This window comes from Clostridium sp. Marseille-Q7071, from assembly GCF_965112025.1.
In genome coordinates, this window is the sequence record NZ_CBCOPR010000001.1 from 1,017,501 (window position 1) to 1,075,171 (window position 57,671).

At 32.5% G+C, this 57,671-nt stretch carries 42 protein-coding genes, 5 tRNA genes, 5 rRNA genes, 2 pseudogenes and 1 other annotated feature (2 of these 55 cut by a window edge); of the genes and pseudogenes, 49 read left to right on the plus strand and 5 right to left on the minus strand.

Annotated features, from left to right (window positions below):
- The 21 genes and pseudogenes from ACWPW7_RS04770 to ACWPW7_RS04870 form a co-directional block, all read left to right on the plus strand.
- Window positions 1-2,064: ribosomal RNA gene (locus tag ACWPW7_RS04770) — 23S ribosomal RNA — on the plus strand (it extends 842 nt beyond the left edge of the window).
- A gap of 303 nt (window positions 2,065-2,367) precedes the next feature.
- Window positions 2,368-2,485, plus strand: a 5S ribosomal RNA gene (gene rrf, locus ACWPW7_RS04775).
- 34 nt (window positions 2,486-2,519) lie between these two features.
- Window positions 2,520-2,596, plus strand: a tRNA-Ile gene (locus ACWPW7_RS04780).
- Window positions 2,597-2,601: 5 nt separating this feature from the next.
- A tRNA-Ala gene (locus tag ACWPW7_RS04785) sits at window positions 2,602-2,677 on the plus strand.
- 214 nt (window positions 2,678-2,891) lie between these two features.
- A pseudogene (locus ACWPW7_RS04790) lies at window positions 2,892-4,228 on the plus strand (IS3 family transposase).
- Window positions 4,229-4,776: 548 nt separating this feature from the next.
- Window positions 4,777-5,790: a type I glyceraldehyde-3-phosphate dehydrogenase gene (gap, locus tag ACWPW7_RS04795; RefSeq protein ID WP_291567614.1), complete on the plus strand. Its 1,014-nt coding sequence runs from the start codon at window positions 4,777-4,779 to the stop codon at window positions 5,788-5,790.
- Between the two features lie 299 nt (window positions 5,791-6,089).
- Entirely contained in the window at window positions 6,090-6,836 is a 747-nt protein-coding gene (gene surE, locus ACWPW7_RS04800) for a 5'/3'-nucleotidase SurE (protein WP_454052584.1), read from the plus strand.
- 178 nt (window positions 6,837-7,014) lie between these two features.
- Entirely contained in the window at window positions 7,015-8,085 is a 1,071-nt protein-coding gene (locus tag ACWPW7_RS04805) for a serine hydrolase domain-containing protein (protein ID WP_454052585.1), read from the plus strand.
- A 6-nt stretch (window positions 8,086-8,091) separates the two neighbouring features.
- Window positions 8,092-8,634, plus strand: a complete 543-nt coding sequence (locus tag ACWPW7_RS04810) for a GNAT family N-acetyltransferase (RefSeq protein ID WP_454052586.1) — start codon at window positions 8,092-8,094, stop codon at window positions 8,632-8,634.
- Between the two features lie 161 nt (window positions 8,635-8,795).
- On the plus strand, window positions 8,796-9,935 hold the full coding sequence (locus ACWPW7_RS04815; RefSeq protein ID WP_454052587.1) for a pyridoxal-phosphate-dependent aminotransferase family protein: 1,140 nt from the start codon (window positions 8,796-8,798) through the stop codon (window positions 9,933-9,935).
- 242 nt (window positions 9,936-10,177) lie between these two features.
- Complete coding sequence (locus ACWPW7_RS04820) at window positions 10,178-11,032, plus strand: DUF4438 domain-containing protein (RefSeq protein WP_454052588.1); 855 nt, start codon at window positions 10,178-10,180, stop codon at window positions 11,030-11,032.
- 871 nt (window positions 11,033-11,903) lie between these two features.
- A 16S ribosomal RNA gene (locus ACWPW7_RS04825) occupies window positions 11,904-13,415 on the plus strand.
- A 399-nt stretch (window positions 13,416-13,814) separates the two neighbouring features.
- A 23S ribosomal RNA gene (locus ACWPW7_RS04830) occupies window positions 13,815-16,720 on the plus strand.
- A gap of 292 nt (window positions 16,721-17,012) precedes the next feature.
- A tRNA-Asn gene (locus ACWPW7_RS04835) sits at window positions 17,013-17,087 on the plus strand.
- Window positions 17,088-17,269: 182 nt separating this feature from the next.
- Window positions 17,270-17,387: ribosomal RNA gene (rrf, locus tag ACWPW7_RS04840) — 5S ribosomal RNA — on the plus strand.
- The 16S, 23S and 5S rRNA genes sit together here with 2 tRNA genes alongside, the layout of an rRNA operon.
- 35 nt (window positions 17,388-17,422) lie before the next feature.
- A tRNA-Asn gene (locus ACWPW7_RS04845) sits at window positions 17,423-17,497 on the plus strand.
- Window positions 17,498-17,801: 304 nt separating this feature from the next.
- The gene (fusA, locus tag ACWPW7_RS04850; protein WP_454052589.1) at window positions 17,802-19,880 is read left to right on the plus strand and encodes an elongation factor G; all 2,079 of its coding nucleotides are present in this window, start codon (window positions 17,802-17,804) and stop codon (window positions 19,878-19,880) included.
- A gap of 602 nt (window positions 19,881-20,482) precedes the next feature.
- Window positions 20,483-20,896 (plus strand): group II intron maturase-specific domain-containing protein, encoded by a 414-nt coding sequence (locus ACWPW7_RS04855; protein WP_454055469.1) that lies wholly within the window; start codon window positions 20,483-20,485, stop codon window positions 20,894-20,896.
- Between the two features lie 562 nt (window positions 20,897-21,458).
- A complete protein-coding gene (gene ltrA, locus ACWPW7_RS04860; RefSeq protein WP_454052590.1) occupies window positions 21,459-22,694 on the plus strand; it encodes a group II intron reverse transcriptase/maturase in 1,236 nt (411 codons plus the stop codon).
- A gap of 283 nt (window positions 22,695-22,977) precedes the next feature.
- Complete coding sequence (locus ACWPW7_RS04865; protein ID WP_454052591.1) at window positions 22,978-23,133, plus strand: hypothetical protein; 156 nt, start codon at window positions 22,978-22,980, stop codon at window positions 23,131-23,133.
- Window positions 23,134-23,175: 42 nt separating this feature from the next.
- Complete coding sequence (locus ACWPW7_RS04870) at window positions 23,176-23,376, plus strand: hypothetical protein (protein ID WP_454052592.1); 201 nt, start codon at window positions 23,176-23,178, stop codon at window positions 23,374-23,376.
- A gap of 71 nt (window positions 23,377-23,447) precedes the next feature.
- Here the strand turns inward: ACWPW7_RS04870 and ACWPW7_RS04875 are convergent, their stop codons facing one another.
- The 4 genes and pseudogenes from ACWPW7_RS04875 to ACWPW7_RS04890 form a co-directional block, all read right to left on the minus strand.
- Window positions 23,448-24,134: an ATP-binding cassette domain-containing protein gene (locus tag ACWPW7_RS04875; RefSeq protein WP_454055470.1), complete on the minus strand. Its 687-nt coding sequence runs from the start codon at window positions 24,132-24,134 to the stop codon at window positions 23,448-23,450.
- Window positions 24,135-24,299: 165 nt separating this feature from the next.
- Window positions 24,300-24,821, minus strand: a pseudogene (locus ACWPW7_RS04880) (ABC transporter transmembrane domain-containing protein); the annotation flags it as partial.
- A gap of 316 nt (window positions 24,822-25,137) precedes the next feature.
- Window positions 25,138-25,860 (minus strand): SPASM domain-containing protein, encoded by a 723-nt coding sequence (locus ACWPW7_RS04885; protein ID WP_454052593.1) that lies wholly within the window; start codon window positions 25,858-25,860, stop codon window positions 25,138-25,140.
- A complete protein-coding gene (locus tag ACWPW7_RS04890; RefSeq protein WP_454052594.1) occupies window positions 25,857-26,390 on the minus strand; it encodes a radical SAM protein in 534 nt (177 codons plus the stop codon). The genes ACWPW7_RS04885 and ACWPW7_RS04890 overlap by 4 nt, the downstream gene beginning before the upstream one ends.
- A 619-nt stretch (window positions 26,391-27,009) precedes the next feature.
- Between ACWPW7_RS04890 and ACWPW7_RS04895 the strand changes: the two genes are divergently transcribed.
- The 9 genes from ACWPW7_RS04895 to disA all read left to right on the plus strand — a co-directional run bounded on the left by ACWPW7_RS04895 (window position 27,010) and on the right by disA (window position 38,533).
- Window positions 27,010-27,624 (plus strand): histidine phosphatase family protein, encoded by a 615-nt coding sequence (locus ACWPW7_RS04895; RefSeq protein ID WP_312580085.1) that lies wholly within the window; start codon window positions 27,010-27,012, stop codon window positions 27,622-27,624.
- Between the two features lie 741 nt (window positions 27,625-28,365).
- On the plus strand, window positions 28,366-30,105 hold the full coding sequence (locus ACWPW7_RS04900) for an ABC transporter ATP-binding protein (RefSeq protein ID WP_454052595.1): 1,740 nt from the start codon (window positions 28,366-28,368) through the stop codon (window positions 30,103-30,105).
- Window positions 30,106-30,353: 248 nt separating this feature from the next.
- A complete protein-coding gene (locus tag ACWPW7_RS04905) occupies window positions 30,354-30,578 on the plus strand; it encodes a hypothetical protein (protein ID WP_039630614.1) in 225 nt (74 codons plus the stop codon).
- A 503-nt stretch (window positions 30,579-31,081) separates the two neighbouring features.
- The gene (locus ACWPW7_RS04910) at window positions 31,082-31,540 is read left to right on the plus strand and encodes a CtsR family transcriptional regulator (RefSeq protein WP_454052596.1); all 459 of its coding nucleotides are present in this window, start codon (window positions 31,082-31,084) and stop codon (window positions 31,538-31,540) included.
- 25 nt (window positions 31,541-31,565) lie between these two features.
- Entirely contained in the window at window positions 31,566-32,072 is a 507-nt protein-coding gene (locus ACWPW7_RS04915; protein WP_454052597.1) for a UvrB/UvrC motif-containing protein, read from the plus strand.
- Window positions 32,073-32,092: 20 nt separating this feature from the next.
- Window positions 32,093-33,121 carry a protein arginine kinase gene (locus ACWPW7_RS04920; protein WP_454052598.1) on the plus strand — a complete coding sequence of 343 codons (1,029 nt, stop codon included), beginning with the start codon at window positions 32,093-32,095 and terminating at the stop codon, window positions 33,119-33,121.
- A gap of 16 nt (window positions 33,122-33,137) precedes the next feature.
- Window positions 33,138-35,567, plus strand: coding sequence for an ATP-dependent Clp protease ATP-binding subunit (locus ACWPW7_RS04925; RefSeq protein ID WP_454052599.1), 2,430 nt, complete (start codon window positions 33,138-33,140; stop codon window positions 35,565-35,567).
- A gap of 438 nt (window positions 35,568-36,005) precedes the next feature.
- Entirely contained in the window at window positions 36,006-37,373 is a 1,368-nt protein-coding gene (gene radA, locus ACWPW7_RS04930) for a DNA repair protein RadA (protein WP_291560666.1), read from the plus strand.
- Window positions 37,374-37,468: 95 nt separating this feature from the next.
- Window positions 37,469-38,533, plus strand: a complete 1,065-nt coding sequence (gene disA, locus ACWPW7_RS04935; protein ID WP_454052600.1) for a DNA integrity scanning diadenylate cyclase DisA — start codon at window positions 37,469-37,471, stop codon at window positions 38,531-38,533.
- A gap of 35 nt (window positions 38,534-38,568) precedes the next feature.
- Here the strand turns inward: disA and ACWPW7_RS04940 are convergent, their stop codons facing one another.
- Window positions 38,569-38,973 carry a nucleoside triphosphate pyrophosphohydrolase family protein gene (locus ACWPW7_RS04940; protein ID WP_291560661.1) on the minus strand — a complete coding sequence of 135 codons (405 nt, stop codon included), beginning with the start codon at window positions 38,971-38,973 and terminating at the stop codon, window positions 38,569-38,571.
- Window positions 38,974-39,302: 329 nt separating this feature from the next.
- Between ACWPW7_RS04940 and ACWPW7_RS04945 the strand changes: the two genes are divergently transcribed.
- The 19 genes from ACWPW7_RS04945 to rpoB form a co-directional block, all read left to right on the plus strand.
- On the plus strand, window positions 39,303-40,400 hold the full coding sequence (locus tag ACWPW7_RS04945) for a PIN/TRAM domain-containing protein (RefSeq protein WP_291560659.1): 1,098 nt from the start codon (window positions 39,303-39,305) through the stop codon (window positions 40,398-40,400).
- An 8-nt stretch (window positions 40,401-40,408) separates the two neighbouring features.
- Window positions 40,409-41,104, plus strand: a complete 696-nt coding sequence (ispD, locus tag ACWPW7_RS04950; RefSeq protein ID WP_454052601.1) for a 2-C-methyl-D-erythritol 4-phosphate cytidylyltransferase — start codon at window positions 40,409-40,411, stop codon at window positions 41,102-41,104.
- 328 nt (window positions 41,105-41,432) lie between these two features.
- Window positions 41,433-43,148, plus strand: coding sequence for a proline--tRNA ligase (locus ACWPW7_RS04955; RefSeq protein ID WP_454052602.1), 1,716 nt, complete (start codon window positions 41,433-41,435; stop codon window positions 43,146-43,148).
- Window positions 43,149-43,923: 775 nt separating this feature from the next.
- The gene (ilvA, locus tag ACWPW7_RS04960) at window positions 43,924-45,138 is read left to right on the plus strand and encodes a threonine ammonia-lyase (RefSeq protein ID WP_454055471.1); all 1,215 of its coding nucleotides are present in this window, start codon (window positions 43,924-43,926) and stop codon (window positions 45,136-45,138) included.
- Window positions 45,139-45,676: 538 nt separating this feature from the next.
- On the plus strand, window positions 45,677-46,108 hold the full coding sequence (locus ACWPW7_RS04965; protein ID WP_039630637.1) for a Mini-ribonuclease 3: 432 nt from the start codon (window positions 45,677-45,679) through the stop codon (window positions 46,106-46,108).
- Window positions 46,092-46,898: an FAD-dependent thymidylate synthase gene (gene thyX / locus ACWPW7_RS04970; protein WP_454052603.1), complete on the plus strand. Its 807-nt coding sequence runs from the start codon at window positions 46,092-46,094 to the stop codon at window positions 46,896-46,898. The genes ACWPW7_RS04965 and thyX overlap by 17 nt, the downstream gene beginning before the upstream one ends.
- Before the next feature lie 149 nt (window positions 46,899-47,047).
- Window positions 47,048-47,800: a 23S rRNA (guanosine(2251)-2'-O)-methyltransferase RlmB gene (rlmB, locus tag ACWPW7_RS04975; RefSeq protein ID WP_291560280.1), complete on the plus strand. Its 753-nt coding sequence runs from the start codon at window positions 47,048-47,050 to the stop codon at window positions 47,798-47,800.
- An 18-nt stretch (window positions 47,801-47,818) separates the two neighbouring features.
- Window positions 47,819-48,328 (plus strand): NYN domain-containing protein, encoded by a 510-nt coding sequence (locus tag ACWPW7_RS04980; RefSeq protein ID WP_291560271.1) that lies wholly within the window; start codon window positions 47,819-47,821, stop codon window positions 48,326-48,328.
- A 65-nt stretch (window positions 48,329-48,393) separates the two neighbouring features.
- Window positions 48,394-49,044: an RNA polymerase sporulation sigma factor SigH gene (sigH, locus tag ACWPW7_RS04985; RefSeq protein WP_291560268.1), complete on the plus strand. Its 651-nt coding sequence runs from the start codon at window positions 48,394-48,396 to the stop codon at window positions 49,042-49,044.
- A 116-nt stretch (window positions 49,045-49,160) separates the two neighbouring features.
- Window positions 49,161-49,236: transfer RNA gene (locus ACWPW7_RS04990), tRNA-Thr, on the plus strand.
- Window positions 49,237-49,338: 102 nt separating this feature from the next.
- Window positions 49,339-50,532 carry an elongation factor Tu gene (gene tuf, locus ACWPW7_RS04995; protein ID WP_454052604.1) on the plus strand — a complete coding sequence of 398 codons (1,194 nt, stop codon included), beginning with the start codon at window positions 49,339-49,341 and terminating at the stop codon, window positions 50,530-50,532.
- A gap of 228 nt (window positions 50,533-50,760) precedes the next feature.
- On the plus strand, window positions 50,761-50,910 hold the full coding sequence (rpmG, locus tag ACWPW7_RS05000) for a 50S ribosomal protein L33 (protein WP_021285011.1): 150 nt from the start codon (window positions 50,761-50,763) through the stop codon (window positions 50,908-50,910).
- Between the two features lie 37 nt (window positions 50,911-50,947).
- On the plus strand, window positions 50,948-51,172 hold the full coding sequence (gene secE, locus ACWPW7_RS05005) for a preprotein translocase subunit SecE (RefSeq protein WP_454052605.1): 225 nt from the start codon (window positions 50,948-50,950) through the stop codon (window positions 51,170-51,172).
- Between the two features lie 53 nt (window positions 51,173-51,225).
- On the plus strand, window positions 51,226-51,747 hold the full coding sequence (gene nusG, locus ACWPW7_RS05010) for a transcription termination/antitermination protein NusG (RefSeq protein WP_454052606.1): 522 nt from the start codon (window positions 51,226-51,228) through the stop codon (window positions 51,745-51,747).
- A gap of 92 nt (window positions 51,748-51,839) precedes the next feature.
- Window positions 51,840-52,265: a 50S ribosomal protein L11 gene (gene rplK, locus ACWPW7_RS05015; RefSeq protein WP_039629588.1), complete on the plus strand. Its 426-nt coding sequence runs from the start codon at window positions 51,840-51,842 to the stop codon at window positions 52,263-52,265.
- A gap of 58 nt (window positions 52,266-52,323) precedes the next feature.
- The gene (gene rplA / locus ACWPW7_RS05020; protein WP_454052607.1) at window positions 52,324-53,013 is read left to right on the plus strand and encodes a 50S ribosomal protein L1; all 690 of its coding nucleotides are present in this window, start codon (window positions 52,324-52,326) and stop codon (window positions 53,011-53,013) included.
- Window positions 53,014-53,063: 50 nt separating this feature from the next.
- Window positions 53,064-53,196: a sequence feature (ribosomal protein L10 leader region), on the plus strand.
- 33 nt (window positions 53,197-53,229) lie between these two features.
- Window positions 53,230-53,730, plus strand: coding sequence for a 50S ribosomal protein L10 (gene rplJ, locus ACWPW7_RS05025; protein ID WP_454052608.1), 501 nt, complete (start codon window positions 53,230-53,232; stop codon window positions 53,728-53,730).
- Between the two features lie 61 nt (window positions 53,731-53,791).
- Window positions 53,792-54,160: a 50S ribosomal protein L7/L12 gene (rplL, locus tag ACWPW7_RS05030; RefSeq protein ID WP_039629592.1), complete on the plus strand. Its 369-nt coding sequence runs from the start codon at window positions 53,792-53,794 to the stop codon at window positions 54,158-54,160.
- Window positions 54,161-54,420: 260 nt separating this feature from the next.
- On the plus strand, window positions 54,421-57,671 hold the 5' portion of the coding sequence (gene rpoB, locus ACWPW7_RS05035; protein ID WP_454052609.1) for a DNA-directed RNA polymerase subunit beta. 451 nt of this gene lie beyond the right edge of the window; only the first 3,251 of its 3,702 coding nucleotides appear in the window; the start codon lies at window positions 54,421-54,423; its stop codon lies off the right edge, out of view.

The following is a 57,671-nucleotide window of genomic DNA, read 5'->3' on the forward strand; positions in this document are numbered from 1 at the left end:
GCTGGTTCTCCTCGAAATAGCTTTAGGGCTAGCGTCGATTAATTAAGTAATGGAGGTAGAGCACTGAATAGGCTAGGGGGCATATCGCTTACCGAACCTTATCAAACTCCGAATGCCATATACTTGTATTTCGGCAGTCAGACTGCGAATGATAAGATCCGTAGTCAAAAGGGAAACAGCCCAGACCATCAGCTAAGGTCCCAAAGTGTAAGTTAAGTGGTAAAGGATGTGGGATTTCTAAGACAACTAGGATGTTGGCTTAGAAGCAGCCACTCATTCAAAGAGTGCGTAATAGCTCACTAGTCAAGAGATCCTGCGCCGAAGATGTCCGGGGCTAAAACTTACCACCGAAGCTATGGGTGTACACTATGTGTACGCGGTAGAGGAGCTTTCTGCATTGGCTGAAGTCGTACCGAAAGGAGCGGTGGACGATGCAGAAGTGAGAATGTTGGCATAAGTAGCGAGAGACAGGTGAGAATCCTGTCGGTCGAAAACCTAAGGTTTCCTGAGGAAGGCTCGTCCGCTCAGGGTTAGTCGGGACCTAAGCCGAGGCCGAAAGGCGTAGGTGATGGACAACAGGTTGATATTCCTGTACCACTAGCAGACGTTATTACAAATGGGGTGACGCAGGAGGATAAGATGTGCTAGCTATTGGATGCTAGTCTAAGCGTTTAGGTATGTAGGATAGGCAAATCCACCTACATTAGCTGAGGCGTGATGGGGAAGCCCTTTAAGGGTGAAGTATCTGATTCCACGCTGCCAAGAAAAGCCTCTATGGAGGAAGTTAGTGCCCGTACCGCAAACCGACACAGGTAGGTGAGGAGAGAATCCTAAGACCATCGGAAGAATTGCTGTTAAGGAACTCGGCAAATTGACCCCGTAACTTCGGGAGAAGGGGTGCCTACGCAAGTAGGCCGCAGAGAATAGGCCCAAGCAACTGTTTAGCAAAAACACAGGTCTCTGCTAAAGCGAAAGCTGATGTATAGGGGCTGACGCCTGCCCGGTGCTGGAAGGTTAAGGGGATTGCTTAGTGCAAACGAAGGCATGAACTTAAGCCCCAGTAAACGGCGGCCGTAACTATAACGGTCCTAAGGTAGCGAAATTCCTTGTCGGGTAAGTTCCGACCCGCACGAATGGCGTAATGATTTGGGCACTGTCTCAACAGCAAATCCGGCGAAATTGTAGTGCAAGTGAAGATGCTTGCTACCCGCGATTGGACGGAAAGACCCCGTAGAGCTTTACTGCAATTTAGCATTGAGTTTCGGTACTATCTGTACAGGATAGGTGGGAGACTTGGAAGCAAGGGCGTCAGCCTTTGTGGAGTCATCCTTGGGATACCACCCTGATAGTACTGGAATTCTAACCGGAGGCCTTGAATCAGGTCACGGGACATTGTTAGGTGGGCAGTTTGACTGGGGCGGTCGCCTCCAAAAAAGTAACGGAGGCGCCCAAAGGTTCCCTCAGAACGGTCGGAAATCGTTCGAAGAGTGCAAAGGCAGAAGGGAGCCTGACTGCGACACAGACAAGTGGAGCAGGGACGAAAGTCGGGCTTAGTGATCCGGTGGTTCCTCGTGGGAGGGCCATCGCTCAACGGATAAAAGCTACCTCGGGGATAACAGGCTGATCTCCCCCAAGAGTCCACATCGACGGGGAGGTTTGGCACCTCGATGTCGGCTCGTCGCATCCTGGGGCTGAAGTAGGTCCCAAGGGTTGGGCTGTTCGCCCATTAAAGCGGCACGCGAGCTGGGTTCAGAACGTCGTGAGACAGTTCGGTCCCTATCCGTCGCGGGCGTAGGAAATTTGAAGGGAGCTGTCCTTAGTACGAGAGGACCGGGATGGACAGACCTCTGGTGCACCAGTTGTCACGCCAGTGGCACAGCTGGGTAGCTATGTCTGGAAGGGATAAACGCTGAAAGCATCTAAGCGTGAAGCCCCCCCTAAGATGAGATTTCCCATAACATAAGTTAGTAAGACTCCTGGAAGAACACCAGGTTGATAGGTGAGAGGTGTAAGCATGGCAACATGTTCAGCTGACTCATACTAATAAGTCGAGGGCTTGACCTAATTAATTTCACTGTGCAATTTTCAGAGAATAATTTCTTTGAAGTTTATATGAATTTTAAAATTTGATAGAAACGAGTAATACAAGGAAACAAAGGAGCGAGGAGCAGAGTTTACTAAAGTAAATGAGCACCAGAGCGACTGAAGTTGACGAAGTAATACGAAGCTTATATGAAATTTTCAAAAAATTAATAGAAACGAGCAGTATAAGGAAGTGAAGAAGCGAGGAGTGGAGTTTACTAAAGTAAATGAACGCCGCAGCGACTGAAACTGACAAAATAATGCGAAGTTTATAGGAATTTTTTATCTGGTGATGATGGTCCTAAGGGTAACACCCCTTTCCATTCCGAACAGGCAGGTTAAGCCTTAGGACGCCGAGAGTACTGCACGGGAGACTGTGTGGGAGGGTAGGTTGTTGCCAGGTAGTGCTAACTAAGTTTTACTTAGCTTAGCAATATGGATCTTTAGCTCAGTTGGTTAGAGCAACCGGCTCATAACCGGTAGGTCCGGGGTTCGAGTCCCTGAAGGTCCACCATATTTGGGGGTATAGCTCAGTTGGGAGAGCACCTGCCTTGCACGCAGGGGGTCAAGAGTTCGAATCTCTTTATCTCCACCATAAAAGCAATCCAAAAGGATTGCTTTTTTTTGTATAAAAGAATACCACAGGTTATACCTGTGGTTCTAAAAAGCTTTTAGCTATGAGTATAAAAAAAACTCCTCCTTTTTTAAAAGTTTAAAATGTACCCTATAGAGTAGATAATTTAAAAAAAGTCTACCCTATAGGGTTTTTTCATGTATAATTTTTAAAAAAGCAAGTGAGGAGTTAGTTTATGAGTATTAAGTTATTTAATAATGAAGAAATTGATATATTATCTAAAAATAAATATGTAAAAAAAGTAAGCAACAAGGCAATTACCTATACTGATGAGTTTAAAAGTATTTTTATAACTAAAAATGAAGCTGGAAAATTCCCAAGAGAAATATTCGAAGAATGTGGTTTTAATGTAGATATTTTAGGAATAGAAAGAGTAAGATCATGTGGAAAAAGATGGCGTGCTGCACACGCAACTGGCGGAGTCATGGTATTACAAGATACAAGAAAGTATAATACTGGAAGACCAACTGAAAAAGAATTATCTTTAGAAGAAAAATATAGATGTCTTGAAGCTAAAAATAAATTACTACAAGCAGAAAATGAATTACTAAAAAAGTTAGATATGTTAGAAAATAGGATGTTAAAAAAGAAGTAAATTTGGCATCAGAAGATAAGTTTTTGTTAATTAGATCCACTATTAAGAAATATAAACTTAAAAATATGATAAGTCATTTGTGCGAGCTATCAGGAGTATCTAGATCTGGTTATTATAAATATTTTTCAAATAAATCAGAAGAACTTAGAGCTAACAGAAATGCTAATGATGAGCTTGCTAAATACTATATTTTAAAAGCATTTACTTTCAAGAAGCGTAAAAAAGGTGCAAGACAAATTAAAATGGTATTGGAAAATGAATTTGGTGTTGTATATAACTTAAAACGTATTAGAAGGATAATGAAAAAGTACAGTATTTTTTGCCCTATTAGAAAAGCTAATCCTTATAGAAGGATGATGAAGGCTACAAAAGAACATACTGTTATGCCAAATTTATTGAATCGTAAATTTAAGCAAAATACTCCAGGAAAAGTTTTATTAACAGACATTACTTACTTAACTTATAAAAATAGAAAGAGGGCATATTTATCAACTATTAAAGATTCCTCAACAAACGAAATATTAGCATATAATGTCTCCGACAGTCTTTCACTTGAAATTGCGATAGATACTATAACAAAACTTAGCTTAAATAAATCAGTTAAACTTCACAGCGAAGCATTTATTCATTCGGATCAAGGGGTCCATTATACAAGTCCTAAATTTCAGAAACTAGTAAAAGAAATCGAATTAAAATAGTCAATGTCAAGGCGTGGCAATTGTTGGGACAATGCTCCGCAGGAGTCTTTCTTTGGACATTTTAAAGATGAGGTTGATTTTAAAAACTTAGAAACTTTAGAAAAGTTAACAGATGAAATTGATAATTATATGGATCATTATAACAATCATAGATATCAGTGGAACTTAAAAAAGATGACTCCTGTTCAATACAGAAATCATCTTATTAATGCTGCATAGTCTTTTTTTAAATGTCCTTTACAAAGAGTACACTTTAGTTATTTCTATAGTTTTATCTTGATATTTCATATAAGTTGTAAGCTTTACTTATTTATTTTTTATCCTCGTATATATAATTTTGGAATTCATTCTATTTAATATATTTATTATAAGACTTTGATTTTCTGAATGGAATGATTACTCATGTTTTTATAACAAAATTAGCATATTTTTAAATCTTTCTCTCTCAGATTAACCTATCTTATAAATTGTCTTCATATTTTAATAAAAATATTCAAATACATATAAAAATCTTTGAAATTTGCGTGATCAACTAAAAGTAACATCTAATATATAAACTTTGAATTAAGGCAATAGAATATCATATTTAGTCAAATATATTGACATATATCCTTAAATGTGCTATATATAGTATAGCACATATGATTACATATTGAAAAAAAAGTGAAAAAGTATAACACATAAATGAATTAATAAATATAATAGTATTATAGATTTTTAAAAAGTATGATATAATTTAAGTTTATATTTTATAGGGGGACTAAATAATGACTGTAAAAGTTGCTATGAATGGTTTTGGAAGAATAGGAAGAGCTGTTTTAAGAATTGCTCAAGAAAATCTAATGGATGGCGTTGAATTAGTTGCTATAAATGCTAAAGCGGAAAGTGAGACACTAGCACATTTATTTAAGTATGATTCTTGTTATGGTAAATTCAATGGAACTATTGAAGTTGATGGCGAAGATAAAATAGTAGTTAACGGAAAAGAAATTAAGATACTTAGAGAATGTGATCCAGCTAAATTACCATGGAAAGAGCTTGGAGTAGATATAGTTATTGAATCTACAGGTATATTTAACAGTAGGGAAGGTGCTATAAAGCATATAGAAGCAGGAGCTAAGAAGGTTATAATAACAGCACCAGGTAAAAACGAAGATGCAACCATTGTTATGGGAGTTAATGAAAATGATTATAATGCAGAAAAGCATCATATAATCTCAAATGCATCTTGTACAACTAATTGTTTAGCACCATTTGCTAAAGTATTAAATGATAAGTTTGGAATAGTTAAGGGATTAATGACTACAATACATTCTTATACAAATGACCAAAGAATATTAGATAAAACGCATAAAGATTTAAGAAGAGCAAGAGCAGCAGGAGAATCTATAATTCCAACAACTACAGGAGCAGCTAAGGCAGTTGCCAAAGTTCTTCCAGAATTAAATGGAAAACTAAATGGTTTTGCAGTAAGAATACCTACGCCTAATGTATCCTTAACAGATTTGGTATGTGAATTAAAAACAAAAGTTACTGCAGAAGAAGTAAATGCAGCACTTAAAGAAGCTTCAGAAGGTAGTATGAAAGGAATATTAGGATATTCTGAGGAACCATTAGTATCAGTGGATTATAAGCAAGACCCAAGATCATCAATAATTGATGGATTATCTACTATGATTATAGAAGACAATATGGTTAAAGTTGTTTCTTGGTATGATAATGAATGGGGATATTCTTGTAGAACAGTAGATTTAGTGAACTATGTTGCAAAGTCTATTTAAGACATTGTTACTATGAAGATAAATAATAAAATTTTATATTATTAAATATTAATTACTTTATTTCAATTCAAATTCATAAATTACTCTTAGTAAAATAATATATGCAATATATTATTTTGTAGTGTCCTAAAAGGCAATCTAACAATTGCTTTTTAGGACATTTTTCTATTAGAATTTTTATCTTCTATATTTTAATGTTAAAAAGAAAATATATAGGTTAAAATTAATGATATGATAAATAATGATGTGATAAATAACCATAGTATAAGGTAGAACATAGAGTTTAGGAGGATTTATATATGAGAATATTACTAACAAACGATGATGGAATATTTGCAAAAGGAATACAAACATTAGCTAGAGAACTTGAGAAATATCATGAGGTAATAATTGTAGCACCTAATATGCAAAGAAGTGCTAGTAGTCACTCTATTACAATAACAGCACCACTTATAATTAAAGAGGAAAAATTAGATGGAATAAAGTCTAAGGCTTTCAGTGTAAGTGGTACTCCAGCAGATTGTACAAGAGTAGGACTTATGAAATTAATTGAAAATGAAGTAGATTTGGTGATTTCAGGGGTCAATGAAGGATATAATTTAGGAACAGATGTAATCTATTCTGGGACTGTATCTGCAGCTGTTGAAGCAGCAATATTAAAAGTACCTTCAGTTGCATTTTCTTGTGATGGAAAAGATGAAAGTTATGATTTAGCGGCTAAAATAGCATTAGATATAGTAGCAAAAGCTAAAGAATGTAAATTTAAAAATGATATAGTACTAAATATAAATATACCACCTATAGATAAAAATATTAAAAATGAAATAAAAGTATGTAGAATAGGAAAAAGAAATTATAAAAACATTTTTATAGAGAATTTAAATGAGGATGGTACAAGGAGTTTAGAAATAAAAGGTATATTAGAAGATAATGATACTGAGGAAACAGATGTTTATAATATTAAAAAAGGGTATATAACCCTAACTCCTCTTCACTACGATTTAACTAATTTTAATATATTAGAAGATGTAAGAGAAATGTTTTAAATATATTAAGGTATATTTTTTTATTCATCTAAAGAGCTTAACAGCTCTTTTTCTATTTATAAGTAAATTGAGATATGTAATAAAATAAAGAAAAATAATTTAACACTATGTTATGGAAGGGTTATAATTATAAATATAGAATGTTTTATAAAAAATCATGTTAAAAGGGTGACGTATTATGATTAATTTCATTAAAAGTAATATTGATATTAGAGATAATGTAAAAAAAGAAGAAAATCATATTTTTGATGAGGTAGTAAATAAAGTTAAAAATACAGGAGATTTTATTAAAGCCTCTGCTTCATCAGTCTTTATAATACATAAAGATAAGATAGTTACAGAAAAGTATTTTGGTCAGCACTCCCACAAAGAATTTACTAGAAAGATAGATTGCAAATCTAGATTTAATGTTGCATCTGTAAGAAAAAGCTATATAGGATTTGCAGTTGCTTATGCCTTATTAAATAAACATATACATAGCATTGATGATTATGTAATTGATTATTTACCAAATTTAGATAAGGGTGTAATAGATAAAACCACTATTAGACATTTATTAACTCATACCCATGGTTTAAATAGTGATGAAAATAGAAACTTAATTAGAGACTTTCCTTGTGGTACAAATTGGGAATATGTGAATGAGGGAATAAAACTATTAACAGATATAGTAGAAACTACTACAGAAAAAACTGTATCCCAAATATTACAAGAAACTGTTTTTAATCCTTTTAATTTGTCAGAAACAGGCTGGGAGATAGAAATAAAAGAAGACCAAGTGTTAATTATTTTCAATCCAGAACAGGAACCAGTAAGCGGGGTTACAAAGAGTTCTACAGGGGGAGGGTATGACAAAAATTTATATGTTTCATCTAGAGAATTAGCTTATTGGGGATATATTCATCTAAAAAAAGGTACCATCAATGAAGTAGAAGTACTTCCTAAGGAAATATTTGATTTAACTACTTCTCTTCAAAGTTCATATTTGGAAGATAGAGAACTTCCAGAGAACGGATTTTTATGGTGGGTAAAAACTAGGGAGTGTAAAAAAAGTGAATTAGGAGAATTAGCACCTAAAGGATCATATCAAATTCTAGGTAATACAGGAGCATGTGTATTAGTAATTCCTAGTGAGGAATTAGTAGCAGTTAGAATGTACAATAAAAAAGGCAATCCCAAAGGATATGATTATTTAAGAGATGTTAAAGATTTTGGCAACACTATAATGAAATGTTTATATGAAAGGTAGAGAGCTATGGTGAAATTAGAATATTTATTAGAAGAGGACTTTGATAAGATAATAAAATGGAATGAAAATACATCCCCAGAGTATTTAATGCAATGGGCAGGACCAACATATAAGCATCCTATAACAAAGGATCAAATAGCTGAGAATTTTAAAAACATATCTGATAAAGAGGAATCACAAGTATTTATATATAAAATTATCTATACAGAAAGTAATGAAATCATTGGAACTATTCAATTAATTAAAACAGATAATGCAAATAAAGTAGGAAGAATAGTAAGATTTCTTATAGGTGAAGAATCTATAAGAGGTAAAGGTATTGGCACAGCGGCAATAGATGAGATATTAAATATAGGTTTTAATACCTTTTTATTAGAAGAAATTACTTTAGGGGTATTTGATTTTAATCATGGTGCGATAAGATGTTATGAAAAAGTAGGTTTTAAAAAGACAAAAATTACTGAAAATGCTAGGGTTGTAGGAAATAAATATTGGAATTTATATGAGATGAGTATAAAAAAGAATGAATGGCTTAAAATGAAGAAATAACAAAAAAGAAAAAGTCTATATTAATTGTATGTATGACTAATTTTATAAACTAGTGATTATAATTATCTTATTTTTATTTAGCATAATTAAATGCAATATAATATTAGAAGATACTATAATGATTACCTAATGCAAGAGTTATACAGAAAAGGAGTGTTAATATGAATAAACCTTATGTATTTACACCCGGTCCAACAGAGGTTAGAGAGAATGTTCGTTTAGCTAGAGCTATGGAAGCCACTAATCCAGATTTAGATATACATTTTTATGATTTTTACAAAGAGACCTGTGAAAAAATAGGGGAAATAATAGGTACTAGCAATGATGTGTATATATTAAGTGGTGAAGGAATATTAGGACTTGAGGCTGCTTGTGCGTCATTAACAGAGACAAATGATAGAGTACTTATATTAGATAATGGAGTTTTTGGAGAAGGTTTTGGCGATTTTGTTAAAATATACGGTGGAGAACCTGTATATTATAGCGTAGATAGACAGGAAGAAATAGATATAGAAGCTTTAAGAAAGTTTTTAGAGAAGGATAATAATTTTAAATATGCAACTATAGTTCATTGTGATACTCCTTCAGGACTTTTAAATGATATAAGTAAAATATGTCCATTATTAAAGGAATACGGAATAATTACAGTTGTAGATAGTGTTGCTGCTATGGTAGGAGAAACTTTAAAAGTAGATGATTGGAAAGTGGATATTGTATTAGGTGGTTCTCAAAAAGCATTTTCAGCGCCACCAGGATTAACAATACTATCAATTAGTGAAGATGCCTATAAGGCTATGGAAAACAGAAAAGCTCCAATTATAGGATTCTATTGTAATCTAACAATATGGAAAGATTATTATGAGAAAAAGTGGTTTCCTTATACAATGCCAATAAGTGACATTATGGGACTTAGGGTAGCAGTGGATAATGTAATAGAAGAGGGAATAGATAATGTTATTGAAAGACATAAAAAATATGCTAATGCTATTAGAAAATCAGTTAAAGAATTTGGATTAGAGCTATTTATAAGAAAAGGACAAGCCAATATAGTAACAGCAGTAATGCTTCCAGAAGGAATAGATGCAGATGAATTGGTATCTCATATGTTTAATAAATATAATGTATTAATGTCGGCTTCTTTTGGATTTGTAAAAGGTAAAGTTATTAGAATAGCTCATATGGGTGAAAATGCTAGAGAAGAGAGATTAGTATATGTATTAAATATTTTAGAAAAGGCACTTAGAGATTTAGGATATAATACTGATAAGTCTTTAGTACAATGCTTTAATAAATATTTATAGAATTAAATATGAGTTTTATATAGTTTGTATTTAAGCTATTGATAACTCTAACTATTTAAAACATGAAGATGTAATAAATCATAGTAGAAAAGATATAACAAATTTATTAGATTACGATGAGATAGAATAATTACTATGTTATAACAACAAAATTCTATTCTCAGAGAAAGATTATAAAATTAACGATTTTATAGAATAAAGAAATTATATGATAAAGCGCTTAAATATGAGGGGGAAATTATATGTTAAGAACAAATAAAGAAAAGATTGTTAAATGGTCAGTTCAAGGTAAAATACATCATCCACTAGGTGGAAATTATAGAATAACTCATGAGGGAGTACCTATGATACTGCCAGCTACAGGAGGGATCTCTTACAACGTGAGCATTGGAGATTTAGCCTTTGGATGGGTAGGTGATCATGTTGAGCCTGGTGTGTCAATTAGAAATGAGAATACAACAGAAAATGCAGCATTGATGACATTTGCATGTATAGGAAATGAAGCAAAGGTTGTTTCAGGAGATGGAAAAGGTGCAAAAGGTTATGTAACTGGCATGCATGGTGGAATAGAACATGTTATGATTTGTTTTGAAAAAGAGGATTTAGAAAATTTAGCTATAGACGATAAAATACTAATCAAAGCATATGGACAAGGTTTAAAATTAGAAGGATTTGAAGATGTACAACTTATGAGTATAGATCCAGATTTATTTGAAAAGCTAGGAATTACAGAAAAAGATGGTAAGCTACAAGTTCCTGTTGTTGCTAAAGTTCCACCATATCTTATGGGTTCAGGAATTGGCTCATCAAGTGCATATACAGGAGATTATGATATAATGACTGCTGATACAGAAGAAATAAAAAGATTAGGCTTAGATAAATTAAAGTTTGGAGATTTGGTTTTACTTGAGGATTGTGATAATACTTATGGAAGAGGATTTTTAAAAGGAGCTGTAAGTATTGGAGTTGTTATTCATAGTGATTGTGTAAAAGCTGGGCATGGACCAGGAATTACAACAATCATTACTAGTAAAAAGCCTATTATTGAAGGTATAATTGACAAAGATGCCAATATAGGTAATTATATGAAGAAATAAAAGGTGTCTAAGTTAAGACATTTTTAAAAAAATAATAAGCTAGTATATTAGACTATTTTGTATTACACTAAGTTGCTAGATAGAAAATAGTTTAATATTTATGATTTGTTAGTTTTTTATGTATCTAGACTGGGAATAACACATAGACCTATAGTTAAGGATAAATTAAAGCAGGGAACAGATTAGTAGGACGTGTTATATTAAAATTATGTACTTTAATATAACACGTCTTTAATTTAGTATTAAGCTAATAATTGGAACTACTGCTAATGTAGACAAATAATGAAGGTCGAGAGAAGGCTAGATTATTTGTGGAGGACTATAAATATAGCTAAAACTATGGATAGATTATTAAAAGCTTTTATATTAAAGATACTTAATTTAATATAAAACTTTTTTAATTTTAAGGCTTACTTAATAAAATAATCTATCCTATGATGTTCAATTTAAAGAAAATCTTATTATTTTAACCTAAAACATTACCAGGTGTATCAGTATAAGGAATTTAAAGATTTTTTGAGATAATTTAAGAATTTTTAGGATAATTCTTATACAAAATGCAAATAATTATATTTGGATGAATTATAACATGTTATTATGAATAAGTCGTCAGCGCTAAGGTGCATACGATGCTTAAGTTATCAAGCACACAGTTGAGTTAAAAACTTTTTAAAAAAGTTGTTGACAAAACTAAATGCAGATGATAAGATGATTAAGCGGTCTGAGGTCAGACCAAAAAAATTAAAACTTGGTCTTTGAAAATTAAACAGAGAAATAGGTAAAACCAGTTAATTCATTGAGTTTCGAAAGAAACTTAAAATGACTATTAATAGTCAGCAAACTTTACTTGAGCAATCAAGATACAAACTTTTAAATTGAGAGTTTGATCCTGGCTCAGGACGAACGCTGGCGGCGTGCCTAACACATGCAAGTCGAGCGATGAAGCTCCTTCGGGAGTGGATTAGCGGCGGACGGGTGAGTAACACGTGGGTAACCTGCCTCATAGAGGGGAATAGCCTCCCGAAAGGGAGATTAATACCGCATAACGTATGAAGGTCGCATGACTTTTATACCAAAGGAGCAATCCGCTATGAGATGGACCCGCGGCGCATTAGCTAGTTGGTGAGGTAAAGGCTCACCAAGGCGACGATGCGTAGCCGACCTGAGAGGGTGATCGGCCACATTGGAACTGAGACACGGTCCAGACTCCTACGGGAGGCAGCAGTGGGGAATATTGCGCAATGGGGGAAACCCTGACGCAGCAACGCCGCGTGAATGAAGAAGGCCTTAGGGTTGTAAAGTTCTGTCATATGGGAAGATAATGACGGTACCATATGAGGAAGCCACGGCTAACTACGTGCCAGCAGCCGCGGTAATACGTAGGTGGCAAGCGTTGTCCGGATTTACTGGGCGTAAAGGATGCGTAGGCGGACATTTAAGTCAGATGTGAAATACCCGAGCTCAACTTGGGTGCTGCATTTGAAACTGGGTGTCTAGAGTGCAGGAGAGGAAAGCGGAATTCCTAGTGTAGCGGTGAAATGCGTAGAGATTAGGAAGAACACCAGTGGCGAAGGCGGCTTTCTGGACTGTAACTGACGCTGAGGCATGAAAGCGTGGGGAGCAAACAGGATTAGATACCCTGGTAGTCCACGCCGTAAACGATGAATACTAGGTGTAGGAGGTATCGACCCCTTCTGTGCCGCAGTTAACACAATAAGTATTCCGCCTGGGGAGTACGATCGCAAGATTAAAACTCAAAGGAATTGACGGGGGCCCGCACAAGCAGCGGAGCATGTGGTTTAATTCGAAGCAACGCGAAGAACCTTACCTAGACTTGACATCCCCTGAATTACCTGTAATGAGGGAAGCCCTTCGGGGCAGGGAGACAGGTGGTGCATGGTTGTCGTCAGCTCGTGTCGTGAGATGTTGGGTTAAGTCCCGCAACGAGCGCAACCCTTATCATTAGTTGCTACCATTAAGTTGAGCACTCTAGTGAGACTGCCCGGGTTAACCGGGAGGAAGGTGGGGATGACGTCAAATCATCATGCCCCTTATGTCTAGGGCTACACACGTGCTACAATGGTTGGTACAACAAGATGCAAGACCGCGAGGTGGAGCTAAACTTAAAAAACCAATCCCAGTTCGGATTGTAGGCTGAAACTCGCCTACATGAAGCCGGAGTTGCTAGTAATCGCGAATCAGCATGTCGCGGTGAATACGTTCCCGGGCCTTGTACACACCGCCCGTCACACCATGAGAGCTGGTAACACCCGAAGTCCGTGAGGTAACCGTAAGGAGCCAGCGGCCGAAGGTGGGATTAGTGATTGGGGTGAAGTCGTAACAAGGTAGCCGTAGGAGAACCTGCGGCTGGATCACCTCCTTTCTAGGGAGTCGACGTAGTTGGTAACTCTTCTACGAACACTGGTACTATACTCTGTTTAATTTTGAGCGACCAAGGTCCTACGGGACAAAGGAAAAGCTCAATTGTTCTTTGAAAATTGCACAGTGAAAATATTTGTTTAAATATCCTTTTAAATTAAAAGATAAATAAACAATTTCGTCAAGACAAACAAAAATAAATTTAAAAACTAAAGTTTTTGAATTCTATTTATGCGAATTTGTATAAGACATTTTTATAAAGTTAATGAAACTTTATAAAATCAAATAGAAGCGAGTAGTACAAGGAAACGAAGGAACGAGGAGGAGAACTTACTAAGGTAAGTGAGCACCGCAGTGACTGAAGTTGACGAAGTAATACGAAGTTTATATTGATTTTTAGATAGGTCAAGCTACAAAGGGCGCAGGGTGAATGCCTTGGCACTAGGAGCCGAAGAAGGACGTGATAAGCTGCGATAAGCTTTGGGTAGACGCAAATAGTCTGTGATCCAAAGATTTCCGAATGGGGGAACCCACATGGCTACGCCATGTACTATATGCTGAATACATAGGTATATAGAGGTAAACCCGGGGAACTGAAACATCTAAGTACCCGGAGGAAGAGAAAGAAAAATCGATTTCCTAAGTAGCGGCGAGCGAAAAGGAAAGAGCCCAAACCTAAGCCTTTGGCTTAGGGGTTGTGGACAGAACATAAATTTGCTGTATCTTTAGTTGAAGATAGCTGGAAAGCTACTCCGTAGAAGGTAATAGGCCTGTAAGCGAAAGAGATAAGGCAACAGTTCTGATCCAGAGTACCACGAGACACGTGAAACCTTGTGGGAAGCAGGGAGGACCACCTCCCAAGGCTAAATACTACCTAGTGACCGATAGTGAAGAAGTACCGTGAGGGAAAGGTGAAAAGAACCCCGGAAGGGGAGTGAAATAGAACCTGAAACCCTGTGCCTACAACCGATCGAAGCACTTTATATGTGTGACGATGTGCTTTTTGTAGAACGAGCCAACGAGTTACGATATGTAGCGAGGTTAAGTACTTAAGGTACGGAGCCGAAGGGAAACCGAGTCTGAATAGGGCGCAAAGTTGCATGTCGTAGACCCGAAACCGGGTGACCTATCCATGGCCAGGTTGAAGCGAGAGTAAAATCTCGTGGAGGACCGAACCACGTTGGTGTTGAAAAACCATGGGATGAGCTGTGGATAGCGGAGAAATTCCAATCGAACTCGGAGATAGCTGGTTCTCCTCGAAATAGCTTTAGGGCTAGCGTCGATTAATTAAGTAATGGAGGTAGAGCACTGAATAGGCTAGGGGGCATATCGCTTACCGAACCTTATCAAACTCCGAATGCCATATACTTGTATTTCGGCAGTCAGACTGCGAATGATAAGATCCGTAGTCAAAAGGGAAACAGCCCAGACCATCAGCTAAGGTCCCAAAGTGTAAGTTAAGTGGTAAAGGATGTGGGATTTCTAAGACAACTAGGATGTTGGCTTAGAAGCAGCCACTCATTCAAAGAGTGCGTAATAGCTCACTAGTCAAGAGATCCTGCGCCGAAGATGTCCGGGGCTAAAACTTACCACCGAAGCTATGGGTGTACACTATGTGTACGCGGTAGAGGAGCTTTCTGCATTGGCTGAAGTCGTACCGAAAGGAGCGGTGGACGATGCAGAAGTGAGAATGTTGGCATAAGTAGCGAGAGACAGGTGAGAATCCTGTCGGTCGAAAACCTAAGGTTTCCTGAGGAAGGCTCGTCCGCTCAGGGTTAGTCGGGACCTAAGCCGAGGCCGAAAGGCGTAGGTGATGGACAACAGGTTGATATTCCTGTACCACTAGCAGACGTTATTACAAATGGGGTGACGCAGGAGGATAAGATGTGCTAGCTATTGGATGCTAGTCTAAGCGTTTAGGTATGTAGGATAGGCAAATCCACCTACATTAGCTGAGGCGTGATGGGGAAACCCTTTAAGGGTGAAGTATCTGATTCCACGCTGCCAAGAAAAGCCTCTATGGAGGAAGTTAGTGCCCGTACCGCAAACCGACACAGGTAGGTGAGGAGAGAATCCTAAGACCATCGGAAGAATTGCTGTTAAGGAACTCGGCAAATTGACCCCGTAACTTCGGGAGAAGGGGTGCCTACGCAAGTAGGCCGCAGAGAATAGGCCCAAGCAACTGTTTAGCAAAAACACAGGTCTCTGCTAAAGCGAAAGCTGATGTATAGGGGCTGACGCCTGCCCGGTGCTGGAAGGTTAAGGGGATTGCTTAGTGCAAACGAAGGCATGAACTTAAGCCCCAGTAAACGGCGGCCGTAACTATAACGGTCCTAAGGTAGCGAAATTCCTTGTCGGGTAAGTTCCGACCCGCACGAATGGCGTAATGATTTGGGCACTGTCTCAACAGCAAATCCGGCGAAATTGTAGTGCAAGTGAAGATGCTTGCTACCCGCGATTGGACGGAAAGACCCCGTAGAGCTTTACTGCAATTTAGCATTGAGTTTCGGTACTATCTGTACAGGATAGGTGGGAGACTTGGAAGCAAGGGCGTCAGCCTTTGTGGAGTCATCCTTGGGATACCACCCTGATAGTACTGGAATTCTAACCGGAGGCCTTGAATCAGGTCACGGGACATTGTTAGGTGGGCAGTTTGACTGGGGCGGTCGCCTCCAAAAAAGTAACGGAGGCGCCCAAAGGTTCCCTCAGAACGGTCGGAAATCGTTCGAAGAGTGCAAAGGCAGAAGGGAGCCTGACTGCGACACAGACAAGTGGAGCAGGGACGAAAGTCGGGCTTAGTGATCCGGTGGTTCCTCGTGGGAGGGCCATCGCTCAACGGATAAAAGCTACCTCGGGGATAACAGGCTGATCTCCCCCAAGAGTCCACATCGACGGGGAGGTTTGGCACCTCGATGTCGGCTCGTCGCATCCTGGGGCTGAAGTAGGTCCCAAGGGTTGGGCTGTTCGCCCATTAAAGCGGCACGCGAGCTGGGTTCAGAACGTCGTGAGACAGTTCGGTCCCTATCCGTCGCGGGCGTAGGAAATTTGAAGGGAGCTGTCCTTAGTACGAGAGGACCGGGATGGACAGACCTCTGGTGCACCAGTTGTCACGCCAGTGGCACAGCTGGGTAGCTATGTCTGGAAGGGATAAACGCTGAAAGCATCTAAGCGTGAAGCCCCCCCTAAGATGAGATTTCCCATAACATAAGTTAGTAAGACTCCTGGAAGAACACCAGGTTGATAGGTGAGAGGTGTAAGCATGGCAACATGTTCAGCTGACTCATACTAATAAGTCGAGGGCTTGACCTAATTAATTTCACTGTGCAATTTTCAGAGAATAAAACCTTTCTCTAAAAATTAATAGAAGCAAACAGAACAAGGAAGTGAAGGAACGAAGAGCGGAGTTTACTAAAGTAAATGAGCACTGGAGTGACTGAAACTGACGCAGTAATGTGAAGCTTATATAAATTTTTAAAATTTGATAGAAACGAGTAATACAAGGAAACAAATGAGTGAGGAGCAGAGTTTACTAGAGTAAATGAGTACCAGAGCGAATGTAGTTGACGAAGTAGTACGATGTTTATAGCGAGTTTTACAATGTTCCGCGATAGCTCAACGGTGGAGCACTCGGCTGTTAACCGATAGGTTGGAGGTTCGAATCCTCTTCGCGGAGCCATATTTAAAAATTGAATATGTTATAAGTTGATAAAATGGTATGAAGCTTATATAAATTTAAAAAGTTAATAGAAGCGAACAGAACAAGGAAGTGAAGGAGCGAAGAGCGGAGTTTACTAGAGTAAATGAGCACTGGAGTGACTGAAACTGACGCAGTAATGTGAAGCTTATATAAATTTTTAATCTGGTGATGATGGTTTTAAGGGTAACACCCCTTTCCATTCCGAACAGGAAGGTTAAGCCTTAAGACGCCGAGAGTACTGCATGGGAGACTGTGTGGGAGGGTAGGTTGTTGCCAGGTAATGATGGGCTAGGTGAAACTTAGCCCAACAATATTCCGCGATAGCTCAACGGTGGAGCACTCGGCTGTTAACCGATAGGTTGGAGGTTCGAATCCTCTTCGCGGAGCCATTTTATTTTTTTGTATAAATTACAGCTCAAAAGAGCTGTTTTTTTATTTTTAAGAATAACTAGACTGAATCTTAAATATACTTTTTTATGTGAGTAATTAATTAATAACACTTTTATTAAAGTTATTAACAATTTGTTGATAATTTGAAAATTGAATCTGATTAATTTTATATATTTTTCCTCAAAAATGTAAATATATTTTAAATATTTGGAATATTATAAAAAATTAGAGGGAAAATCGCCAAAATATAGAATATATAAATTATATTGGATAATCTGAAAGAGAAAATGGGAGGTATAGCACATGAAAGAGTATAAAATTAATAATCTTAGAAATGTTGGAATTATAGGGCATAGTGGCTCTGGAAAAACAAGTTTAATGGAAGCAATATTATATTATACTGGTGCAGCAGATAGGCTCGGCAAGGTTGAAGATGGAACTACAATTAGTGATTATGATGCTGAAGAGAAAAAAAGAAAAGTATCAATATCAACTTCAGTAGCACTTTGTAAATGGAAACAGGTAAAAATAAATTTAGTAGATACTCCAGGATATTTTGATTTCGTTGGAGAAATGATAGAAGGTTTAAACGCAGTAGATATGGCTATGATAGCTGTATGTGGAGTATCAGGCATTGAAGTCGGAACAGAAAAAGCTTGGGATTATGCTGAAAAGCAGAGATTACCTAGAGCCTTTTTTATAAATAAATTAGATAGAGAAAATAGTAATTTTGAAAAAGTTTTAGACCAATTAAAAGATAAATTTGGTATGTCAGTTGTACCTATCCAATACCCTATAGGCTCTGAAAATAACTTTAGAGGTGTTATTAATGTTATTTCAAAAAGAGCAAGATTATTCAATTCTAAAACTCAAAAAATGGAAGATGCTGAAATACCTGTAGAGTTAATAGAAAAAATTGATGAATGTAGGCAAATGGTTATGGAAGCCGTTGCAGAAATTGATGAAGTTTTATTAGATAAATACTTTAATGATGGACATTTAAGTGAGGAAGAAATTTATAATGGGTTAATAAAAGGAGCTTCAATGGGAGAAATAGCTCCAATAATGTGTGGTTCTGCACTAAATTGCATAGGTATAGACACATTGCTTGAAGATATAGTAGAGTGTTTTCCATCTCCAATTCATACCACTCTATACATGGCAAAAGATTTAAAGAATAATAGTTATACAAATATTAAAATAGATGAAGAGGAGCCGCTTTCAGCATTAGTATTTAAAACTATTGCAGATCCTTTTGTAGGTAAGCTTTCAATGTTTAGAGTAATTACAGGAAGTGCTAAATCTGATACTGTTGTTTATAATTCTAATAAAGAAAAAGATGAGAAGATTGGAACCTTATATTTTTTAAAAGGAAAACAACAATATGCTACTACGGAGGTTAAAGCAGGAGATATAGGTGCTGTTGCTAAACTCAATTATACTAATACTGGAGATACTCTTTGCTCGCAAGAAAGACCTATAATTTTTGATTCTATAGAGTTCCCAATTCCTATGTATTCAAGAGCTATAGCTACTAAGGCTAAAGGTGATGAAGATAAAATATCTAATGGATTATCAAAGCTACTAGAAGAAGATTCGACTTTTTCTATATCCAGAGATGTTGAAAATGCTGAAACTATAATATCAGGATTAGGTACAACCCATTTAGATGTTATAGTAAGTAAATTAAAATCAAAATTTGGTGTTGATGTTTCGCTTGAAATACCTAAAATACCTTATAGAGAGACTATCAAAAAGTTCTCTGATGCACAAGGTAAGCATAAAAAACAATCTGGAGGACACGGCCAATATGGTGATGTTAAGATTAAATTTGAACCTAGAACTGATGGAGAGGAAGAATTAGAATTTGTTGATGCAGTAGTAGGTGGAGTTGTTCCAAGACAGTATATTCCAGCCGTTGAAAAAGGATTAAGAGATTGCATTCAACATGGAGTTTTAGTAGGATATCCTGTTATTAGATTAAGAGCTACTCTTCACGATGGTTCTTTCCATCCTGTGGATTCTTCAGAGATGGCATTTAAGATTGCAGCATCTTTAGCTTTTAAAAAGGGATTACAAGAAGCTCAACCTGTATTACTAGAACCGGTTATGCATATAGAAATTATGATTCCAGATGACTATATGGGAGATGTAATTGCTGACATCAATAAGAAAAGAGGAAGAATTCTTGGAATGGAACCTTTTGAAAAGGGGCAAAAAATTGTAGGAGAAGTTCCACAGGCTGAACTTTATAATTATGCTAATGATTTAAGATCTTTGACAGGTGCACGAGGAAGTTTTAGAAGTAGATTTGAAAGATATGAAGAAGTTCCTAGTGATATAGTTAATAAAATAATTTCAGAAATAAAGAAAGATGCTTAATTAAAATACAAAGAGACTATTCTTAAAAGTAGTCTCTTTTATTTGTGCGCCCAGCATGGGCGCTTACTTGTCGGTGAAAGTCCGATACGGGGGTTGATAGTGCCAACCGTTAGCTTAAGACAAGAGTGTTCATTGTGAGGGGGAATCTTAAGGAAGCCGGCGGCAAAACTCTGGTCTGACGAACAGAAACTACATATAAGGCATATGCTTGTGGGTGAGTTTGCTAATCAAAACAAAGCCCTAAACTATCCGAAACAGGCGGTGTAAATGTAGCAGATATATGGAGTGAAAGTAAGTGTTCTTACCTGGGGAGGTCTGATAGATAAGTTATGGATATGAATTTAGAAATAACAACCCATATAGTGATGTATGTCTGAACTATCAGAACTCAGCAGAGGTCATAGTACCACGTTGAACGCGTTAGCGTGGAAAGGACTGAACAATAGTAAGTTTCAGAATTTTGAAAGATACGAAAGAGCATTACGAAGTTTATTGAAAAGAAGTTAAAGCTCAAAATAAATAAAAACAAAAGTACAGTAGATAGACCTTGGAAACTTAAATTTTTAGGATTTTCTTTTTACAGAGGTAAAGGTGAATACAGAATAAGAGTTCATGAGAAGTCTTTAAACAAATTTAAAGCAAAACTTAAGAAGTTAACGTCAAGAAGTAATGCAATGAATATGGAATATAGGTTTCTAAAATTGAAACAAGCAATAGTGGGGTGGATAAACTATTTTGCTATCGCTGACATGAGAAATATTCTTAAAACATTTGATAAATGGTTAAGGCGAAGGATAAGAATGTGTTTTTGGAAACAATGGAAAAAGATCAAAATAAAACATGATAATCTTGTAAAATTAGGAATTCCCAATAACAAAGCGTGGGAATATGCTAACACAAGAAAAAGCTATTGGAGAATATCCAACAGCCCTATACTATTTAAAGCCCTAACTAATAAATACCTCAAAGAAATGGGTTTAATCTCCATATCTGAAATATATTCATTATTACATTAATTTCTATTGAACCAACCTGTACTGAACGGTACGCATGGTGGTGGTGTGCTGTGCAAGTTGCAGCAGAGATGAAGGAAGGTCCTTCGGAGAGGATTGAACAGGCAAACTTTCCAAACAACCCTAATGCTGCTGTAGTAAAGAGCTATGGTAGTGAGCGATTAGGGAAAAGGCTATAGTAAAATAGTCATGTGTGTTGTATGAAGATGAACGAGAGTGAACCATTGATGAAGTATCGATAGCGTAAGATGTTGTCAAAACTTAGTTTTCACCACTAACTAAGGATAAGAGTAGAGGAAACCTGATACCGTCTACTTGGCAACCGGTATTAAGGTGGCATGAGCGTACAATAGGCTCTGTTGTGAAACACAGGAACCTGCACTACAATGTAAAGCGAAAAAGCACAAGTCACAGAAAGGCAAGGCTGAAATAGCAATGTGTAGTACAGGGGCGGAACAATCCGTAGTAGTAATGAAGTTGCTGTAATGGCAATGGAGCAAAGGGATTGTGTCATTTTAGCTGAGTTCAAATGACAACTGTAAAAAAAAAAAAACAGGAGGAACATATGAAAGGCAGCAAACCTTATGAAATTTCAAAGCTAGTAGTATTAGAAGCATTTAAAAGAGTGAAACGAAATAAAGGTAGCGCAGGTATTGATGAAGTTGATATAGAAGACTTTCAAAAAGACCTGAAAGCAAACTTGTACAAAATCTGGAACAGAATGAGTTCTGGTAGCTACTTTCCACCGCCTGTAAAGGCAGTAGAAATTCCTAAGAAATTAGGAGGCACTAGACGACTTGGCATACCTACAACAAGTGACCGAATAGCACAAATGGTTGTTAAAATGTATTTAGAATCTAGTATTGAGTCTGTTTTCCACGAGGACTCATATGGATACAGACCAAATAAATCGGCACTTGATGCCATAGGGAAAGCAAGAGAAAGATGTTGGAAATATGATTACGTCATAGAGTTTGATATAAAAGGACTTTTTGATAACATTGACCATGAATTGCTTATGAAAGCAGTTAAGCTTCATACTAAAGAACCATGGATTTTACTCTATATTGAAAGATGGTTAAAGGCACCATTTATTGTCGGCAATGAAATCATAGAAAGAACTAGCGGAACTCCACAAGGAGGAGTAATAAGCCCACTTCTTGCAAATTTGTTTATGCATTATACTTTTGATGTTTGGTTGACAAGAAACTACAAGGAAGCACCATTTGAAAGGTATGCAGATGATGCCATCATCCATTGTAAAAATGAAAATACTGCTCAAGAAATCTTAAACGCATTAAACAAAAGACTGACTGAGTGTAAATTAGAATTACATCCTCAAAAGACTAAGATTGTGTACTGCAAAGATAAGGATAGGAAACTTGAATATTCAAACACAGAGTTTGACTTTCTTGGTTATACATTTAGAAGAGTATTCATAAAAGATAGGACTGGTAGATTACAGTTTAATTTTTTGCCACTAGTGAGCAGGAAATCTGCTAAATCATTCAGGGACAAAATAAAGGAAAAGAATATACATTCTATGTCTGGAAGCAAGATTGAAATGGTTGCTGAAATTTTGAATCCCATGATTCGTGGCTGGCTGAATTATTTTAGCAAATATAATAAATCTGCTGTGAAATATACTATGGACTGTATAAATCGAAGACTTGTAAAATGGACAATGTCTAAATACAAGTACTTCAGGAATCATCGGACTAACGCTGAAAAATGGCTAAAAGAGATTGCAAAAAGAGAGCCCAACATGTTTTCACATTGGGCTTTTGGGTTTACACCATAAGGTAAAATGATAAGAGCCGTATGAATCGAGAGATTCACGTACGGTTCTGTGAGAGCATTGAGGTGAAATTCCTCTTTGCTACTCGACTGAGAGGTCGCTGAATAAAATAATTATTCAGCTCCTACTCGATTTGTAGAAGTAGAAAGACCATTATAATAATATTTTTCTTGAGGGAATATAAATTGTAGATTACAAGCTAAAAATTTATAGATTTATTTTTGTGAATGAATAAATTTATGTATTTTGTACAAAATATAGCTAAATAGTATCGAGGGGGATTTATATGTCAGACTACAGAATGGATATAAGAGGAGACATAAACCTTAGTGATTATAGTAGTATCCATGATTATATGGGTATAGTAGGCCAGAAGACAAATTCACTATTGTTTTGCAGTCTGCTAGTGAGGAAGATGCCAAAGTACTATGTAGTATTTTAGAAAGTGATAAATTCACTATAGTTTCAAAAGGAGATATATATGATGGAAAATACTTCATACAAGCGTTTAAGAAAAAATGACCCTATTAATAGTAGACTTATTGAACAAGCCTATGGTTCAGATATTAATCATTGTAAGGTAGAGCACAATTATCCAATAACAAATAATTTAATGCCAGCAGTAAAGAATTGGGTTCAAGTTGGTGAAATTAATCATGAAGAAAGAAAAGGATTTAGACTATGATTTTCGTAGTCTATTTTTCATTATAAAAAATACAGAGTGTTATTATTTTATTACTCTGTATTTTTAGCATTTTAACCAACATTATATAAATTATAAAAGTAATTACGATTTTTTAATAGTTGTAGATAAGTACCTTCTTCTACGATTTTTCCATCATCCATAACTATAATTTCATCACAGCTATTTAATAAATCTTCAGAAAGCTTATGAGTTATAAATATCACTGTCAAGTCTTCTATATCTAGCAAGGTCTTTTCTATGTTATAGGAAGTCTCCTTATCTAAAGAAGAAGTAGCTTCATCTAATATTATTATAGGTGTATTTCTTATTATAGATCGAGCTATAGAAATTCTTTGCTTTTCTCCACCAGATATAAAACTGCCATTTTCACCTATATAACTTTCTGCTTTGTTTGGTAATATATCTATGAAATCTTTTAAGCCAGACTTGTCTATAGAATTATATATTTCATCAGTACTATAGTTATTAAATAGTGTAATATTCTCTCTTATTGATGCATCGAACATAAATATATCCTGTTGAATTATAGAAATATTGTTATATAAACTATTAAAGCTGATATCTTTAATATCATTATTATCTATAGCAATAGTTCCTTCGTAATCATTATAATATTTTAATAGTAGTTTAGCTAATGTAGATTTTCCACTTCCGCTTTTACCGACTAAAGTATATTTACCACCTTTTTTTAAAGTAAATGTTATATTATCTAAAACTTTTCTTTCATCCTCATACATAAAGCTTACATTATGAAATTTAATCTCCTTTTTAAAACATTCCAATACTTTTCCATTATCTATGAGTTCTTTTTCATTAAGGATATCTTCTACTTTCTTTTTTATTAATTTTACCGATTTAAATGAGCTTATTTGACTTGTTAGAGCTAATATTGGAGAACTAACTAAATTAAGTAATTGAAAAGATGCTATGAATGTCCCTATAGTTATTTTATCTTTCATTATAAGATAAATTCCTAATGCCAATGTTAAGAAATATGCAGAATAAGATGCGATTATACTTAATATATCTACTATTAAGGAAAATCTATGAAATTTATATCTTGATTGCTCTACATCAATATTTTTATCTTTATATATATTATAAGATTGAGGTTGTGCATTAAAACTCTTTATTATGCTCATTCCCGAAAATAAATCTTTAGATTTTTCCATAAATATACTTAATGAATCAGAATAAATCTTTTTGTAAATACTTAATTTTTTAGTAGATATATAGGGTACTAATATAGGTAAAAAACTAAACACTATAGCTATAATACCAAGATATGGATTAAGTATTGTTATAGATAAAGAGGCACTTAGAAAAGATATAATTACTTGAAATAATGCTAATAAGTTCATAAAATATGAACCCTGCAACATTTCTAAATCATTATTAATTAAAGACATATACGATGCTGTATTAGTACTATCAAATTCTTTTTTTGTCTATATGATAATTTTTTAAAGACATCATTTTTTAAGTCTATCATCACACTTCTTATAAACTTCATCCATTGAATATTACTGATATATGAGGAGATTACTATAGTTAATATATATAGGAGTATAATGATAGAATTTTTATACACTAAAGTTAAATTTTTAGAAGTACAAGAATCAATTAAGTTTTTTATAGTAAAAGACATAATAGAAGTTGATATAGATTTCAGTGCAATAAAAATTATTGCTACTATAAATATTTTTTTATATTTAAATAAATATTTTTTCATAATTTGTATTAAAGTCCTTCACAAAAGGTTAAATAGTAATTTTCCATTTCCGTACAAATATCTTTAATACTAAATTGACGTTTATTTAAATTATTTTGCCATTTTTTCATAGAGAGTGGCAAACTAGAAAAATTATAATCTTTTAATATATTTTCTATAGGTGATTTATTTATATTACCCATAGAAAAAACATCATCTGGTATAAATTCGCAGGGTTTTATATTACCATTTTCGCTTATACACCAATTTAAAATTCCTGCACCACAATTTATACATTTATAGTTCTCTTGAAATCCTTTTTGTATTTTTTCTTTATCAAAACTATCTATTATTATATCTTTTTTATACTTCTCTATAAAATTTTTTATGTCATAGTTAGCTTTTTCTAGATCTTCTTCATCTAATATTATATTAGTTAATGATTCTGCTCTACCTAATAATGACAAAGTTCCAAATCTTAAATTTTTTACACCTATATCTATAGAAAATTTAATAAAGTCTTCTATGTCATTTATTGTATTTTTAGTTAGTATAGTACCTACAACGGAATTTATATTAAATTTGTTTAGAAGTTTTACTGCTTGTACAGTTTTTTTATGAGAACCTGCTAATGTGGTGAATTCATCATGTTTTTTCTCATAATTTGAGTATAAAGATAATTGAATGCTGTTTACACCAACAAATTTTTCTATATTTTTGTCATTTATCAATGTACCTGTAGTTGTTATCATTGTAGAAAATTTTTTTTACTGAAATCCAATATTTGAAAAAAGTTGTTATGAAACATAGGTTCTCCACCAGTTAATTGCAATGATCTAATTTTTCCTTTAAAATAACTAAGTAAATTTATTAAATTACTATAATCTATAAAAGTCTTTTCACTAGATGAGCAGCTTTTAAAACAATGAATACATTTTAAATTACATTTATTTGTTAAGCTTATAATTAAATTTAAAGGCATTTTAATACCTTTTTCTCCAGTTTTCATAATATTATAATTTTTTTTGCTTACATCTATACCTAAAGCTTTTGGTTTACTATCTATAAATTCTAAAATTATATCTTTAATTTTACATTTATCTTCTATATTTAATTCATTAGATATAATTTCAATTATTTTTTCCATTGAGTTTAATCCATTTATATATTCCATAATATAAGCTTCTACATTATTTAATATATAAGTGCCATCGGGTGTAAATATAATTCCATGGTCTTCAATTAAATGATAATTACAATCTTTTTTTATATATGGATACATATATGTTCACTCCTTAAAATTACATGCAATCAAGTGAGATTACTTGATTGCATGTTTTTACTAAGCAATTTTTATTTTAGTAATTTTACTAAAGAGGTATTGCAGCGGAAACGTAACGAGGATCAGAGCATATCATTATCTTACGAATACAGTCTGGATATAGAACACTTTTTGAGCTAGTATAATTTAAAAATATTTCTTTACTCACTATTTCTCCCCCTTTCAATATTAAAATTCACTACAATTTTCATGCATGAATTGCAATAATAAGGTGATATATCCTTATAAGTATATTGTCATTTGGCTGAAAAAATGCTAAATACTTTCATAAGTGTTTTTATCTCATATATTCTTATAGAGATATTTTTTATACAAATATTTAACACAAATTTTTAATATTTTATTTTTTACTTGATTTTTATGAATATTACTTGATAAAATCATATTTAGATTCTTAGATAAAACAGTGTAATACGATAATTAGTTATTTTAAGATATTTTAACAAAAAATATAAGTATATAAAACATTTTCATATAGATAAATAGAATGTAATCTTATATAAGGAAAGTAATTCCAGTATAATAGTATTAACTAAACTAAAGTAAAAGAGGTGTAGCGATGACAACATTATATATAACAAGGCATGGAGAAACAGAATGGAATAAACTTGGCAGGATGCAGGGCTGGGGAGATTCTCCTTTAACAGAGCTAGGAATTAAGCAGGCACAATGGTTTAGAGATAGAGTAATAAATTTAGATTTAAATACTATATATACGAGTTCCTCTGAAAGGGCATATAATACAGCAAAAATAATAAAGGGAAATAGAGATATAAAGATAATTAAAGATGATGATTTAAAAGAATTAAAATTAGGACTATGGCAGGGGCTAGATAAAGAAAGTATAAAAGCTCTAGATGAAGAAAACTGTTATAATTACTGGAATAACCCTATAATGTACAAGCCTACAGAAGGTGGAGAGAGTTTTGATGAACTTAAAGATAGGATATATGAAGCTATAATGAAGATTGTTAATAATCATAAAAATGAAAATGTATTAGTAGTTAGTCATGGTATGACAATAAAAGCATTTTTATGTGCTTTACAAAAAAAATCTATAGGACATATATGGGATCCACCTTTTATTCAACAAGGGAGTCTAACATCTATAGAATTTAATGATAATAGTTATAAGATTTTAATGGAAAATGATATATCTCATTATAAACAATAATTTTTATGATATTTACTAACAGGAATATTATAAAATTTAAAATTATAAAGGAATTTAATGAATTATATTATATAGTATTAAAAATTTATATATTTCAATAAAATTATGCTTGGCTAAACATTTAGGCATTTTTTTATCAAAAAATTTAATATACTGAATTTTTTAAATATGACGGTCATCCTTATGAAGATATGATATAATAATATTTAAGCTTATTTTTCGAATACCAATTAGATATTTTCAAAAATAATTAATTGGTATTCTAGTAGCTTACTATATAGCATAATTGGGTTTTGCGGTAATACTACTATTTTATATGACTCTTTATTTGATGTAAACATTATTAGAGTTTTTAAATAGTTATTTGGGACTTTACATTTATGGGATTAAAAATATACAATTTAATAGGATATAAAGCTTTATATTTTAAGAAAGAAGGAATAAGGATTAGAATAAAGGACATTTGGTAACTAGGATAATTCTAAATGGTTACTTAGTTACATTATGAAATATTAGAAGCAAATTTAAGCATGTATAAATAATGAGTGTTCTGTATTCTCCCATTATATAAACCATAATGGGGGAGTTTTATTTTTCTATCAGTTAAGGCATATTCAAAAAATAGCAAGATAATATGTTAGCTCATTTTTCACTTGTTATTTTCTTTCACATGCCTAAAATGCAATTTAATTGCTTTTTATATTAATTTTTGAGGAATTGAAGTAAAGGGGGATGATGATTATGATTAAAAAATTTATTTCTTATTATGCAGGGCACAAAAAATTATTTATAATAGATATGTTTTGTGCATTTTTAGTAGCAGCTTTAGATTTAGCTTTTCCTATGGTTACAAAAGAATTATTAGAAAAGGCTATTCCTAATAGTGATATTAGGATGATAATGAACTTTGTAATTGTACTAACGGTGCTATATGTAATAAAGTTAATCGCTAATTACATAGTTGACTACTGGGGACATGTTATGGGGGTAAGGCTACAATATGATATGAGAAAAGATGTGTTCTCACATTTGCAAACTCTACCATTTAGTTATTTCGATGATAATAAAACTGGTCATTTAATGTCTAGAATAATTAATGATTTAATGGAAATATCAGAACTTGCACATCACGGACCAGAGGACGTATTTATATCATTAGTAATGATTCTAGGTTCTTTCATACTTCTTTGTAGAATTAACGTTAAGTTAACGCTATTAATATTTGCTTGTCTTCCATTTATTATTTGGTTTGCTATGACTAAAAGAATGAAGATGTCAAAAGCTTTTGATGATGTTAGAAAGAAAATAGGTAATGTAAATGCTAAATTAGAAAATAGTATTTCTGGTATTAGGGTTGCAAAATCCTTTACTAATGAAGAATATGAGATGGAAAAATTTGATGAGGGAAATATAGAATTTAAAACCTCGAGATCAGATGCATATAAATATATGGCTGAATTCATGTCTGGTATGAGATTTATGGTAGATATGTTAAATGTAGTTGTCATTGGATTTGGAGGATATTTTGCTTACAAGGAATATATAACTCCAACAGAACTTGTAGCATATCTTTTATATATCACATATTTTATGCAACCAGTAAGAAGGTTAACCGCTTTTGTTGAACAATATCAAAGTGGTATGTCAGGATTTAAAAGGTTTTTAGAAATAATGGAAACTGAGCCTGATATAGTAGATAGTCCAAATGCAGCAGAACTTAAGGATGTAAAAGGTGATATAGAGTTTAAAAATGCATGCTTTAAGTATGATGAGGACACAGAAATTATATCTAATTTGAATTTAAAGATTGAAAAAGGCAAAACTTTAGCTTTAGTAGGACCATCCGGTGGAGGCAAAACTACAATATGTCATTTAATACCTAGATTTTATGAATTAAGTGATGGTAGTATAACCGTTGATGGTATGGATATTAAGGATATAACATTAAAATCTTTAAGAAGAAATATAGGTATAGTTCAACAAGATGTATTCTTATTTACAGGAACAATAAAGGAAAATATTCTTTATGGAAGGCCAGAGGCTAGTGATGAAGATGTTATAAAAGCAGCTAAAAATGCTAACATACATGATTTTATATCTTCACTTCCAGAAGGTTATGATACCTATGTAGGGGAACGAGGAGTAAAGCTTTCAGGTGGACAAAAGCAAAGAATATCTATAGCTAGAGTATTCTTAAAGAATCCTCCAATATTAATATTAGATGAAGCTACTTCAGCCCTAGATAATGCTTCAGAGATTATAATTCAAAAATCCCTTGAAGATCTGTCTAAAGGAAGAACAACAATAGTGGTTGCACATAGGCTTTCTACTATTAAAAATGCAGATGAAATTGTTGTTTTAACTAATAAAGGTATAGTTGAGCAAGGTAATCATGAAGAGCTTATACCAAACAATGGAATTTACTCAAAGCTTTATAACGCTCAATTTAGAGGTTTTATACCAGATGATATGGAATGTTAAATAATATAAGGCATCTTTAAGAAAATAATAGCCAAGTATGTTAGCCTATTTTCCAACATACTAAGCTCATAGAATCCGCCCATAGTAGCACTATGGGCAGAATCCAACGCCTTATATAAAATATTTGAGGAAAATTGTAACAATTTTATACAAGAAAAATATATGTAAAATAAAGGAAATAAACAAAAGCCATAGAATATAATTAACATGAAAAATATGGAAATTATTGAAGATGGGAGAGGAATAATATGATAAAAAACAAAAGTAATATATGCGAACTAATAAATGAAGTAAAGAATTTTTCTTATGAAAAAGAAACTGTGATAATTGATGTGGAACTTAAAACAGAAGAAAGTATGCATATAAGATGTTATGATGAAAAATGTATAATAATTAATTATTATGATTATGAAGAGGGTATATCAGCTCTATACAAAGATAGAAAATATATAAACAAGGTACTTTTCCAATAGTGGAAAAGTACCTTGTTTATATTAACTAATAAAACATATTAAGAAGATAATTGTTATATAAAAATGAAGTTGGGATGTAAAATTAATAAAAAGAATGGACATATTTTACAGAAATATTCGAATATTAAAAGTGTTAAAAACATATTTTCCATAAAGGAATAATCAAGTTTATACAGAACTATTAACTTTAAACAACAGGTATAGAGGGGCAATATATGTTTAGTATATTTAAAATATGGCGAGAGAAACTGATGGCATTCCTTTAGTAAATTAGAGTAAAAATAAGTAATATATCTAACAAATTTTCAAGATATAAAGAAAAAATGAGAATTTAAGAGAAAAAATAAGCAATGTTAATTTATTTTCCATTAATCTACTTTATAAGAATAAATTAATTAATAAAAGAGAAAAATATTAGTTGAATAATAGGATATAAAGTTATAATATTTAATTAAGGTCAAAGAAAGTCAAAGTAAAGTAAAACTTTGGAAGAGGTAATGATTATGGCAAGATTATCAGACATAATTGAAGATTTTATTAAAGATATGATAGAAGAAACTCAAAACAATGAAATTGAAATTCAACGTAATGAGCTAGCTAATTACTTTAGTTGTGCACCGTCACAAATAAATTATGTATTAACTACAAGATTTACAAAAGATAAAGGTTATTATATAGAAAGCAGAAGAGGCGGTGGAGGTTATATACGGATTACTAGAATTGAATACAAATATCATAGTAGCTTACTTGAGGCTATTGATGAAGCGATAGGAAATAATATAACCTATGATAATAGTCTAAGGATACTAAGAGGTCTTAAGGATTCGGGAATTATTAATGAAAGAGAAGAAAATATTATTAAAACTGCACTTAATGATAGAACATTAAGTTATGCAGGAGATATGAAGAATAAGCTAAGAGCAGATATTTTAAGAGCAGTAATATTTAATATATTAAATTAATGAATTCAAAAGGAGTGGTGATATTATGCTTTGTGAAAAATGTAAAAAAAATGAAGCTAATTTCCATATAACTAAAATAGTAAATGGGGTAAAGGAAGAAGAACATCTGTGTGAAATCTGTGCTAAAGAAAATAATACTATGAGTATGCTTCAAGATATGGATTTTTCTCCAAGTTTTTCATTTCAAAACATATTAAGTGGATTCATGGACTATATGAATACTACAACTGAAAGTAAACTTCCTAGTGAAGTAGTTTGTAAAGAGTGCGGTACAACTTATAGAGGATTTAAAGAAACAGGATTACTAGGTTGTGGTAATTGTTATTCAACATTTAAAACAACTATAATACCAATAGTTAAAAGAGTACAAGTAAGTACAGAGCACAATGGAAAGATACCAGTAAAATCTGGTGGAGAAATACTTAAGAAAAAAGAGCTTATAAGGCTTAAGGAAGAACTTCAAAAAGCTATTGCCCTTGAAGAATATGAAAAAGCAGCAGAGCTTAGAGACAAAATTAGGGATTTAAGTTAATAAATCTAGGAGGTATAGTTATGGAAAATTGGATTAAAGCTCATAGTGCAAATGACGATATTGTACTAAGCAGTAGGATAAGGTTAGCTAGAAATATAAAAGGATATCCTTTCCCTAATAAACTTTCAAAAGATAAGGCAATAGAAATAATCAAAAAGGTTGAATCTGCCTTTTATACTTCTTCCTATATAAATGAAAACTTTAAGACCATAAATATGGATAGTATAGATGCAATGGAGATAAACTCTTATTTTGAGAAGCATATTATAAGTGATAATTTAATTGCTAGTAAGGATATATCTGCCTTTATATTAGATAAGGATGAAATTATAAGTATTATGATAAATGAAGAAGATCATTTAAGAATGCAATATATAGTAGGAGGATTTAATTTAAAAAAAGCTTATGAAGAAGTTGATAAGATAGATAATCTTTTAGAGGAAAAATTAGAATTTGTTTTTGACTCTGATTTAGGCTATTTAACAGCATGTCCTACCAATGCAGGTACAGGTTTAAGAGCTTCAGTTATGCTTCATCTTCCTGCATTACATGAAACTAAAGAGATAGAAAATGTTTTTAATGCTGTAAGTAAAATAGGAATGACTATAAGAGGATTATATGGTGAAGGCTCAAAAGGTTATGGAAATATATTCCAAATATCTAATCAAATAACATTAGGACCTAGTGAAGAGGAAATAATAAATGGATTAAATGCCATGGTTTATCAAATTATTGAAAAAGAGAAGTTAGCTAGGGAAAAATTGAAATCTCAATATGAATATGAATTAGAAGATAAAATAATGAGATCTTTAGGGATATTAAAGTCAGCAGTTTTATTAGATTCTAAAGAATGTATGAATTTGCTATCTAATGTTAGATTTGGAGTAGAAATGGGAATAATAAATCATATAGACAAAGTAATATTAAATGAACTTATGGTGGAAACAGGGGTAGCAACGCTTCAGCTTAACGCCAATTCCACTTTAGATAAAAGAGAAAGAGATCTAAATAGAGCTCAAATAGTTAGGAACAAACTACAAAATCTATAATAGAGAGGTGTTTTATATGTTTAATAGATTTACAGAGAGAGCAAGAAATATTCTTATGTATGCCCATGAAGAATCACAAAACTTTAAACATGGTTATGTAGGAACAGAACACGTTATTCTTGGAATCTTAAAAGAAGAAGATAGTATAGCTGCTAGTATATTAAAAAATGCAGGAGTAGATTATAGTACAGTTAAAGAGTTAGTGAATAAATATATAGGTGTTGGAGATATAGAAATGCCTAAAAATGAAATTGCACTAACACCTAGAACTAAAAGATTATTTGAATTAAGTTTAATAGAAGCGAGAGGCTTAAATCAAAATTATATATCACCTGAGCATATATTGTTAGCATTAATTAGGGAACCAGAAGGAGTTGCTTATACAATACTAGGCAACTTAGGAGTAGATTTTTCTAAGGTAAGAAATGAAATTATAAATAATATTGCAGGAGATGAAACTCAGCAAGGCAGTAGTCCAAAGAAAGGAAAAAGTAGTACTCCTACATTAGAAAAATATGGGAAAGATCTAACTGAGCTTGCAAAAGAGGGGAAAATAGATCCTGTTATAGGAAGAGATAAAGAAACAGAAAGAGTTTTGGAGATATTGTGTAGAAGAATTAAAAATAATCCTTGCTTAATAGGAGATCCCGGTGTAGGTAAAACAGCTATAGCAGAGGGATTAGCACAAAAAATTGCAACAGGCAACATTCCAGAGTTGTTAAAAGATAAAAGAGTTGTAACTCTAGACCTATCTTCTATGGTAGCAGGTTCAAAATATAGAGGTGAATTCGAAGAAAGACTTAAAAGTGTAATGGATGAAATTTCAAAAGCTGGAGATGTGATTTTATTTATTGATGAAATTCACACTATAGTTGGTGCTGGCGGTGCAGAAGGTGCTATTGATGCTTCAAACATATTAAAGCCTGCACTTGGTAGAGGTGAGATACAATGTATAGGTGCAACAACTTTAGATGAATATAGAAAATATATAGAAAAAGATGCTGCTCTAGAAAGAAGATTCCAACCTGTTACAGTAGAAGAACCTACTAAAGAAGAAGCAATAGAAATATTAAAAGGATTAAGAGATAAATATGAAGCACATCACAGAGTGAAAATTACTGATGATGCTATATTAGCAGCAGTAAATCTTTCAGATAGATATATAACTGATAGATATTTACCAGATAAAGCTATAGATCTAATTGATGAAGCTGGTTCAAAGGTAAGAATTCAAAATTTAACAGCCCCAAAGGATTTAAAAGAATTAGAAAATGACCTTGAAGTGGTTATAAAAGAAAAGGCTGATGCAATAACAATGCAAGATTTTGAAAAAGCAGCAACTTTAAGGGATAAGGAAAAAGAATTAAAAGACAAATTAGAGGCTTCTAAAAAGAACTGGGTATCTCAAAATAGTGAGGCAGATGCAGTAGTAGATGAAAAGCATATTGCAAATGTAATTTCTAAATGGACCAATATACCAATAGAAAAGCTTACTGAAAGTGAAGCTGAGAGATTATTAAAGCTTGAAGAGATACTTCATAAAAGGGTTATAGGCCAAGAAGAAGCAGTAGAATCTATTGCGAGGGCAGTTAGAAGAGCAAGAGTAGGACTAAAAGATCCAAAGAGACCAATAGGTTCATTTATATTCCTAGGACCAACAGGAGTAGGTAAGACAGAACTTTCAAAAGCATTAGCAGAAGCTATGTTTGGCGATGAAAATAGTATAATTAGAGTAGATATGTCTGAGTATATGGAAAGACATACAGTATCTAAACTTATAGGTGCGCCTCCAGGATATGTAGGTTTTGATGATGGTGGTCAACTAACAGAAAGAATTAGAAGACATCCTTATTCAGTAGTATTATTTGATGAGATAGAAAAAGCTCATCCTGATGTGTTTAATATATTACTTCAAATATTAGAAGATGGAAGGCTTACAGACGGAAAAGGAAAAACTGTCGACTTTAAAAATACAATTGTAATAATGACTTCTAATGCAGGTGCTTCAACTATTAGAAAACAAAAAACTATAGGTTTTTCACAAAGTACTAACGAAGCAAATAATGAACATGAGAAGATGAAAGAAAATATAATGGAAGAATTAAAACGCAGTTTTAGACCAGAATTTTTAAATAGAATAGATGACATCATAGTATTCCATTCTTTAGCAGAAAAAGATCTATTAGAAATAGTAGGATTAATGCTAAACTCCGTTTCCGAAAGATTAAAAGAAAAGGAAATAAATATTAAGTTTGATGAAGAATCTAAGAAATATCTTGCAAAAGAAGGATTTGATCCAACCTATGGTGCAAGGCCACTTAGAAGAGCTATAACTAAAACTGTAGAAGATAAACTATCAGAAGAAATATTAAGAGGCAATGTAAAACAGGGAGATAGTTTAATAGTAACCGTAGAGGAAAATGAACTAAAATTTAATAAGCAGTAATATTTAAAACCCTGTGTCTTTTAAACACAGGGTTTTGGAAAATTACAACAGTTTATATACAAGTTCTAAAATTAATATATATGTGAAAATAGTCGATGCTTTTTAGTATTATAATTAGAACTATTAAATTCACAATTCACAATGCAAAATCCACAATTTTAGATATTTCTCAGTCCTGCTGAGAAATTTAGAATTAATTTATTTTTAAAGTGACACAGTTACTTTTATTAAAGAAAGGTATCTCAAGAAACTAGTTTGATTAAAATTAATTTCCTTCTTAATTGTGTATTGTGAATTGAAAAAAATTTGTATAATATATAAAAAATAAGTTAAAATCTTATATAAGGCATTTTTTAATAAATGACTAGTAAGTGTGCTGGTTATTTTATTTCAGAGGTCTAATAAAAGATTTGCATAATATTTTTGGAGGACAAATTAATGGCTAAGGTTAAAAATATATATATTTGTAATCAATGTGGATATGAATCACCTAAATGGATAGGAAAGTGCCCTAGCTGCAATAACTGGAATACCATGTCAGAAGAGGTTAAGGTTTCATCACAACCACAAGTATTTAATAGAGCAGTTACTATAAGTGGTAATAATAAACCTCAGAATATAAAGGATATTAAGTCTAGTCAATATGAAAGATATAATACTGGAATTACTGAACTCAATAGGGTATTAGGGGGAGGATTAGTTAAGGGGTCTTTAACCTTAATATCTGGTGATCCAGGAATAGGAAAATCTACAATATTACTTCAAAGCGCTAAAAATATTTCTGATAAATATGGAAGAGTCCTTTATGTATCAGGGGAAGAGTCAGAAGAACAAATAAAGATGAGGGCTGAGAGATTAAATTCTATAAGTGATAATTTATATATTGTATCTGAAACTAATATTACAACTATAGAAAATCATGTTCTAGAACTGGAGCCTGTATTTGTAATAATTGATTCCATACAAACCTTATATAAAAATGAAATAAGTTCTGCACCAGGAAGCGTTTCACAGGTTAGAGAATGTACTAATGAACTTATGAGAATAGGTAAAACTAAGGGAATACCCCTATTTATAGTTGCTCATGTTACAAAGCAAGGAGAGCTTGCAGGTCCTAGAGTTTTAGAACACATGGTAGATACAGTTTTATATTTTGAAGGGGAAAGAACTCAAGAATTTAGGATACTAAGAACTATAAAAAATCGTTTTGGAACAACTAGTGAAATTGGTGTCTTTGAAATGAGGCAAAGTGGACTTGAGGAAATTTTAGATGCTTCGAGCGTATTTTTACAAGAAACTTCTTTTGAGCAAGAAGGGTCAGTGGTAATAGGAACTATTGAAGGAACAAGACCATTACTTGTAGAAATACAAGCATTAGTAAGTGAAACTAAAGCTGTTATGCCTAGAAGAACTGCAGTAGGAGTAGACAACTCAAGAATGAGTCTTATATTAGCAGTTCTAGAGAAAAAATTAAGAATTCCTTTTTATAGTAGTGATGTTTATATAAATGTAGTAGGAGGATTAAATATAGAAGGGACCTTTGGAGATCTAGGTCTTGCAGTAGCTCTTATGTCTAGTGCTAAAGGAAAAGAAGTTAAACTTGAAAGACCATTATTTATAGGAGAAGTAGGTTTAACAGGAGAGGTTCGTCCTATATCACATATAGATAAGCTAGTAAATGAGGGCATAAAAATGGGATTTAAAAACATAATTATGCCATTAAGGAATAAAGAAAAAATAGAAAATAAGAAGATAAATATAATAGGAATATCAAATGTTAGAGAAGTAATTAATAAGGTTTTTTAATATAGATATCTAAATTATAGTAAACATAAAAAATACATGTGAAAGGAAGTGAATACCGTTATTATTTCTTTAAAGTAGTTTATATAACGGAGAAGATGAAGGAAGAAAAACAGAAGGAATTGATTAATATACTTAAAATATTGTCACCAGGTACACTACTTAGAGAAGGTTTAGATAATATTTTATACGCTAAAACTGGTGGTCTTATAGTATTAAGTGATAGTGATGAGATTTTAGGTCTAATTGATGGTGGTTTTAGTATTTATTCAGAGTATACTCCAGCTTATATATACGAACTTGCTAAGATGGATGGTGCTATTATTATTAGTAGTGATTTAAAAAAGATATTATATGCTAACACTCAGCTTATACCAAATTCATCCATACATACACTTGAAACAGGTACTAGGCATAGAACAGCTCAAAGAATTGCCAAACAGACAGGTTCAATGGTGGTGGCTATCTCTCAAAGGAAAAATCTAATAACTGTTTATAAAGATGATATTAAGTATATAGTAAGAGATAGTGGTGAAGTTTTAGCTAAGGCAAATCAAGCACTAAATACCCTTGAAAAGTATGTTTCCGTCTTTGAAAAGATTATTAATAATTTAAATAGATTAGAACTTCATGATTCTGTTAGATTAATAGATGTATCTACTGCTATTCAAAGAGTAGAAATGATTATGAGGATTGTATATGAGATTGAAGTATATATATGCGAATTAGGCAATGAAGGTAGATTAATAGAAATGCAACTTAAAGAACTAATCAAAAATATTGAAGAGGACGGAATGTATTTAATTAGAGATTATTCTAAAGAAGAAGCTAATATAAATACTATTTACAGAAATATACAGAAATTATCCAAAGATGAATTATTAGACCTAAACAATATATCTAAATTACTAGGATATCCTTCTAGTTCATTATTAGATACTTTAGTATTCACAAAAGGATATAGAATTTTAAATAAAATTTATAGAATACCTACTTCTGTTATAGAAAATTTGATTAGTCATTTTAAACAATTAAGATTTGTTGAAAGTGCTTCTTTTGAAGAACTTGATGCTGTAGAGGGCATAGGGGAAGCTAGAGCAAAGGCTATAAAAAATGGAATTGAAAAATTGAAAGAACAATATTCATTCCATAATGAAATATAGCACAAAATCTTAAATGTTTTGTGCTATACAATGTACTACTTTAATGTGTATTTTCCTAAAGCGTTAATATTTTTATATTCTTTTAAAAATATATCATAAAGATTTAAATCAAGAGAATTGCAAACTGAAGCTATATAGAAAAAATGATTTCCTAGCTCTTTTTCTAATATTTCTCGACAAGAATTACAAATATTACCTTTAAGGTGAGTATCAAAACAATGATCTAAATCCTCTAAATCTAAATTATCTATATTGTGAGGAATATGTTGTTTTTCAGCATCTACTTTTAAGCAACCACAACTAGTTACAGATTTTATTAAAGCTCTATTAACTCTAGCCTCAGACTCTTGAAGCTTTGACATAATATCTAATATACTTTTATGTCTTAATAAACATTCATCAACAGAATTTTGAAATTCATCGAAAATAAGATCCTTCATTACTTTCAACTCCTTATAAAAATTTTAAGGTACATGTTTAAATTAAATAGCATTTATTGATATAATATATAAGATTTATTCTTACTTCCAAATCTAACTTATGTTTATATAATATATCATTGTTATAACAAATGATAGGGGGATAGTTATAATATTATTTTGACCTATATAACATAAAGATTAAAATATCATAAGAATTAAAGGTTTTCAATTAATATTTTATTAAGAATGTGATAACTTATTGCAATAAATTTGTTCATAATATATATTATTATAAATAGGATAGTATTTTAATAATTTGTCAATAATCAAATAGGGAGGTGAATCTCTTGTTGAAAAATATATTAAGAGCTCTTATTACTATTGCAGGAGGAAGCTTAGGATATATAATAGGAACTTGGATTAGTCGAACAGAATTTATAGTAGGCCTTGGCATACTTAATAACTCGCCATTAAAAGGAATTTTATTTATTATATTTTGTGTTTTAGCATTCTTAGTTTTATTTTATTTCTTATCCTCATATGTTACTAAGCTTATAATGAGAGCTATAGATTACACAGAGAAGAGTTTACAAAAAGTACCTACAGCAGACATGTTATTAGGAGCAATTGGAGCGGTTTTAGGATTAATAGTATCCGTACTGCTTTCAAGTTTGATTAAAAGTACATCAGTGATTTACACAATTATATCGATTATAGTAACTTTAGTAATTGTCGTAGTATCAGCAGATGTCGCAGTTAGAAAAAAAGAAGATATTTTATCACTACTTTCCAATTTAAAAAGAATATCACCAAATAAAGAGGCTAAACATAAAAACATACCAAAAGGAAGTGCAAAGGTATTAGATACTTCTGTTATTATTGATGGAAGAATATTTGATCTTTGCCAAACGGGGTTCATTGAAGGTGTACTAGTAATACCTAACTTTGTCTTAAATGAATTAAGACATATAGCTGATTCAGGAGATGGACTTAAAAGAAATAGGGGAAGAAGAGGACTTGATATATTAAATAAAATACAAAAAGAATTAAGTATAAAAGTTGAAATATGGGAGGGAGATTTCCCTGAGATACCAGAGGTTGATATTAAGTTACTAAAACTTGCACAGCTTTTAAATGGTAAGGTTATAACTAATGATTATAATCTTAATAAAGTAGCTGAATTTCAAGGAGTTTCTGTATTAAATATCAATGAACTTGCTAATGCAATAAAGCCTGTAGTTCTTCCAGGAGAAGAAATGAAGATTCAAATTGTTAAAGATGGTAAGGAGTCAGGTCAAGGTCTTGCATACCTTGATGATGGTACAATGATAGTTGTTGAAGAAGGTAGAAGTTATATAGGAGAAACTATATTAGTAGTTGTAACATCAGTGCTTCAAACTGCTGCAGGTAGAATGATTTTTGCTAAAGCTAAAGAAATGCTTTAGGAGGATATATGAATAAAAACGTAGCCGTGATATTGGCAGCGGGAAAAGGCAAAAGAATGGGAGCAAATAAAAATAAGCAGTTTCTTGAAATGAAAGAAAAGCCTATTTTATATTATACTCTAAAAGCTTTTTCGAATTGTAATTTAATTGATGAAATTATTTTAGTAGCTGCCAAAGATGAAATAGAGTATTGCAGAAAAGAAATTATAGAAAAATATAGGTTTGAGAAAGTTACTTCCATAGTTTCTGGTGGAAAAGAAAGGCAACATTCTGTATTAAATGGACTATTAGCTATAAAAAATTGTAATATAGTAATAATTCATGATGGTGCAAGGCCTTTTGTTGATAATAATATTATAAATACTGGTATTATGTATGCAGAAAAATATGGAGCTGTTGCATGTGGAGTTAAACCTAAAGACACAATTAAAGTTAAAAATGAATATGGTTTTTCTATAAACACTCCAGATAGGGAGACTCTTTTTGCAGTCCAAACCCCTCAAAGCTTTAAATATGATATCATCTTAAATTGTCATAAGAAAGTAAATAAAGACAATATATCAGTTACAGATGATACCATGGTAGTAGAGCAATATGGATATAAAGTTTATTTATATGAAGGGAACTACAATAATATAAAAATTACTACTACAGAGGATTTAATTATAGGAGAAAAAATTCTGGAAAATCTAATAATGCCATAAAAATATTTATATCCTCTTGACAGTATAAATTTTAAATTGTATAGTATTTTCTTGTAAATATAATTTAATATTTAAGTTGTGATGAGGAAGACTAGTAGAAATTAACATACAGAGAGAAAATCCATGGCTGAAAGATTTTTACCAATTTTGAACCTACTTCTGAGCAGTAGCAAAACTACCGGTAAGTATACCGTTATCAAAAGAGAGTACAAATTTAGGTGGTACCGCGATATTAACTCGCCCTAAAACTAGGGTGAGTTTTTTTGTGTCTAAAATTATTTTAAACCTTTATGATAATAAATATGTTGATATTAAGGAGTGATTTACAATGAGATTATCAAATATGTTTTTAGGAACATTAAGAGAAGTTCCAGCAGAAGCAGAAATTTTAAGCCATCAGTTAATGCTTAGAGCTGGAATGATAAGAAAATTAGCTTCAGGTGTGTACAATTATATGCCTATAGGACTTAAAGTTTTAAAAAATATAGAAGATATAGTAAGAGAAGAAATGAATAAAACTGGTGCACAAGAGTTTTTAGCTTCAGCATTACTTCCTTCTGAACTTTGGAAAGAATCAGGCAGATGGGATGTTTTTGGACCTGAAATGTTTAAACTAAAAGATAGAAATGAAAGAGAATTCTGCTTAGGACCAACACATGAAGAAGTATTTACTGAGTTTGCAAGGAATGAAATAAAATCTTATAAACAATTACCTTTAAATTTATATCAAATTCAGACTAAATATAGAGATGAAAGAAGACCAAGATTTGGAGTTATGAGATCTAGAGAGTTTATAATGAAAGATGCATACTCTTTTGATAAAAATAATGAAGGATTAGATATAGCTTATGAAAAAATGTATCATGCTTATCATAACATATTTACAAGATGTGGATTAGATTTCAGTCCTGTAGAAGCAGATTCTGGTGCTATGGGTGGTTCAGGTTCTGCTGAGTTTATGGTTAAATCTGAAGTGGGAGAAGATGAGATAGTTTTTTGTAACTGTTGTAAGTATGGTGCTAACATGGAAAAAGCATCAGCTTTAGCTGAAATGCAAGAAAAAGAAGAATTAAATGAGATTGAAAAAATTTATACACCACACTCAAAAACTATAGACGAGCTAGTAGAATTTTTAAATATAGAAAAGAAAAAATTAGCTAAAACTATAATTTATAAGGCTGATGATAAAGTAGTTGCTGTTATGGTAAGAGGAGATAGAGAAATTAACGACACAAAAGTTATAAATGCATTAGGTGGAGTATTAGAATTTTCATTAGCTGATAGTGGAACTGTTAATAAGTCAACAAATGCTGAAATTGGATTTGCTGGACCTATTGGAATAAAGGTTGATATGCTATTTATAGATGAAGAAGTTATTAAAATGTACAATTTTGTAGTTGGAGCTAATGAAACAGAATATCATCTTAAAAATGTTAATTATGGAAGAGATTTTGAAGGGATAGTAGGAGACTTTAGAAAAGTTACTAATGAGGATAAATGTCCGAAATGTGGTGGAGGTATTACTATTGCTAGAGGCGTTGAGGTAGGTCATATATTTAAATTAGGAACTAAATATTCAGATGCTATGGGTGCTAATTTTATAGATGAAGAAGGTAAAAATAAGCCATTGATTATGGGATGTTATGGTATAGGTATAAATAGAACAATGGCAGCTATCATAGAACAGCATCATGATGAAAATGGTATAACATGGCCACTAGAAATTGCTCCATACCATGTAGTTATTGTTCCAGCGGTAATAAAGGATTCAGCGCAGGTTGAAGCAGCAGAGACATTATATAAGGAATTAAAATCTCTAGGAGCTAATGTTCTTCTAGATGATAGAAATGAAAGGGTAGGAGTTAAGTTTAAGGATTCTGAACTTATAGGAATACCTATGAGAATAACTGTGGGTAAAAAGATATCAGAAGGACTTGTAGAATTTAAACTTAGAACTAAAGAAGATCTTGAATTAATTGAATTAGAAAATGTTGTTGAAAGAGTTAAGAGAGAATTTGAATATAATAAACTTACTATAAAATAATGTATATATATATAATATTAGAACTGATATGTATATGAAAATAAATGTTATGTTTATTTTGATTCACAATTCATAACGCAAAATTTATAATTATGATTGAAATTAATTTTTTATAAATTGATTTCTCAAACAAATTTTTTCTAGCAATGTATTGCTAGCTTCTCACCTTTGGGGGACTTAATCAATGGAAAATTGACAATTGTGGTGGAGATTAATTCTTACAAATTAATTTCTTCAAATAGATTTTTCAATAAAAGTGACTGCATCACTTTGAAAAGAAATAAATTTAGAACTTCTCTTTTATAAGAGAAGTATCAATAATTCTCAATTGTCAATCGTCAACTCTCAAATGTATAAGGGTTCCTCTAAGGTGTAGTATAGTTCGGAATAATATGTATTTGCTTAACTAGAATAATGGAGATAAATAATAAAATTAAGGTATTAGCTAATGTATTTAATATCTGCAATTGTGCATTGTGAATTTAACAGTTCTAATTAAAACAGCAAAAAAAGAATTTGCATTAATATATACATTAACATTAAACTTCGTCCATCTATATATATTAAATATATTGAAAAAATACTATAGCATATTCTTATATGTTTTCTACTATGTTAAATTATAATTTTCTATAGATACTTATTTATTATTATCTATAGAAAATTAATTTTTATTAACATGAAATATCTTCAGAACTTTTGACTAATTATTATATTTTAAATTTTTTGTTAATTTAATATAAACTTTTAAACAAAAGGAGAGAAAATAGTGAGTATAACATTATCATTATCTGACATAAAAAAGGCACAGGAAAGTTTAAAGGGAGTTGTAAGAAAGACACCTTTATTCCATTCCAGTACGTTTTCAAAAGATACTGGATATGAAGTGTATTTAAAATGTGAAAATAAACAAAAAACTGGTTCTTTCAAACTAAGAGGAGCTTATAATAAAGTTGCATCATTAACAGAAGAAGAAAGAGCTAGGGGAGTTGTTGCATCTTCAGCAGGGAATCATGCTCAAGGAGTTGCATATGCATCAACTATATTTGGTGTTAAGTCTACAATATGTATGCCATTAACAGCACCTCTTGCAAAAGTTCAAGCTACAAAGAACTATGGAGCAACGGTTATACAACATGGTGAAGTTTACGATGAATGTTATGCTAAAGCAGTAGAAGTACAAAAGGAAACGGGAGCAACATTTTTACACCCATTTAATGATGAACATGTAATAGCAGGACAAGGAACAATTGCTCTTGAAATTTTTGAAGATTTATCAGACGTTGATACTATAATAGTTCCAATTGGTGGAGGAGGAATTATAGCAGGGATTGCAGTAGCAGCTAAAGCTATAAAGCCCGATGTAAAGATAATAGGAGTTCAGGCAGAAATAATTGCTTCAAGCAAAGCATCCTTAGAAAAAGGGGAAGTTGTTACAGTTGAAGGTTCAAAGTCATTAGCAGATGGTATATCTGTTAAAACTCCAGGAGATAAAACTTTTGAAATAATAAAAGAGTATGTTGATGAGATAGTAACAGTTACAGAAGATGAAATCGCCTATGGAATATTTGCACTAATGGAAAGAAATAAGGTTATAGCTGAAGGTGCAGGAGTTGTTTCCTTAGCTGCATTATTAACAGGAAAAATTAAAAATGCTGGTAAAAATGTTGTTGCAGTTATAAGTGGTGGAAATATAGATATAGCTACAATATCAAAACTAATTGATAGACAATTAGTTCTAGTTGAAAGAAGAATAACTTTACAATTTGAATTAAAAGATAAAATAGGTCAATTGGGAGCGTTAGTTGCTGAAGTAGCTACGTTAGGTGGAAATGTAGCAAAGATTAAACAAGATAAAAACTGGAATCCTAAAGGGCTTGAATTTACAAACATTGAAATAGAAATTGAAACAGAATCAAAAGAACATGCTGCAATGATAAAAAATGCCTTAGCAATAAAAGGATATATATTTGAACAAATATATAAATAATCTTTTAAGATTAATCTATACATTTAAGAGAATTAGATAGTTAGTATTTTAAAAATCTTTAATTAATTATCTTATTTAAGGTATTTATAATATATACAATAAAAATTATATTTGATATATAAGTGTTTACAACAGTTTTTAAAAAACTCTAAAACTGTTGTAAACATTTTTTATTTAAAGGAAATTTATATTAGAGTAAAATAATAGGTAAGTATAATTAAAGTGATAGTTTATTTTTATGACTTATAAAAATCACTACCAATTCTTCCTTTTTATAATAATTTATATGTCATTTTAAAAATATTTTCAATGGTTCTTGCCATAAGAAAAAGTATTGCATTGTAATAAAATGAGGATATGAATTAAAGATAAAAAGAAGATTATACAAAGTTTTTAGTATTGTTATTAAATTTATATATTTATAATTTATTGGCTAAATTTCGTCATGATTTTTAAAAATATTCATTTATTACCTGTTATTATTTTAAATATCTGTGTATAATTAAAATTGAATAACTATAAGGTTAAGGAGAAAAACATGAACTTTCAATTACTAAAGGGAAAATTCACTCTAGAAGAGATAAAACAACTTAATCCACTAGTATTGGCTTTGATAGGAGATGCTGTGTATGAAGTGTTTATAAGAACATATTTAGTGGAAAAAAATAGAGGACTTAATGTGCATAAGGTTCATGTAAAAACTGTATCTTATGTAAAAGCAAAAGCACAAAGTGAATATATGAAGATTATAATAGATGATTTAGAAGATGATGAAATGGCTATTTTTAAAAGAGGAAGAAATTCTAAATCTCATACACCTAAAAATTCAGACGTAGCTGATTATAGATGGGCTACTGGTTTTGAAGCGGTTATAGGATATCTATATTTATGTGAAAAGGAAGAAAAACTTAATTATATATTAAGTAAGATAGTAAAATACGAGGAGGATAAAAATGACTTTGAAAGTTAAATTAATTGAGCATACACCAAATCCAGAAAAGGTTATTGCATCAGCAGCAAAACTTTGTTATAGCTCTGTAGGAGTAGACGAAATATTAGAAGGATTAGATAAAGAAAAAACAGAAAACTTTTTAAGTATGCTTATGAATTATGGTCACTATTCTCCTATTGAGCATGTTAGTTTTACCTTTGCTATTGAAGGAGTGTCTAGAAGTTTAACTCATCAACTAGTACGCCATAGAGTTGCTTCATACTCACAACAAAGTCAAAGATACGTAAAGTTGGATGCCTTTGAGTACATAATACCACCATCAATAGAAAATAATTCTAAAGCTAAAGAAATATTTATAGAAGCGATGAAAAAGGACCAAGAATATTATGATGAAATTGTAGAAATATTATTTGAACAAATTTATAATGAAAGCTTAAATAAATATATAAGAGAGAAGTCTTTAAATTCGACATCAGAAGTTGAAGAACGTGTATTAAGAAAACTAAAATCACAAGCGCAGAAAAAGGCCATTGAAGATGCTAGATATGTATTTCCTAATGCTTGTGAAACTAAAATTATTGTTACGATGAATGCAAGAGAGCTTATGCATTTTTTTGCACATAGATGCTGTAATAGAGCTCAATGGGAAATTAGAGACATGGCAGATGCAATGTTAAAAGAAGCAAAAAAAGTAGCTCCTATTTTATTTAAAAATGGAGGACCAAATTGTATAAAGGGATCTTGCCCTGAAGGTACTATGACCTGTGGAGAAATTGTGACAGTAAGGAAAAAATATTCTAATTTATAAACAACTACATAAATTAAAGTTATGCTTTTGGATATAATTACAGATAACTTAAATTTAAATAGGTTTATGAAAGAGGTTGAAATATGAAAGAAAATAAAAAAACTAACAGTAGAGATAGAGTTAAAAAAGAATATAACAATAAAACTAATATGGGCAATGAAGAAATAATAAGAGAAGATATTATTGAAGGAAGAAATTCAGTAATTGAAGCTTTAAAATCTGATAGAACTATAGAGCAAATATTAGTTGCTAAAGGCGATACTAAGGGTTCTATTAATGTGGTTTTAGCTTTGGCAAAGGAAAAAGGTGTAGTTGTTAAAACTGTAGATCGTGTAAAGCTTGATTCTATGTCTTTAACAGGATCTCACCAAGGCGTAATAGCTAAAGTTACTGCTTATAAATATTATCATGTAAAAGAAATTATTGATTATGCAAATTCAAAAAATGAAAAACCATTTTTAATTATACTAGATGAAATTGAAGACCCTCATAATTTTGGTTCAATTATAAGAACGGCAGAAGTTTGCGGAGCCCATGGAATTATAATTCCTAAAAGAAAAAATGTAGGGGTCACTCCTATTGTTTATAAAACTTCTGCAGGTGCTACAGAACATATGAGAATAGCTAAAGTTACGAATATTAACAGCACTATAGATGAGTTAAAAGAATTAGGATTATGGATATATGGTGCTGATATGCATGGTGAGAATTGTTATGATGTGGACTTAAAAGGTGCAGTAGCATTAGTTATAGGAAGTGAAGGAAAGGGTATATCAAAACTAACTAAAGAAAAATGTGATGTGCTAATGAAAATTCCTATGGTTGGTCAAATAACTTCGCTTAATGCTTCTGTAGCTGGTGGAATACTAATGTATGAGGTGTTGAAGCAAAAGTTGAAATAGACTTTTGTTAATATAATCTTGAGAAAGATATTTATAGATGGCTACAATGTTATAAATAGTTGGCCAGAACTTAGAGCGATAAAGGATTATAGTTATGAATCTGCAAGGACAAAATTAATAGATATTATGATTAACTATTCTTCCTTTAAGGGGTATAACATTATAATAGTTTTCGATGCTCATATGGTAAAAGGCAGTCTTCAAAAGAAAGAGAGGATTGGAAATATCACAGTAGTTTTTACGAAAGAAGGAGAAACAGCAGACTTATATATTGAAAAAACCGTAAATAATATAGGTAGAGTATCAGAGGTTTATGTAGTTACTTCTGATGCTATTGAACAACAAGTTACTTTTCAAAGGGGAGCCAATAGAGTATCTTCGTTAGAGTTTTATCACACCGTTATGGAGGCTAATAAGAAGATTTCTAAAAAATATGAAAAAACTTATTCGCAAGATAGAAATTTATTTGAAGATATGATTGACAGTGAAATAGCTGAAAAGCTAGAAAAAATAAGGCGAAGCAAGTAATATAGCTTGACGCTTTAAAATAATAATGTATAATTTTAGTTAAGTCCATATTCATTTTGGAGGGGATGCTTTTGGAGAAAAGGGTTGACAATGAGGAGTTAAATTCCCAGTTTATGAACAAAACTGATGAGGAAATTGTTGCTGAAGCTAGAAATGGGGACAATCGTGCTTTAGAATATTTGCTATGTAAATATCAAAATTTTGTGAAAGCTAAAGCTAAATCATATTTTTTAATTGGTGCAGATAAAGAAGATATATACCAAGAAGGTATGATTGGGCTATTTAAAGCTATTAGAGATTTTAGAACAGATAAGTTAGCATCCTTTAAGGCTTTTGCGGAACTTTGTGTTACAAGGCAAATAATAACGGCAGTTAAAACTGCCACACGTCAAAAACATATTCCATTAAATACATATGTATCACTAAACAAACCTATATATGATGAAGAATCAGATAGAACACTTCTAGATATAATATCAGGAGTTAAAGTGTCTGATCCAGAAGAACTAGTAATAAGTAGAGAAGAAGTAGAAAGTATTGAGAATGAGATAGGTGAAGTGTTGTCAGATCTAGAGATGGAAGTGCTCATGTCTTATCTAGATGGTAAATCTTATCAAGAAATTGCTTGTGACTTAGACAGACATGCTAAGTCTATTGATAATGCTCTACAAAGAGTTAAAAGAAAATTGGAAAAATGCTTAGATAAAAGAAAGTAATAGCGTTGACATAAAAGGATATATATAGTATAATGAGTAACTGATATATAGTATTTAAGTATACATTTAACATTTGTATGATGCGATTTTTTTATAAATCTACATCATATTTTAATGCCCATATAGCTCAGTAGGTAGAGCGTCACCTTGGTAAGGTGGAGGTCACCGGTTCAATCCCGGTTATGGGCTCCAAACTTACTTAAGGAAACGCAACACACCAGGGTGAGTTTATAGGAGTAAATTAATTAATTATTCATTCATAATAATTAAGCCTATATCAAGGAGGAATAAAAAATGGCTAAGGAAAAATTTGAAAGAAGCAAACCGCACGTTAACATTGGAACTATAGGACACGTTGACCACGGTAAAACAACATTAACAGCTGCAATCACAACAGTATTAGCAAGCAGAGGATTTGCAGAGGCATTCAAATATGACCAAATAGACAAAGCACCAGAGGAAAAAGAAAGAGGAATCACAATCAATACATCACACGTTGAGTATCAAACAGATAACAGACACTATGCTCACGTTGACTGTCCAGGACACGCTGACTATGTAAAGAACATGATAACAGGAGCAGCTCAAATGGATGGAGCAATCTTAGTAGTATCAGCAGCAGACGGTCCAATGCCACAAACAAGAGAGCATATACTGCTAGCATCAAGAGTAGGAGTACAATACATAGTAGTATTCTTAAACAAAGCAGATATGGTAGACGATCCAGAATTATTAGAATTAGTTGAAATGGAAGTAAGAGAATTATTAAGCGAGTATGACTTCCCAGGAGATGATATTCCAGTAATAACAGGATCAGCATTAAAAGCATTAGAAAACCCAACAGATGAAGCTGCGACAGCATGCATAATGGAATTAATGGAATCAGTAGACAGCTATATTCCAACTCCAGAAAGAGCAACAGACAAAGCATTCTTAATGCCAGTAGAGGACGTATTCACAATCACTGGAAGAGGAACAGTTGCAACAGGAAGAGTAGAAACAGGAATATTAAAAGTTGGAGACGAGATAGAACTTGTTGGACTAAGCGAAGAGAAGAGAAAAGTAGTTTGTACAGGAGTTGAGATGTTTAGAAAACTTCTTGATGAAGCACAAGCAGGAGACAATATAGGAGCATTATTAAGAGGGGTGCAAAGAGCAGACATCCAAAGAGGTCAGGTTTTAACAAAACCAGGTTCAGTAAACCCACACGTTAAGTTTGTAGGTCAAGTATACGTACTTAAAAAAGAAGAAGGTGGAAGACATACACCATTCTTTGATGGATACAGACCACAGTTCTACTTCAGAACAACAGACGTAACAGGATCAATCAAATTACCAGACGGAATGGAAATGGTAATGCCAGGAGACCACATCGACATGAACGTTGAATTAATCACTCCAATCGCAATGGATGAAGGATTAAGATTCGCGATCAGAGAAGGTGGAAGAACAGTAGGTTCAGGAGTTGTTACTTCTATAATTAAATAATATAGAGAAATCAATGTATAGGACTAGGTTTCTAACCTGGTCCTTTTAAGAGGTATAGTTAGTTTCAAAACAGGTAATACTTACCACCAAAGACAATAACTAATTTATTGACATATATAATAAGTTATGTTAAATTATTTAGGTAGCAAAAGTTTTGAAATTAAGTTGTAATTAGGTAAGAAAAAGCTTTCATGATATAAATGATTCGTAGAGCAGGAGGTGTAGATTGTGAGAGTTAAAATAACTTTAGCATGTACTGAGTGTAAACAAAGAAACTACAACACTATGAAAAATAAGAAAAATAATCCAGACAGAATAGAAATGCAAAAATACTGCAAATTCTGCCACAAACATACACTTCATAAAGAAACAAAGTAATGTTTGAACATCATATATTTTTGGGGATGTGAGAAATATGGCTAATAAAGTTGATATAAAATCAAATGAGAAAAGAAAGCGTGCAGGAATAGTACAGTTTTTTGTTGACTTAAAGGCTGAGTTCAAAAGAGTAACATGGCCTGCAAAGGTTGAAACAAAGAAAGCTGCTGCCGCTGTAATTAGCTTTTGTCTTCTTTATGTGATTCTAGTAGGTTTGTTGGATGCTGGTTTCAATAACCTCTTTAAAATGTTCTTTAAATAATACAAAAAAAGGAGGTAGGGGATTGATACTTCAAACTTCAAACCCCTTGAGCTATGACAGGTAAAGCTAAATGGTACGTAGTCCATACTTATTCTGGATATGAAAATAAAGTTAAAGCTAACCTTGAAAAAGCTATAGAAAATAGAAACCTTGAAGAATTCGTTCACGATATTCAAGTTCCTATGGAAGAGCAGGTTGAAATCAAGGATGGCAAGAAAAAAATAACTTATAAAAAAGTATTCCCAGGATATGTAATGGTGAAAATGGTAATGACAGACGATTCGTGGTATATCGTAAGAAATACTAGAGGAGTCACTGGATTTGTAGGACCTGGATCTAAGCCCGTTCCTCTAACAGAGGATGAAGTATACAATATGGGAATAGTTGAAAGAACTGTAACTGTAGATGTGGAAATTGGTGAACAAGTTAAGATAGTTTCTGGTCCGTTTGAAAATTTCACAGTGTTAATTCAAGAAATAAATATTGAAAAACACAAAATTAAAGGTTTAGTTGATATGTTCGGTAGGGAAACCCCTGTTGAACTTGAATTTAATCAAATAGAAAAATTAGATTAGGCTTATAAGATAAGATCTTTATTATAGATTTAGTCTTATTAAGTGGGAGGGCTTTAAAAGTCCGATTACCACAATATAGGAGGTGTAAACTCATGGCTAAGAAAATAACAGGAATGATAAAACTTCAACTTCCTGCAGGAAAAGCAACTCCAGCACCACCAGTTGGACCTGCACTTGGTCAACATGGTGTAAATATTATGGGATTCTGTAAGGAATTTAACGCAAAAACTGCTGATCAAGCGGGAATGATAATTCCAGTAGTAATCACTGTATATCAGGATAGATCTTTTAGTTTTATACTAAAGACTCCACCAGCAGCAGTATTATTAAAGAAAGCAGCTGGAATAGAAAGTGGTTCAGGAGTTCCAAATAGAGATAAGGTTGCTAAAGTATCTACAGCTAAAGTAAGAGAAATAGCTGAATTAAAGATGCCAGATTTAAATGCTGCATCAGTAGAAGCTGCTATGAGCATGATAGCTGGAACAGCTAGAAGCATGGGTATAGTAGTAGAAGATTAATTCGATTTTAAATTAGTGGGAGGCAAAAACCGTTAATACCACGAAGGAGGATAGCAAAATGGGAAAGAATTACATAGAGAGTGCTAAGCTTATTGACAAAAGTGCTCTATATACACCATCAGAAGCTATGGAGCTTGCAGTAAAAACATCAAAAGCTAAATTTGATGAGACAATAGAAGTTCACGTAAGACTTGGTGTTGATCCAAGACATGCGGATCAACAAGTAAGAGGAGCAGTTGTTCTTCCTCATGGAACTGGTAAAACAGTTAGAGTTTTAGTTTTCGCTAAAGGCGATAAAGCTAAAGAAGCAGAAGCTGCAGGAGCAGATTTTGTTGGAGCTGAAGAGTTAGTTGATAAAATTCAAAAAGAAAACTGGTTTGGATTTGACATAGTTGTTGCTACACCAGATATGATGGGAGTAGTAGGAAGACTAGGTAGAGTATTAGGACCAAAAGGATTAATGCCAAACCCAAAATCAGGAACAGTTACATTTGATGTTGCTAAAGCTTTATCAGATATTAAAGCAGGTAAAGTTGAGTACAGAGTAGATAAAACTGCTATTGTACACGTAGGAATTGGCAAAAAATCATTTGGAGAAGAAAAATTACAACAGAACTTCCAAACATTAATGGAAGCTATTGTAAAAGCTAAACCAGCTGCAGCAAAAGGACAATACATTAAGTCTGTTACTGTTGCAAGTACGATGGGACCTGGAGTAAAAATTAATCCTGTAAAAGTTATAGAATAATTTTTATAAAAACCTTGACTTGTTGTATTAAGTATGTTAGAATCTTAAAAGTTGAATAGATAAATATTCCGTAGACAGTAGGTGCATAAGCGTAACAGAAATTACCTACCGAGGATTCTAATAGAACGTGATGATTTTATTGGTCTCTTCGTATGTTTGCGGAGAGACTTTTATTATTAAATAAACAGTGATAAGCTGTGAGGAGGTGGACACACAGTGCAAAGCAAAAACAGAATGTTAAAAGAAGCAAAAGTTGCTGAAATAAAAGAAAAATTAGAAAAAGCTCAAGGTGTTATACTAAGTGAATATCAAGGTTTAACAGTTGAGCAAGATACAGAATTAAGAAAAAAATTAAGAGAAACTGGTGTAGAATATAAAGTTTATAAAAATACACTAGTAGCTTTAGCTGCTAAAGAGTTAGGAGTAGAAGGATTAGAGCAATACCTTCAAGGACCAGTATCTATAGCATTTGGATATGAAGATCCAACAGCTCCAGCTAGAGTATTAAATGATTTTGCTAAAACTAATAAAAAGCTTCAATTAAAAGCTGGATTAGTTCAAGGTGAAATATTTGATGAAAATAAAATTAAAGAGCTTGCTTCAATACCACCAAAAGAGGTATTACTTGCAAAACTTCTTGGAAGTTTCAAAGCTCCAGTATCAAACTTAGCTTACTTATTAAGTGCTATAAAAGAGCAAAAAGAATCAGCTGAGTAATTTAGTTACTAAAAATAAGAACAAAGAATAGAAAAAGAGAAATTTCGGAGGTGCATTTAAAATGACAAAAGAGCAAATTATAGAAGCTATAAAAGGAATGAGCGTTTTAGAATTAAACGAATTAGTTAAAGCTTGTGAAGAGGAATTCGGAGTAAGCGCTGCTGCTCCAGTAGCAGTAGCAGGAGCTGTAGCAGGAGGAGCTGCAGCAGCAGAGGAAAAAACTGAGTTTGATGTAGTATTAGCTAATGCAGGAGCTAATAAAATCAAAGTTATAAAAGTAGTTAGAGAAATAACTGGATTAGGCTTAAAAGAAGCTAAAGAAATAGTTGACGGAGCTCCTAAGACAGTAAAAGAAGGCGCAAGCAAAGATGATGCTGAAAGCATGAAAGCTAAATTAGAAGAAGTAGGCGCTGTTGTAGAAGTAAAATAGTGACATAATACAAGGAGCACTTTGTATAAAGTGCTCCTTTTTTATCTAAAGCATTGACAAATGCTTTGAGTAATGATAACATAATTTAATGCGAAAGTATTTAGACAATGAATCATGGTTATAAGTATTGTTAAAAAATGAATATTTTTTAAAAAAATGGTTATAATTACATGATGAAAATGTGTGAAGTCCGAAAACACAAAGTCCTAGGGGATAGTGGGTTTTTGGGTTATTTTAGTTTATACAAGGGGTGAAAGCTGATGGTACATCCTGTCAAAAATGGTAAAAGAACAAGAATGAGTTTTGCTAAAGTAAACGAGACGGCTACTATGCCTAATCTAATTGAAGTTCAGTTAGACTCATATAATTGGTTTTTAGCTGAAGGACTACATGAAGTGTTTGAAGATATAAATCCAATTCAAGATTATACTGGAAATTTGGCATTAGAATTTGTAGGCTATAAGCTTGATAAGGAAAATATCAAATACACTGTAGAACAGTGTAAAGAAAGAGATACAACTTATGCAGCACCACTAAAAGTTAAAGTAAGACTACGTAACAATGAAACTGGTGAAATAAAGGAGCAAGAAGTATTCATGGGTGACTTCCCACTTATGACAGAGCAAGGAACTTTTGTTATAAACGGGGCAGAAAGAGTTATAGTTAGCCAGCTTGTTAGATCGCCAGGAGTTTACTACAACTATACAATTGATAAAACTGGTAAGAAATTATTTTCATCAACAGTTATACCAAACAGAGGTGCGTGGTTAGAATACGAGACAGACTCAAATGACATAATATATGTAAGAATTGATAAAACAAGAAAGTTACCAATTACTGTGCTTGTAAGAGTTATGATGAACTATGGTAGTGATGCTGAAATATTGGAGTTCTTTGGTGAAGAGGAAAGATTACAGGCTACTATAGAGAAGGATAATACTAAGGACAAGAATGATGCATTATTAGAAATATATAAAAGATTAAGACCGGGTGAGCCACCAACTGTAGATAGTGCTGTATCACTTATTGATTCATTATTCTTTGATGCTAAGAGATATGATTTATCAAGAGTAGGAAGATATAAGTTTAATAAGAAATTATCAGTTCATTTAAGAATTGCTAACCAAATAGCAGCAGAAAATATAGTAAATCCTACAACAGGAGAAATTATAGTTGAAAAAGGTGAAAAAATCGACAGAGAGACAGCTCAAGAGATTCAAGACCTTGGAATTAATTCTGTTGACATTCAAGTAGATGATAGAAAAATTAGAGTTATAGGAAATAACTTTGTTAATATAAGCAAACATGTAAACTTTGATATTTCCGATCTAAACATTAGGGAATTAGTTCACTACCCAACACTAAAAGAAATATTAGAGAATTACAATGATGAAGAAACAATAAAAGAACAAATTAAATCAAATATAAATAGGTTAATACCTAAACATATAATTAAAGATGATATATATGCTACAGTTAGTTATGAGCTGGGATTAGCTTATGGAATTGGCTATATTGATGATATTGACCATTTAGGAAATAGAAGGTTAAGATCCGTTGGAGAACTACTGCAAAACCAATTTAGAATTGGACTTTCAAGAATGGAAAGAGTTGTTAAAGAGAGAATGACAATTCAAGATCAAGACATAATAACTCCTCAAGCCTTAATCAATATAAGACCAGTTGTAGCAGCAATAAAAGAGTTCTTTGGAAGTTCTCAATTATCTCAATTCATGGACCAAACAAACCCATTATCTGAACTAACTCATAAGAGAAGGTTATCCGCTCTTGGACCTGGAGGACTTTCAAGAGAAAGAGCAGGCTTTGAGGTAAGAGACGTTCACCACTCACATTATGGAAGAATGTGTCCGATTGAAACACCAGAGGGACCAAACATAGGTCTTATCAACTCATTATCAAGTTATGCTAAGGTAAATGAATATGGATTTATGGAAACTCCATATAGAGTTGTTGATAAGAAAACAGGGAAAATTACTGATATTATAAGATATATGACAGCTGATGAAGAAGACAACTACTTAGTTGCACAGGCAAATGAACCAATTGATGAAAATGGTATGTTTGTTGACAAGAAAGTAACTGTAAGAGCTAGACATGATATTATTATTGTTCCAAAAGAAGATGTTGATTTAATTGATATTTCTCCAAGACAGATAGTTTCTGTTGCAACAGCAATGATACCTTTCCTCGAGAATGATGACGCATCAAGAGCGCTGATGGGATCAAACATGCAACGTCAAGCGGTTCCATTATTAAAAACTCAAACTCCGATAGTAGGTACAGGAATTGAATATAAGGCTGCTGTTGATTCAGGGGTACTGCCTAAGGCGAAAAATGCCGGAACAGTTTCTTATGTAAGTGCAAATGAAATAAGAGTGAAGAGAGATGAAGACAGTGGAACTGATACTTACAAGTTACTTAAGTTCAAACGATCAAACCAAGGAACTTGTATAAATCAAAGACCAATTGTAAGCAAAGGTGAAAAAGTTGAAGTTGGAACAGTTCTTGCTGATGGACCATCTACTGACTTAGGTGAGATAGCTTTAGGTAAAAATATACGTATTGGATTTATAACTTGGGAAGGTTATAACTACGAGGACGCTATGCTAGTTTCTGAAGAGTTAGTAAAAGATGATATTTTCACATCTGTTCATATCGAAGAATATGAGGCAGAGGCTAGAGATACCAAACTTGGACCTGAAGAGATCACAAGAGATATTCCAAATGTAGGTGAAGAAGCTCTTAAAGATATAGATGAGCGTGGAATTATTAGAATAGGTGCGGAAGTTAGATCTGGAGACATATTAGTAGGAAAAGTTACTCCAAAAGGAGAAACTGAACTTACTGCTGAAGAGAGATTATTAAGAGCAATATTTGGAGAAAAGGCAAGAGAAGTTAGAGATACATCACTGAGAGTACCTCATGGAGAAGCAGGAATTATAGTAGATGTTAAAGTATTTACTAAGGAAAATGCCGATGAGCTTCCACCAGGAGTTAACCAATTAGTAAGATGTTATATAGCTCAAAAGAGAAAAATTTCTGTTGGAGATAAGATGGCTGGAAGACACGGAAATAAGGGTGTTATTTCAAGAGTCTTACCAGAAGAAGATATGCCATTCTTACCAGACGGAAGACCGCTACAAATATGCTTAAATCCACTAGGGGTTCCATCTCGTATGAACATTGGTCAGGTACTAGAAGTTCATTTAGGATGGGCAGCTAGTGAGTTAGGATGGCACATAGCTACTCCAGTGTTCGATGGCGCATTGGATACTGAAATAGAAGATTGTCTAGAACATGCTGGGTATAATAGAGACGGTAAAACTGTTCTTTATGATGGAAGAACAGGAGAAGCATTTGATAATAGAGTAACTGTTGGATATATGTATATCTTAAAACTACACCATTTAGTTGATGATAAGATACACGCAAGATCAACAGGACCATATTCGTTAGTTACCCAACAACCACTAGGAGGTAAAGCTCAATT

What these genes read in the sequence shown, in the direction of transcription:
- gap (WP_291567614.1), top strand. Translation starts at nt 4,777, where the DNA reads ATGACTGTAAAAGTTGCTATGAATGGTTTTGGAAGAATAGGAAGAGCT.
- ACWPW7_RS04890 (WP_454052594.1), bottom strand. Translation starts at nt 26,390, where the DNA reads ATGTATCCATATATAAAAAAAGATTGTAATTATCATTTAATTGAAGAC.
- disA (WP_454052600.1), top strand. Translation starts at nt 37,469, where the DNA reads ATGAAGGAAGAAAAACAGAAGGAATTGATTAATATACTTAAAATATTG.
- ACWPW7_RS04900 (WP_454052595.1), top strand. Translation starts at nt 28,366, where the DNA reads ATGATTAAAAAATTTATTTCTTATTATGCAGGGCACAAAAAATTATTT.
- ACWPW7_RS04965 (WP_039630637.1), top strand. Translation starts at nt 45,677, where the DNA reads ATGAACTTTCAATTACTAAAGGGAAAATTCACTCTAGAAGAGATAAAA.
- rplL (WP_039629592.1), top strand. Translation starts at nt 53,792, where the DNA reads ATGACAAAAGAGCAAATTATAGAAGCTATAAAAGGAATGAGCGTTTTA.
- ACWPW7_RS04910 (WP_454052596.1), top strand. Translation starts at nt 31,082, where the DNA reads ATGGCAAGATTATCAGACATAATTGAAGATTTTATTAAAGATATGATA.
- ltrA (WP_454052590.1), top strand. Translation starts at nt 21,459, where the DNA reads ATGAAAGGCAGCAAACCTTATGAAATTTCAAAGCTAGTAGTATTAGAA.
- ACWPW7_RS04885 (WP_454052593.1), bottom strand. Translation starts at nt 25,860, where the DNA reads ATGATAACAACTACAGGTACATTGATAAATGACAAAAATATAGAAAAA.
- tuf (WP_454052604.1), top strand. Translation starts at nt 49,339, where the DNA reads ATGGCTAAGGAAAAATTTGAAAGAAGCAAACCGCACGTTAACATTGGA.
- ACWPW7_RS04875 (WP_454055470.1), bottom strand. Translation starts at nt 24,134, where the DNA reads ATGTATGAGGATGAAAGAAAAGTTTTAGATAATATAACATTTACTTTA.
- ACWPW7_RS04805 (WP_454052585.1), top strand. Translation starts at nt 7,015, where the DNA reads ATGATTAATTTCATTAAAAGTAATATTGATATTAGAGATAATGTAAAA.
- ACWPW7_RS04920 (WP_454052598.1), top strand. Translation starts at nt 32,093, where the DNA reads ATGGAAAATTGGATTAAAGCTCATAGTGCAAATGACGATATTGTACTA.
- ACWPW7_RS04915 (WP_454052597.1), top strand. Translation starts at nt 31,566, where the DNA reads ATGCTTTGTGAAAAATGTAAAAAAAATGAAGCTAATTTCCATATAACT.
- rplK (WP_039629588.1), top strand. Translation starts at nt 51,840, where the DNA reads ATGGCTAAGAAAATAACAGGAATGATAAAACTTCAACTTCCTGCAGGA.
- secE (WP_454052605.1), top strand. Translation starts at nt 50,948, where the DNA reads ATGGCTAATAAAGTTGATATAAAATCAAATGAGAAAAGAAAGCGTGCA.
- fusA (WP_454052589.1), top strand. Translation starts at nt 17,802, where the DNA reads ATGAAAGAGTATAAAATTAATAATCTTAGAAATGTTGGAATTATAGGG.
- thyX (WP_454052603.1), top strand. Translation starts at nt 46,092, where the DNA reads ATGACTTTGAAAGTTAAATTAATTGAGCATACACCAAATCCAGAAAAG.
- ACWPW7_RS04955 (WP_454052602.1), top strand. Translation starts at nt 41,433, where the DNA reads ATGAGATTATCAAATATGTTTTTAGGAACATTAAGAGAAGTTCCAGCA.
- ACWPW7_RS04865 (WP_454052591.1), top strand. Translation starts at nt 22,978, where the DNA reads ATGTCAGACTACAGAATGGATATAAGAGGAGACATAAACCTTAGTGAT.
- ACWPW7_RS04815 (WP_454052587.1), top strand. Translation starts at nt 8,796, where the DNA reads ATGAATAAACCTTATGTATTTACACCCGGTCCAACAGAGGTTAGAGAG.
- ACWPW7_RS04895 (WP_312580085.1), top strand. Translation starts at nt 27,010, where the DNA reads ATGACAACATTATATATAACAAGGCATGGAGAAACAGAATGGAATAAA.
- sigH (WP_291560268.1), top strand. Translation starts at nt 48,394, where the DNA reads ATGCTTTTGGAGAAAAGGGTTGACAATGAGGAGTTAAATTCCCAGTTT.
- ACWPW7_RS04925 (WP_454052599.1), top strand. Translation starts at nt 33,138, where the DNA reads ATGTTTAATAGATTTACAGAGAGAGCAAGAAATATTCTTATGTATGCC.
- ACWPW7_RS04820 (WP_454052588.1), top strand. Translation starts at nt 10,178, where the DNA reads ATGTTAAGAACAAATAAAGAAAAGATTGTTAAATGGTCAGTTCAAGGT.
- surE (WP_454052584.1), top strand. Translation starts at nt 6,090, where the DNA reads ATGAGAATATTACTAACAAACGATGATGGAATATTTGCAAAAGGAATA.
- ACWPW7_RS04870 (WP_454052592.1), top strand. Translation starts at nt 23,176, where the DNA reads ATGGAAAATACTTCATACAAGCGTTTAAGAAAAAATGACCCTATTAAT.
- rplA (WP_454052607.1), top strand. Translation starts at nt 52,324, where the DNA reads ATGGGAAAGAATTACATAGAGAGTGCTAAGCTTATTGACAAAAGTGCT.
- ACWPW7_RS04905 (WP_039630614.1), top strand. Translation starts at nt 30,354, where the DNA reads ATGATAAAAAACAAAAGTAATATATGCGAACTAATAAATGAAGTAAAG.
- radA (WP_291560666.1), top strand. Translation starts at nt 36,006, where the DNA reads ATGGCTAAGGTTAAAAATATATATATTTGTAATCAATGTGGATATGAA.
- rlmB (WP_291560280.1), top strand. Translation starts at nt 47,048, where the DNA reads ATGGGCAATGAAGAAATAATAAGAGAAGATATTATTGAAGGAAGAAAT.
- ispD (WP_454052601.1), top strand. Translation starts at nt 40,409, where the DNA reads ATGAATAAAAACGTAGCCGTGATATTGGCAGCGGGAAAAGGCAAAAGA.
- ACWPW7_RS04810 (WP_454052586.1), top strand. Translation starts at nt 8,092, where the DNA reads ATGGTGAAATTAGAATATTTATTAGAAGAGGACTTTGATAAGATAATA.
- ACWPW7_RS04940 (WP_291560661.1), bottom strand. Translation starts at nt 38,973, where the DNA reads ATGAAGGATCTTATTTTCGATGAATTTCAAAATTCTGTTGATGAATGT.
- nusG (WP_454052606.1), top strand. Translation starts at nt 51,226, where the DNA reads ATGACAGGTAAAGCTAAATGGTACGTAGTCCATACTTATTCTGGATAT.